The sequence below is a fragment of the Catellatospora sp. NPDC049111 genome (assembly GCF_040648615.1).
GTDB classification, from domain to species: domain Bacteria; phylum Actinomycetota; class Actinomycetes; order Mycobacteriales; family Micromonosporaceae; genus Catellatospora; species Catellatospora aurea.
The window spans coordinates 1-53,490 of the sequence record NZ_JBEZEB010000057.1; the positions used below are offsets into that span (position 1 = coordinate 1).

Annotated in this window: 47 protein-coding genes, 2 pseudogenes and 1 riboswitch; of the genes and pseudogenes, 28 read left to right on the forward strand and 21 right to left on the reverse strand. The window is 72.5% G+C overall.

Annotated elements, in window-relative coordinates:
- Positions 1-62 precede the first annotated feature (62 nt).
- The 3 genes from AB0B66_RS40145 to AB0B66_RS40155 are packed head-to-tail and all read right to left on the reverse strand — an operon-like array spanning position 63 to position 2,961.
- On the reverse strand, positions 63-1,214 hold the full coding sequence (locus AB0B66_RS40145) for a cytochrome P450 (protein WP_360540253.1): 1,152 nt from the start codon (positions 1,212-1,214) through the stop codon (positions 63-65).
- Positions 1,211-1,960 carry a glycosyltransferase family 2 protein gene (locus tag AB0B66_RS40150; RefSeq protein WP_360540255.1) on the reverse strand — a complete coding sequence of 250 codons (750 nt, stop codon included), beginning with the start codon at positions 1,958-1,960 and terminating at the stop codon, positions 1,211-1,213. The genes AB0B66_RS40145 and AB0B66_RS40150 overlap by 4 nt, the downstream gene beginning before the upstream one ends.
- The gene (locus AB0B66_RS40155) at positions 1,960-2,961 is read right to left on the reverse strand and encodes a ketoacyl-ACP synthase III (RefSeq protein WP_360540256.1); all 1,002 of its coding nucleotides are present in this window, start codon (positions 2,959-2,961) and stop codon (positions 1,960-1,962) included. Before AB0B66_RS40155 ends, AB0B66_RS40150 begins: the two co-directional genes overlap by 1 nt.
- 97 nt (positions 2,962-3,058) lie before the next feature.
- Here AB0B66_RS40155 and AB0B66_RS40160 point away from each other — a divergent pair, with 97 nt between their 5' ends.
- The 4 genes from AB0B66_RS40160 to AB0B66_RS40175 all read left to right on the forward strand — a co-directional run bounded on the left by AB0B66_RS40160 (position 3,059) and on the right by AB0B66_RS40175 (position 8,542).
- A complete protein-coding gene (locus AB0B66_RS40160; protein ID WP_360540258.1) occupies positions 3,059-4,231 on the forward strand; it encodes a cytochrome P450 in 1,173 nt (390 codons plus the stop codon).
- Between the two features lie 299 nt (positions 4,232-4,530).
- Positions 4,531-6,297 carry a family 43 glycosylhydrolase gene (locus tag AB0B66_RS40165; RefSeq protein WP_360540260.1) on the forward strand — a complete coding sequence of 589 codons (1,767 nt, stop codon included), beginning with the start codon at positions 4,531-4,533 and terminating at the stop codon, positions 6,295-6,297.
- A 538-nt stretch (positions 6,298-6,835) separates the two neighbouring features.
- Positions 6,836-7,114: a DUF4193 family protein gene (locus AB0B66_RS40170; protein WP_203693749.1), complete on the forward strand. Its 279-nt coding sequence runs from the start codon at positions 6,836-6,838 to the stop codon at positions 7,112-7,114.
- Between the two features lie 990 nt (positions 7,115-8,104).
- Positions 8,105-8,542 (forward strand): hypothetical protein, encoded by a 438-nt coding sequence (locus AB0B66_RS40175; protein ID WP_360540263.1) that lies wholly within the window; start codon positions 8,105-8,107, stop codon positions 8,540-8,542.
- A 30-nt stretch (positions 8,543-8,572) separates the two neighbouring features.
- Here AB0B66_RS40175 and AB0B66_RS40180 read toward each other — a convergent pair whose 3' ends face one another.
- Positions 8,573-9,562, reverse strand: a complete 990-nt coding sequence (locus AB0B66_RS40180; RefSeq protein WP_360540265.1) for a hypothetical protein — start codon at positions 9,560-9,562, stop codon at positions 8,573-8,575.
- 188 nt (positions 9,563-9,750) lie between these two features.
- On the opposite strand from AB0B66_RS40180, the gene AB0B66_RS40185 reads away from it, so the two are divergent.
- Entirely contained in the window at positions 9,751-10,194 is a 444-nt protein-coding gene (locus AB0B66_RS40185; protein ID WP_360540267.1) for a CBS domain-containing protein, read from the forward strand.
- On the forward strand, positions 10,191-11,477 hold the full coding sequence (locus AB0B66_RS40190; RefSeq protein ID WP_360540269.1) for an ArsB/NhaD family transporter: 1,287 nt from the start codon (positions 10,191-10,193) through the stop codon (positions 11,475-11,477). Before AB0B66_RS40185 ends, AB0B66_RS40190 begins: the two co-directional genes overlap by 4 nt.
- 49 nt (positions 11,478-11,526) lie before the next feature.
- Here the strand turns inward: AB0B66_RS40190 and AB0B66_RS40195 are convergent, their stop codons facing one another.
- The 5 genes from AB0B66_RS40195 to AB0B66_RS40215 form a co-directional block, all read right to left on the reverse strand.
- A complete protein-coding gene (locus tag AB0B66_RS40195) occupies positions 11,527-12,498 on the reverse strand; it encodes a peptidoglycan DD-metalloendopeptidase family protein (protein WP_360540270.1) in 972 nt (323 codons plus the stop codon).
- A gap of 148 nt (positions 12,499-12,646) precedes the next feature.
- Complete coding sequence (gene glyA / locus AB0B66_RS40200) at positions 12,647-13,918, reverse strand: serine hydroxymethyltransferase (RefSeq protein ID WP_360540272.1); 1,272 nt, start codon at positions 13,916-13,918, stop codon at positions 12,647-12,649.
- On the reverse strand, positions 13,915-14,298 hold the full coding sequence (gcvH, locus tag AB0B66_RS40205; RefSeq protein ID WP_360540274.1) for a glycine cleavage system protein GcvH: 384 nt from the start codon (positions 14,296-14,298) through the stop codon (positions 13,915-13,917). The genes glyA and gcvH overlap by 4 nt, the downstream gene beginning before the upstream one ends.
- The gene (gene gcvT / locus AB0B66_RS40210) at positions 14,295-15,473 is read right to left on the reverse strand and encodes a glycine cleavage system aminomethyltransferase GcvT (RefSeq protein WP_360540276.1); all 1,179 of its coding nucleotides are present in this window, start codon (positions 15,471-15,473) and stop codon (positions 14,295-14,297) included. Before gcvT ends, gcvH begins: the two co-directional genes overlap by 4 nt.
- Positions 15,474-15,619: 146 nt before the next feature.
- Positions 15,620-15,711: riboswitch (glycine riboswitch) on the reverse strand.
- Positions 15,712-15,785: 74 nt separating this feature from the next.
- The gene (locus AB0B66_RS40215) at positions 15,786-16,502 is read right to left on the reverse strand and encodes a spermidine synthase (RefSeq protein ID WP_360540278.1); all 717 of its coding nucleotides are present in this window, start codon (positions 16,500-16,502) and stop codon (positions 15,786-15,788) included.
- Positions 16,503-16,696: 194 nt separating this feature from the next.
- On the opposite strand from AB0B66_RS40215, the gene AB0B66_RS40220 reads away from it, so the two are divergent.
- A complete protein-coding gene (locus AB0B66_RS40220; RefSeq protein WP_360540280.1) occupies positions 16,697-17,005 on the forward strand; it encodes an antibiotic biosynthesis monooxygenase in 309 nt (102 codons plus the stop codon).
- Between the two features lie 40 nt (positions 17,006-17,045).
- Here the strand turns inward: AB0B66_RS40220 and AB0B66_RS40225 are convergent, their stop codons facing one another.
- Both AB0B66_RS40225 and AB0B66_RS40230 read right to left on the reverse strand, forming a co-directional pair.
- Entirely contained in the window at positions 17,046-17,600 is a 555-nt protein-coding gene (locus AB0B66_RS40225; RefSeq protein WP_360540282.1) for a GNAT family N-acetyltransferase, read from the reverse strand.
- Positions 17,597-18,382, reverse strand: coding sequence for a GntR family transcriptional regulator (locus AB0B66_RS40230; RefSeq protein WP_360540284.1), 786 nt, complete (start codon positions 18,380-18,382; stop codon positions 17,597-17,599). The genes AB0B66_RS40225 and AB0B66_RS40230 overlap by 4 nt, the downstream gene beginning before the upstream one ends.
- 188 nt (positions 18,383-18,570) lie before the next feature.
- On the opposite strand from AB0B66_RS40230, the pseudogene AB0B66_RS40235 reads away from it, so the two are divergent.
- The 3 genes and pseudogenes from AB0B66_RS40235 to AB0B66_RS40245 all read left to right on the forward strand — a co-directional run.
- Positions 18,571-18,782 (forward strand): annotated as a pseudogene (locus AB0B66_RS40235) (flavin reductase); the annotation flags it as partial.
- A gap of 291 nt (positions 18,783-19,073) precedes the next feature.
- Positions 19,074-20,105: a Tat pathway signal protein gene (locus tag AB0B66_RS40240; protein ID WP_360540286.1), complete on the forward strand. Its 1,032-nt coding sequence runs from the start codon at positions 19,074-19,076 to the stop codon at positions 20,103-20,105.
- Between the two features lie 421 nt (positions 20,106-20,526).
- The gene (locus tag AB0B66_RS40245) at positions 20,527-21,159 is read left to right on the forward strand and encodes a TetR/AcrR family transcriptional regulator C-terminal domain-containing protein (protein ID WP_360540288.1); all 633 of its coding nucleotides are present in this window, start codon (positions 20,527-20,529) and stop codon (positions 21,157-21,159) included.
- Positions 21,160-21,195: 36 nt separating this feature from the next.
- Here the strand turns inward: AB0B66_RS40245 and AB0B66_RS40250 are convergent, their stop codons facing one another.
- Entirely contained in the window at positions 21,196-22,020 is an 825-nt protein-coding gene (locus AB0B66_RS40250; protein WP_360540290.1) for a class I SAM-dependent methyltransferase, read from the reverse strand.
- Between the two features lie 108 nt (positions 22,021-22,128).
- Between AB0B66_RS40250 and AB0B66_RS40255 the strand changes: the two genes are divergently transcribed.
- The 6 genes from AB0B66_RS40255 (at position 22,129) to AB0B66_RS40280 (ending at position 27,939) form a co-directional block, all read left to right on the forward strand.
- Positions 22,129-22,836 (forward strand): helix-turn-helix domain-containing protein, encoded by a 708-nt coding sequence (locus AB0B66_RS40255; RefSeq protein WP_360540292.1) that lies wholly within the window; start codon positions 22,129-22,131, stop codon positions 22,834-22,836.
- 158 nt (positions 22,837-22,994) lie between these two features.
- Entirely contained in the window at positions 22,995-24,215 is a 1,221-nt protein-coding gene (locus AB0B66_RS40260) for an extracellular solute-binding protein (RefSeq protein WP_360540294.1), read from the forward strand.
- Positions 24,208-25,290, forward strand: coding sequence for a sugar ABC transporter permease (locus AB0B66_RS40265; RefSeq protein ID WP_360540296.1), 1,083 nt, complete (start codon positions 24,208-24,210; stop codon positions 25,288-25,290). Before AB0B66_RS40260 ends, AB0B66_RS40265 begins: the two co-directional genes overlap by 8 nt.
- Positions 25,287-26,144: a carbohydrate ABC transporter permease gene (locus tag AB0B66_RS40270; RefSeq protein ID WP_360540297.1), complete on the forward strand. Its 858-nt coding sequence runs from the start codon at positions 25,287-25,289 to the stop codon at positions 26,142-26,144. The genes AB0B66_RS40265 and AB0B66_RS40270 overlap by 4 nt, the downstream gene beginning before the upstream one ends.
- Positions 26,145-26,289: 145 nt before the next feature.
- Positions 26,290-26,853, forward strand: coding sequence for a GNAT family N-acetyltransferase (locus AB0B66_RS40275; RefSeq protein ID WP_360540298.1), 564 nt, complete (start codon positions 26,290-26,292; stop codon positions 26,851-26,853).
- 165 nt (positions 26,854-27,018) lie between these two features.
- Complete coding sequence (locus tag AB0B66_RS40280) at positions 27,019-27,939, forward strand: cation diffusion facilitator family transporter (protein ID WP_360540299.1); 921 nt, start codon at positions 27,019-27,021, stop codon at positions 27,937-27,939.
- 27 nt (positions 27,940-27,966) lie between these two features.
- On the opposite strand, the gene AB0B66_RS40285 is transcribed toward AB0B66_RS40280, so the two are convergent.
- Positions 27,967-29,445 carry a fused MFS/spermidine synthase gene (locus tag AB0B66_RS40285; RefSeq protein WP_360540332.1) on the reverse strand — a complete coding sequence of 493 codons (1,479 nt, stop codon included), beginning with the start codon at positions 29,443-29,445 and terminating at the stop codon, positions 27,967-27,969.
- 172 nt (positions 29,446-29,617) lie between these two features.
- On the opposite strand from AB0B66_RS40285, the gene AB0B66_RS40290 reads away from it, so the two are divergent.
- Complete coding sequence (locus AB0B66_RS40290; RefSeq protein WP_360540300.1) at positions 29,618-31,216, forward strand: GNAT family N-acetyltransferase; 1,599 nt, start codon at positions 29,618-29,620, stop codon at positions 31,214-31,216.
- A gap of 37 nt (positions 31,217-31,253) precedes the next feature.
- On the opposite strand, the gene AB0B66_RS40295 is transcribed toward AB0B66_RS40290, so the two are convergent.
- The gene (locus AB0B66_RS40295) at positions 31,254-32,060 is read right to left on the reverse strand and encodes a septum formation family protein (protein ID WP_360540302.1); all 807 of its coding nucleotides are present in this window, start codon (positions 32,058-32,060) and stop codon (positions 31,254-31,256) included.
- 313 nt (positions 32,061-32,373) lie between these two features.
- On the opposite strand from AB0B66_RS40295, the gene AB0B66_RS40300 reads away from it, so the two are divergent.
- Entirely contained in the window at positions 32,374-34,935 is a 2,562-nt protein-coding gene (locus AB0B66_RS40300; RefSeq protein WP_360540304.1) for a Dyp-type peroxidase, read from the forward strand.
- Between the two features lie 71 nt (positions 34,936-35,006).
- Positions 35,007-35,417, forward strand: coding sequence for a cupredoxin domain-containing protein (locus AB0B66_RS40305; protein WP_360540334.1), 411 nt, complete (start codon positions 35,007-35,009; stop codon positions 35,415-35,417).
- A 126-nt stretch (positions 35,418-35,543) separates the two neighbouring features.
- Here the strand turns inward: AB0B66_RS40305 and AB0B66_RS40310 are convergent.
- Positions 35,544-36,554, reverse strand: a pseudogene (locus AB0B66_RS40310) (DMT family transporter); the annotation flags it as partial.
- On the opposite strand from AB0B66_RS40310, the gene AB0B66_RS40315 reads away from it, so the two are divergent.
- From AB0B66_RS40315 to AB0B66_RS40340, 6 genes are all read left to right on the forward strand, one after another.
- Positions 36,454-37,818 carry a PLP-dependent aminotransferase family protein gene (locus AB0B66_RS40315; RefSeq protein ID WP_360540306.1) on the forward strand — a complete coding sequence of 455 codons (1,365 nt, stop codon included), beginning with the start codon at positions 36,454-36,456 and terminating at the stop codon, positions 37,816-37,818. The pseudogene AB0B66_RS40310 and the gene AB0B66_RS40315 sit on opposite strands and share 101 nt — an antisense overlap.
- 94 nt (positions 37,819-37,912) lie before the next feature.
- Positions 37,913-38,587 (forward strand): methyltransferase, encoded by a 675-nt coding sequence (locus AB0B66_RS40320; RefSeq protein ID WP_360540308.1) that lies wholly within the window; start codon positions 37,913-37,915, stop codon positions 38,585-38,587.
- Between the two features lie 103 nt (positions 38,588-38,690).
- The gene (locus AB0B66_RS40325; protein ID WP_360540310.1) at positions 38,691-39,593 is read left to right on the forward strand and encodes a PHB depolymerase family esterase; all 903 of its coding nucleotides are present in this window, start codon (positions 38,691-38,693) and stop codon (positions 39,591-39,593) included.
- Positions 39,594-39,734: 141 nt separating this feature from the next.
- On the forward strand, positions 39,735-40,919 hold the full coding sequence (locus AB0B66_RS40330; protein WP_360540312.1) for an FIST N-terminal domain-containing protein: 1,185 nt from the start codon (positions 39,735-39,737) through the stop codon (positions 40,917-40,919).
- Position 40,920: 1 nt separating this feature from the next.
- The gene (locus AB0B66_RS40335) at positions 40,921-42,423 is read left to right on the forward strand and encodes a sensor domain-containing diguanylate cyclase (RefSeq protein WP_360540313.1); all 1,503 of its coding nucleotides are present in this window, start codon (positions 40,921-40,923) and stop codon (positions 42,421-42,423) included.
- Positions 42,424-42,577: 154 nt separating this feature from the next.
- Positions 42,578-43,468, forward strand: a complete 891-nt coding sequence (locus AB0B66_RS40340; RefSeq protein WP_360540314.1) for a hypothetical protein — start codon at positions 42,578-42,580, stop codon at positions 43,466-43,468.
- Positions 43,469-43,476: 8 nt separating this feature from the next.
- On the opposite strand, the gene AB0B66_RS40345 is transcribed toward AB0B66_RS40340, so the two are convergent.
- Complete coding sequence (locus AB0B66_RS40345) at positions 43,477-46,506, reverse strand: BTAD domain-containing putative transcriptional regulator (protein WP_360540316.1); 3,030 nt, start codon at positions 46,504-46,506, stop codon at positions 43,477-43,479.
- A 195-nt stretch (positions 46,507-46,701) separates the two neighbouring features.
- Between AB0B66_RS40345 and AB0B66_RS40350 the strand changes: the two genes are divergently transcribed.
- Complete coding sequence (locus AB0B66_RS40350) at positions 46,702-47,313, forward strand: hypothetical protein (protein WP_360540318.1); 612 nt, start codon at positions 46,702-46,704, stop codon at positions 47,311-47,313.
- 70 nt (positions 47,314-47,383) lie between these two features.
- The gene (locus AB0B66_RS40355) at positions 47,384-48,436 is read left to right on the forward strand and encodes a glutathione S-transferase C-terminal domain-containing protein (protein WP_360540320.1); all 1,053 of its coding nucleotides are present in this window, start codon (positions 47,384-47,386) and stop codon (positions 48,434-48,436) included.
- Here AB0B66_RS40355 and AB0B66_RS40360 read toward each other — a convergent pair.
- Complete coding sequence (locus AB0B66_RS40360) at positions 48,429-48,653, reverse strand: hypothetical protein (protein ID WP_360540322.1); 225 nt, start codon at positions 48,651-48,653, stop codon at positions 48,429-48,431. The two genes, AB0B66_RS40355 and AB0B66_RS40360, sit on opposite strands and share 8 nt — an antisense overlap.
- A 178-nt stretch (positions 48,654-48,831) precedes the next feature.
- On the opposite strand from AB0B66_RS40360, the gene AB0B66_RS40365 reads away from it, so the two are divergent.
- Positions 48,832-49,284, forward strand: a complete 453-nt coding sequence (locus AB0B66_RS40365) for a GNAT family N-acetyltransferase (RefSeq protein ID WP_360540324.1) — start codon at positions 48,832-48,834, stop codon at positions 49,282-49,284.
- Between the two features lie 25 nt (positions 49,285-49,309).
- Here AB0B66_RS40365 and AB0B66_RS40370 read toward each other — a convergent pair whose 3' ends face one another.
- The 4 genes from AB0B66_RS40370 to AB0B66_RS40385 form a co-directional block, all read right to left on the reverse strand.
- Entirely contained in the window at positions 49,310-50,170 is an 861-nt protein-coding gene (locus AB0B66_RS40370; RefSeq protein ID WP_360540326.1) for an NAD(P)H-hydrate dehydratase, read from the reverse strand.
- Positions 50,154-50,876, reverse strand: coding sequence for a histidine phosphatase family protein (locus tag AB0B66_RS40375; protein ID WP_360540328.1), 723 nt, complete (start codon positions 50,874-50,876; stop codon positions 50,154-50,156). The genes AB0B66_RS40370 and AB0B66_RS40375 overlap by 17 nt, the downstream gene beginning before the upstream one ends.
- Positions 50,877-51,015: 139 nt before the next feature.
- Positions 51,016-51,804 carry an SDR family oxidoreductase gene (locus AB0B66_RS40380; RefSeq protein ID WP_360540336.1) on the reverse strand — a complete coding sequence of 263 codons (789 nt, stop codon included), beginning with the start codon at positions 51,802-51,804 and terminating at the stop codon, positions 51,016-51,018.
- 57 nt (positions 51,805-51,861) lie between these two features.
- Entirely contained in the window at positions 51,862-53,295 is a 1,434-nt protein-coding gene (locus tag AB0B66_RS40385; protein WP_360540330.1) for a solute carrier family 23 protein, read from the reverse strand.
- Positions 53,296-53,490 lie beyond the last annotated feature (195 nt).

The window sequence follows — 53,490 nt, forward strand, 5'->3', positions numbered from 1 at the left end:
AAGCGCCCGCGCTTTTGCTGCAGTTTCCCCGAAACTGCAGGGGCGGTTTCGCGAGAGCGGCCTCACCGGCTCACCACCAGTTCCCGGTAGGTGGGGATCAGCACGCCGCGGGCCGCGCGGCGGCGCACGATGCGCAGGGGCGCGGCGGCCAGCACGGTCGCGGCGACCGCCCGGATCTCGGCCATGGCCAGCGGGTAGCCGATGCAGAAGTGCGGGCCCGCGCCGAACCACAGCCGCCGCAGCTCGGGCGGGTGCGGACGGTCCAGGTCGAACGGCCCGTAGGCCTGGCAGCAGTTGTGTGTCGCGAGCAGCACGCGGTCGCCCGGCTTGACGGGAACCGGACCGATCGCCGTCGCGGCGTGCACGCTGCGCAGCATCATCGGGGTCGGGGTGCTCACCCGCATCGCCTCGTCGATCGCGGGGTCGAGCAGCGCCGGGTCGGCGGCGACCCGGTCGAGCCGACCCGCGTCGTGCAGCAGCGCGATCAGGCGCGGGACCAGGGTCGCGACGGTCTCGGTGCCGGTGAGGAAGAACGCGCCCGCCGCGCCGCGCGCCTGTTCCTCGGAGATGCCCAACGCCCGCATCCGGCCCATCACAGTGGCCTCGTCACCGGCCCGGTAGGCGCGGGCGGCGATCTCACCGACCGGTTCCAGGACCTCGCGGGCGCGGCGGGCCTGCGCCGGGGACAGGGTGCGGGTGCGCAGGGTCACCATGGACACGATCTGCTCGCCGCGGTGGAACATCTGCCGGTGGTCGTCCTCCGACCGCGACTCCAGCCCGACGACGGCGCAGATGACCGCGCCCGCCATGACCCGCATGGTGTCGACCAGGTCCACGGGTTCGCCGCGGCCGAGCCGCCCGGACAACGCCGCCAGCGGCCCGGACAACACCTGCGCGCACAACCGGTCGGCGTAGCCGGGGGTGAACAGTTCGGCGAGTCTGCCGCGCAGTGACCGGTGCGCCGGACCCTCCATGTTGAGCAGCACCGACGGGCCGAGGATCGGGGTCCACAGGTCGCCGGACGAGCCGGGGCCGTCCTTGCGGAACGTGTCGCCGTCCAGCAGCACCTGCCGGGCCAGGGCCGCGTCGTTGACGACGACGCCGAGGCCGGGCACCCGCACCACCGGCCCGCGCCGGGCCAGCAGCCGCAGCAGCGGGTACGCGAACGGGTGTGCGCGCCGGTAGAGCCGGCGCTCCCAGGTGCCCGGGTTCACCGGATGTCCACCCGGTCCGGGGTGTAGCGGTGGTCGGCGTACCAGGCCAGGGTGCCGATGAGGCCGTACGCGCGCAGCCGCCGGACCGACCCATGCACCAGCACGTCGCGGCGCAGCCCGTAGTCGGCGGTGAGGCGGCGCACCCGGTTGACCAGTGCCCGGTCCTCGTGGACGTCCTCGATGCGGGTGCGGGGGAAGCCGCCCGCGGCCTCGTACAGCTCGGCGGTGATGGCCAGGTTGCAGCCGGGCATCATCACGTACGGGCCGACGTAGGCCGCGTCGCGGTTGCCGGGCCGGAACCGGCCGAATGTCGCCGCGATCGACACCACCGCGGGCAGCAGCCGCCGTTCCCACCAGCGCAGCGGGAACTCGTCGGCGCGGGGGCGCAGCGGGCCGCTGAGCATGCGCAGCCCGGCGTCGAATCCGCGGCGCACCGCGGCGGTCCAGCCGATCGCGGGCAGGCAGTCGGCGTCGGTGCGGGCCAGCAGCGTCGCCCCGTGGGCGATGGCGTACCGCATGCCGGTGTCCGCGGCCGCCCCGGTGCCCTTCACCGGCTCGGTGATCACGTGCAGGTCGAGTCGGTCGGCGAACCCGGCGGCGATCTCCGCGGTCGCGTCCGTGCTGCCGTTGTCGACCACGACGACCGTGAACGCGCCGTCGGTCTGCTCGGTCAGCCGCTGCAGCGTCGCCCCGATGGAGCGCTGCTCGTCGTACGCGGGCATGACGACCCACAGCTGGTGGCCCATCACAGCTCCGCGAACAGGACGCCGAGGCTGACCCCGCCGGCCAGGCCGATCAGCGCGACCCGGTCGCCGGGGCCGCAGCGCCCGTCCTGGATCGCGGTCGCCAGTTGCAGGGGCAGCGTGACGCTGGCGAGGTTGCCGTGCTCGGGCAGGGTGACCACGAGCCGGTCGGCCGGGATGCCCAGGCCCGCCCGCAGCTGCTCCAGGTAGGGCAACGCGACCTGGTGCACGGCCACGACGGCGAAGTCGTCCCAGGTCAGGCCGGTGTCGCCGAGCGCCTCCAGGAACAGCCGGGCGCCGTTGCGGACGAACACGTCGCGCAGCCGCCGCCCGTCGCCGCTGAAGTACGTCGCGTCCGGGTCGCGCGGGCGCATGGTGCCGCCCGCGGGCAGGGTGCCGACGTCCCAGGCGGTGGAGTCGGCGGCGAAACGGCGGTGGAAGATCCCGCCCGAGGCGGCCGCCTCCAGCAGCATCGCCGCCCCGCCGTCGGACAGGGTGTACCCGGCGAACGCGTCGATGAACTGGGCGCGGTCGCGCACCTGCCAGCGGATCGCCCGCGACGGCACCTCACCGGAGCAGACCAGCACCCGCCGGTGCTGGCCGGCGACGATCAGCGCCTCGGCGAGCTGGATCGCGTTGAGGAAGCTGTTGCAGGCGTTCTTCACGTCGAAGACCGGGCAGCTCGCGCCGAGCTTGGCGGCCACGATGTGCGCGGTGGCGGGTTCGATCAGGTCCTGCGACGCCGACCCGAAGACGATCAGGTCCACGTCGGAGGCGGCCAGGCCGTGCCCGGCCAGCAGCTTGTCCGCGGCGGCCACGGCCAGGTCGGAGGCCTGCACGTCGTCGGCGGCGTAGTGCCGGTGCCGGATGCCGGTCAGCCGCTCCACGATGGAGGCGTGCGGGACGAACCCGGGACTGTGCTCGGCGATGCGGCGCTCCACCTGCGCGCTGCTGACCAGCGCTGGCGGCAGGTGCGCCTCCACCCCGACGATCCTGGCTCTCATCACACCTCCTGCACGGCCGGTCGCCCGATCACGGGCGGTCCGGCATGGCCTACCATCTGTGCACGGTAGTCGGAGGGCGAAAATGCTTCACGGTCCGGTGACGGAAGACGCACACGCCCGCAGGCACGAGGCGCGGCTGCTGCGGGCGGGCAACCCGGCGCTGTGGGCGCTGCTGACGGTCGGCCGCGCGCTCGGCCCGCTGGTGCGGCTGCCCCGGCTCGGCTGGGTGGTCACGGACCCGGTGCTGGCCCGGCGCATCCTCAACGATCCCGCGTTCAGCATGGTCGGCGAGGGCGGCGTCGGCGACCTGTGGGGCCAGCTGTTCGGGACCGAGTTCTCGTCGTTCTTCGCCGGGGCACGCCACGCGGAGCTGCGCTCGCTGGCCCGGGACCTGTTCACCGAGGACAACGCCCGCCGGCTGGTCGACCGGGTGCAGGGCCCCCACCACGCGCGGCTGCGCGCCCGGCTGGCGGCGGGCGAGGAGGTGGACCTGGCCGCGGTGGTCCGCACGACGTCGGCGTACACGGTCGCGGACCTGCTGGGCATCGCGGTGTCCGATGACGACGCGGCGCTCGCCCTGTTCGGCACCGCCGAGCGGCTCGCCGCGCTGGCCCTGGGCACCCAGGCCTCCACGGCGCTCGCGCCCGAGGTGATCGCGCGCGCGGGCGGGCTGGTCGACGCGATCACCGGCGGCGTCGAGCATGCCTACCGCACCGGCGGCCCGGACACCCTGCTGGGCCGCTGCCGTGGCCTGCGCCTGGGGCTCGACCTGGCGAAAGGGCTGACCACGCTGCTGGTGATCGCGGGCACCGAGACCGGCGCGTCCTCGCAGACCCGCACCGCGGCGCTGCTGCACGACACCGGGCAGCAGCACCGGCTGCTGGCCGATCCGGCGCTGACCGCCAACGCGGTGCGCGAAGGGCTGCGGGTGACCACGCCCGCGCCGGTGATCGGGCGGCACATCGCCCGCGACACCGAGATCGCCGGGCGGCGGCTGCGCCGCGACGGCCGGGTGATGATGCTGACCTACGTGGCCGACAACAAGGCCGGGCCGTTCGACATCACGCGCGAGTACGTGCCCGAGACCCGGCAGCTGTGGTTCGGCGCGGGCCGGCACCTGTGCCTGGGCGCTGCGGTGGCCCGGGTCCAGTTGACCCGGCTGCTGGAGACGCTGACCGCCGATGGGCGGCCGTGGCAGGTGGTGTCGCGGGCTCCCGCGCGGCGGGTGCTGGTGCCGACGTACGAGTCGCTGCGCATCCGTACCACCTGATCCCGAAAGGTTTTCGCCCTGGGTGGCGTGCCGTTGCCGAAAAGGTTTTCGTAGTTCATCGTGGCACCTGTCGATGCACCCCGTCGAGAGGAGACCACTCCCCCAGGCCGGCATCCCGCGGTGGCGGGCACACGCCACCATCGACACCCCCTGAACAGGTGAGGCACCGACCAGCTCCCGCGGTGACCGGGTAGGCACGGCTCCCCCACGGCGCGTCCCGCCGGCCGGGGAGACGGCGTGCGCCGCGGCGGCCCATGGCGGCGTCCCACCGAGCCCGCCCCTACCCGGAGGACGCGAACATGACACGCTCCCGACTACTGTCCCTGCTCACCGTGCCCGCCATCGTGGCCGCGACGCTGTTCGTCCCGCAGCCCGCCGCTGCGATCGTCACGTTCAGCTCGACCGCCGTCAATCAAAACGGCGGCAACTGCGCGGCCCTGCCGAACGGCGACTCCGCCAACCTGGTGCAGCTCACCCAGCAGGTCTGCAACTCGGCCACGTACCAGCGGTTCACCTTCACGCCGGTGTCGGGCACCACGGACACCTACACCATCGCCACGTCGACGTCGGGCAAGTGCGTCGACGTCAACGGCGCGTCGACGGCCGACAACGCCACGATCATCCAGTGGCCGTGCCACAGCAACGCCAACCAGCGCTGGCGGCTGTCGCCGGTGACGGTCAGCGGCACCGACAAGACGTTCAACGTGATCTCGGTCGGCTCGGGCAAGTGCGTCGTGCCCAGCGGCGGCTCGTCGGCGGCCAACACCGGCCTCGTGCAGCTGCCGTGCAGCACCGTAACGAGCCGGGTGTGGCGCCTGCCGTCGTACGTGACCGACAGCACCGGCGTCACGGTCACCAACCCGGGCAGCCGCTCGACGACCGTGAACACGTCCACGTCGCTGGCGCTGCAGGCGTCCGGCGGCTCGGGCGGCTACACCTGGACCGCGAGCGGCCTGCCGGCCGGGCTGAGCATCAACTCCTCGACCGGTGTCATCAGCGGCACCCCGACGGCCGTGGCGTCATACACCGTCACCGCGACCGCGACCAGCGGCGGCGTCAGCGGCAGCGCGACGTTCAGCTGGACGGTCACCTCGGGCGGTGGCACGAACACCTTCACCAACCCGATCAAGGCGCAGGGCCCGGACCCGTGGCTGCAGTACTACAACGGCTACTACTACCTGGCCACGACCACCTGGAACCGCACCATCACGATGCGCCGGGCGACCACCATGCGGGGCCTGGCCACCGCCACCGACCAGGTGCTGTTCAACCTGACCAACCCCAACGGCGCGGGCACCATGTGGGCCCCGGAGTTCCACCTGCTCAACGGCCCGAACGGGTTGCGCTGGTACTTCTACTACACCGCCGGGCAGGAGCCGTACAACCTGGGCACCCAGCGCATCCACGTGCTGGAGAGCGCTGGGACGGACCCGATGGGCCCGTACAGCTTCAAGGCCGACCTGCTCGACCCGACCCAGAACAACACCTGGGAGCTCGACCCGGGCATCCTGCAGCTCAACGGCCAGCTTTACCTGCTGGGCACGTTCTACAACGGCTCGCAGCCGCTGTTCATCCGGCCGATGAGCAACCCGTGGACGGCCAGCGGCACCCGCCGCATCCTGACCACCCCCACGCTGAGCTGGGAGACGGTCGGCGGGGCGGTCGCCGAGGGCGGCGAGGTCCTGCAGCGCAACGGCAAGACGTTCATCATCTACTCGGCCAGCCACTGCTCCACCCCGGACTACAAGCTGGGCATGCTGACCTACAACGGCACCGGCGACCCGCTGCTGTCGTCGTCGTGGACCAAGTCACCGAACCCGGTCTTCCAGCGCTCCAACGCCAACGGCGTGTACGGGCCGGGCCACAACGGCTTCTTCAAGTCGCCCGACGGCACCGAAGACTGGATCGTGTACCACGCGAACAGCTCGACCAGCGGCGGCTGCGACATGAACCGCTCCACCCGGGTCCAGAAGATCACCTGGAACGCCGACGGCACCCCTAACCTCGGCGTGCCGGTCGCGACCGGCGTCACCCTGACGGCGCCCTCGGGCGAGCCGACGTCGTGACCCGCGCCGCCCGCCGCCACCGGGCCACGGTGGCGGCGGGCGGCACCGACAACGCCCCGCGCGGGAATGAATACGCCATTCACCAGATGACCGCGTAACCGGCGGCTAACCTCGCCGCATGTCCCCCAACCGGTCATCGTGGCCCAGATCACCCACCGTGTGACGACGCGCCGATCTTCGACGATTCCACGATCGAGGACCTAGATCACGGCTACACTCTCGCCCGCACGCGGTGGTGGCCGCGGGCGCCGGCGGGAGCGGGGATCCAGCTCGTCTCCTCCGCCTGCCGCACCCCTGTCCGGGGGGCCGCGGGATGCCGTGCACCGTTGCCACCACGCCGTTCTCGGAGCCGTCCGAGCGGTTCGCGAGGGCCGGAAAGAAGACCCTCGCAATCGCGAACCGAAACGGCGGCCCCGGCGTTGAACCTGCAACACCCCGCCGCTGCCGAGATGTGACGCGGAACAACATCGGCGGGTATGGAATAGGCACCACAGTGACGGTGTTCCAACGGTGCGTCACGAGGGGGGAGAGAAAGACCATGGCAATCACCGACTACGACACGCCCCGCACGCCCGCCGTCGAGGAAGACAGCCTCGAGGAGCTGCGCGCTCGGCGTGATGCGCCCAACGCCTCGGCGGTGGACGTCGAGGAGAGCGAGTCCTACGACCTGCCCGGCGGCGAGCAGCTCGACGAAGAGCTGACCGTGCCGGTCGTGGCCCAGCAGGCGGACGAGTTCCGCTGCACGAAGTGCTTCCTGGTCCGCCACCGCAATCAGCGGGCGGCGGCCGGCAAGGACGTGTGCCTCGAGTGCTCGTGATCTGACGCGGGCCGGTGGCGGGGCCCGGGTGCGCGGATCCACTCCGCGCGACCCGGGTGGTCCCGCCACTGCGGGCCTGCGACAACCGGCGTCCCCACGGGGGGCAGGGACGCCGGGCGGCTGTCAAAGCGTGATCGACCAGCCGTTGAGCGAGCCGAAGTTCCACGACCGGGTGTGGGTGGCGCGCAGCCGCCAGGTGCCCGCGGCGGGCGAGGACACCCCGGCCGCCGTGTACGAACCGCCCTGGTAGCTGGTGCACGCGCCGGTGGTCGCCGCCTTTGCGGGTACCCCGTGCCGTTCGGCGCAACCAGTTCCAGGCGCAGCTCCTGGCCGCAGAAGTGCGACGCGGCCACGGTCACCGCCGGCGACGTCGCGGCGCTGCCCGAGGCGGTGGAGGTCAGCGGGTTGTCCGCGGTGCAGCTGCGCCTGGCCTGGCGGGCCAACCTCGCTGAGGGTTCGCCGCAGCGGAGGCCCGCGCCGGGCTGCTGGCGATGCTGCCCGTGGTCGAGGCCGCCGGGATCGCCGAGGACGTCGTGGACCTGCTGCGCTGCCTGGCCGAGGTCGAGGTCCGCACCGGACGCTGCCAGGCCGCGCGCACCCGGGCCCTGCGTGCGGTCCGGCTCAGCGAGCAGGCAGGCCTGTCCCCCGGTCCGAGCTGGTACACCGCGGCGCTGGCCGAACTCGCCGCCGGAACGCCGCAGTCCGCCGCCGGGTACGCCGACCGGGCGGTGCGCGCCTCGGCGGAGGAGCACGACCAGATCTACCTGGCGCGGGCCTGGCACATCACCGGCCAGGTGCACCTGGCCCGGCGCGACGCCGGAGCGGCCGTGGACGCGCTGTGCCGGGTGCGCGAACTGGAGGCCGAGCAGCAGGTGCGCGACCCGTCGCTGCTGCGCTGGCGAGGCGCTGACCGGGGCCGGGGACACCGCCGGGGCGTACCAGCTGATCACCCGGACCCGGCAGATCGCAGCGGAGCTGGGGCGGGCCGGGGTGTTGGCGGCCCTGGACCGGGCAGAGGGGGTGCACCGCTGCGCCGTGGGCGACGGCGCGCACGCGGTGGCGCTGCTGCGCCGCTCCCAGGAGCAGTTCGCGGCGCTGGGCATGCCGATGGAACGCGGCCGCAGCCTCATCGCCCTCACCGCCGCCGAACGCCGCCGCAGGCACCGGTCCGCGGCACGGGCGGCCCAGCAGCTCGCCGAACAGGTGTTCGCCGAGGCGGGCGCTCCGGGCTGGGCTGCGGCGGCGCGTATCACGGCCGAACCGGCCGGCTCGCCGGCCCACGGTTCGCCGGCCCGCCGCCCGGCCTCGTCGGCACCGGTCTCGACCACCGGCCCGACAGGATCCGGGCCGCTGGCACTCACCGACGCCGAGGCGAGGATCGTCGCGATGGTCACCGAGGGCGCGCATTGGAGCACTTCGCCGCGCTGACCGGCTGGTCGGTGTTCTGAACCGCCCGGATCAGCTCACCGACTGCGCAGGTCCGGCGATCTTGTCGAGGCCCCAGCCGACGACGACCCCGACCAGCAGCGCGATCCCGTCGGTCAGGCCGAAGGTCAGCCAGATGGGCGCGTCGGCCAGGCGCAGCGCGGTGTCGCCAAGCACCAGCAGCGCGGTGGCGAGCAGCGTGCCCGCCACGCCGCCGCGGAAGGTGAAGACGCTGACGCCGCCGAGCAGTGCCGCGGCGACGGCGACCAGGAAGCGGTCACCGGTGGCGGCGAACGCCCCACCGAGGTAGCCGACCAGCACGACGCCGCTCAGCGCGGCCAGCAGTCCCGAGCCGACGAACCCGAGCACCGATCCGACCAGCCGCTTGCCCGCGAAACGCGGGACCTCGCCGTCGGTCCGCGCGACGACGAGCAACCGGTGCAGCGCCGTGCCCTGGAACGCGGCGCCGCCGACGAGGGATCCGATCACGAACAGCGCAGCCCAGGCCCACACGGTCCATTCGGCGGACGGTCCGTCGCGCAGCGGGATGCCCTGCGCCTCGGACAAGCCGAGAGCGATGCCCTGGGCGACGGCGAGGCCGCCGAGCGACACCGCCCAGGCGGGTGCCGAGGTGAGTCCGGTGATCACGCCAAGGATCAGGCAGAACAGCAGGATGACGGCGACGGCGGTCACCGCGGCGAGCACTCCTGGCCAGTCGGCCTGGACGAGCTTGGCGTAGACGACTCCGGCGAGCGCGGCCAGCGCCCCGACGGCGAGGTTCGGGTTGCCGGTGCGCAGCGAGAACGCGAACGCGCTGGCGAGCAGGCCGATCGAGGCGAGGTTGAGCCACAGGCCGCGGCCGAAGGCGTCGCCATCACTCTGCACGACCACCACGATCGCGGCGACGGCGACCAGCAGGAACAGGATCGCCTCCCAGCCGAGGCGGGCCAGCAGGCCGGCGGTGCGGCGGGGCCGGGGCGGCAGCGCGTCCACGGCCGTCGTGGGCGGTGCGATGATCACCATGGCCGGGCCTCCACAGACCGTCGTGAATGGACGAGGGTCCACTATAGAACGGGGCCGCACCCGTGTCACCGGCGTCGGGCGCGGTGCCGCGGACCGGGCCGCCGGTGATCGGCTAGGCTGACCCCAGGAGCGCCGGGAAGTCTGGTCGGCATCGGTATCAGCCGTCCGCCAGAACAGGAGCACCGGCCATGCGCGCATCCGATCTCGTGGTGCCCTACCCCACCGTCACCCTGTCCACGCCCGCGCTGGACACCACCCGCATCCTGGCCGACGCCGACCTGCCCGGCCTGATCGTGGTCGACGACGCGGGCGCGCCGTTCGCCGTGCTGCCCGCCACGCAGGTGCTGCGCCTGGCGGTGCCGTCGTACTTCCAGGACGACCCGAACCTGACCCACCTGGTCGACGAGGCCGCAGCGGATGTGTTCGTCCGCGAGCTGGGCGGGCGTACGGTGCGCGAGCTGATGCCGCCGCAGCCGCACGAGCTGCCCGTGGTCGGGCCGGAGGCGACCGCGCTGGAGCTCGCCGCGCTGATGGCGCGCACCCGCAGCCCGCTGGTCGCGGTGGTGGACGGCGGCAGGCTGCTGGGCGCGGTGACGCTGCACGGGCTGCTCGACCGGGTGGTGCCGGCATGAGCACGCAGGCCTGGCTGGCCGTGGCGGTGTTCGCGGTCGCCTACGTGTTCATCGCGACCGAGTGGGTGCACCGGGTCGCGGCGGCGCTGGGCGGCGCGGTGGTGATGCTGCTGATCGGCGCGACCGACGCCGAGCACGCGTTCTTCTCCCCGGAGTCGGGCATCGACTGGAACGTGATCATGCTGCTGATCGGCATGATGCTGATCGTGGCGGTGCTGCGGCGCACCGGGCTGTTCGAGTTCGTGGCGATCTGGGCGGTCAAACGCGCCCGCGGGCGGCCGTACCCGGTGATGGTCCTGCTCGTGGTCCTGACCGCGGTGGCGTCGGCGGGGCTGGACAACGTGACGACGGTGCTGCTGGTGGCGCCGGTGACGCTGTTCGTCTGCGACCGGCTCGGGCTGCCCGCGGCGCCGTTCCTGATCGCCGAGGTGATGGCGTCCAACATCGGCGGCACCGCCACGCTGATCGGCGACCCGCCCAACATCATCATCGCCAGCCGGTCCGGGCTGACGTTCAACGACTTCCTGAACGTGCTGGCCCCGGTCGTGGTGATCCTGCTGATCGTGTTCCTGGGGCTGTGCCGGTGGCTGTTTCGCGACGCGTTCCGCTCCGACAGCGCCAAGGTCGCCGCGGTGATGGCGATGCGCGAACGCGACGCGATCCGCAACCCCCGCCTGCTGGCGGTGAGCCTGGTCTTCCTGGCCGCGGTGCTGGCGGCGTTCATGCTGCACACGGTCCTGCATCTGGAACCGGCGGTGGTCGCGATCGTGGGCGGCCTGCTGCTGCTGGCGGCGTCGCGCCTGGACCCGGACGAGATCGCCCGCGACGTCGAGTGGCACACCCTGATCTTCTTCGCCGGGTTGTTCGTCATGGTCGGCGCGCTGGTCAACACCGGGGTCATCGACACGATCTCGGCGGCTGCCGTCGATGCCGTCGAGGGCCGGCTGTGGGGTGCCACGATGCTGCTGCTGTGGGCGTCGGCGGCACTGTCGGCGATCGTGGACAACATCCCGTACGTCGCCACGATGAGCCCGATCGTCGCCGACCTGGTCAAAGCCGACGGCACGCCGCAGGGCAACGTGCTGTGGTGGGCCCTGGCGCTGGGCGCGGACCTGGGCGGCAACGCCACCGCGATCGGCGCGTCGGCCAACGTCGTCGTGCTCGGCATCGCCGAACGCGCGGGCAAGCCGATCTCGTTCTGGCAGTTCACGAAGTACGGCCTGATCGTCACGGTGATCACCGTGGCGATCTGCGTGCCGTACCTGTACTTCCGCTTCTTCTGAGCCGGTGCCGGCGGAGCGCCCTCGCACGAGCGCTCCGCCGGCCGGGTGGTCAGCCGAGCGGCTGGACCGTGGCCGAGGTCAGGCTGGTGTAGAAGCAGCCGGTGGTCGGCAGGCTGGTCGCGGCGGGCGGCGTGACGCCGTCGTAAAGCGCCAGCAGGAAGTTCTGCGGGCACCGGCGGGTGCTGCCGGTACGGATGCCGAAGTGCAGGTGCGGGCCGGTCGAGTTGCCGGTGTTGCCGGTCAGGCCGACCTGCTGGCCCGCCACGACGGTCGCCCCGTTGGCCACCGACCACGACGAGAAGTGGCAGTACGTGTACACGTTGCCGTCCGCCCCGGTCAGGTTGACGCCGCGGCCGCACGAGCTGTCGTCGATGATCACGACCGTGCCGCCGCGGACCGCGTACGCCGGGGTGCCGGTGCCGACGGGCAGGTCGATGGCCGGGTAGTCGTGGTGCGGGTCGTCGTACTCGCTGCGCGGCAGGGCGCTCTTGGCCAACGGCAGGGAGAACGAGGGGCTGCCGGTGGTGGAGGTCAGCCGGATCGCGTCGGCGACGACGTAGCCGGTGCCGTTGGTCCACCGGCTCACCCCGACCACGCTGTGCGTGCCCGCGGCCAGGTTGAACGTGCCGAGGCTGACCCAGCGTCCGCCGTTGGAACGCTGGTCGACCACGATCGTCTGGTTGCCGCCGCTGGTCGCCACGACGAACGGGGTGGCGTTGTTGTAGCCGGCGTCGGCCGGATACCAGACCTCGACCGTGTGCGGGCCGGCCGCGGCGATCGTGGCGGTGAACCAGGCCGCGTCGCTGGCCGTGGTGTTCGGGGTGGCGAAGCGGTAGTCGGCGCCGTAGCGCTGCGCGGACCAGGTGGAGGTGCCCCAGTTGGCGCTGGCGGTGAAGCCGCCCGCGGTGGCGTTGTCCACGATGGTCGTCGCCGCCGACGCGGGCGCGGCGGGGCCGAGCACGACGAGGGTGGCGGTGGCGAGCCCGGCGACAGCCGAGCGCAGGGCGAGGGGAAGTCTCACTGATTCTCCGTCAGGGGGTGTCGACGAACGAGAGTGAAACTATTCAACCAACATCACTGACACGGCGAAAGACTTCTACATAGATATGCTTGAGCGCCCTGCCCCGCCACCGCTCGGATGGTGGCGGTGCCGGGACAGGGCGCGGATCTCACAGCGCCGGATACAGCGGGAACGCGGCGGTCAGCGCGGACACCCGGGCTCGCAGGCCGCCCGCCGCGGTTTCGTCGAAGGAAGGCAGCAGAGCCTGCGCGACGATGTCGGCGACCTCGGCGAAGTCCGCGTCGGCGAACCCGCGGGCGGCCAGCGCGGCGGTGCCGATGCGCAGCCCGGAGGTGACCATCGGCGGGCGGGGGTCGCCGGGCACCGCGTTGCGGTTGACCGTGATGCCGATGCCGTGCAGCCGGTCCTCGGCCTGCCGCCCGTCCAGCTCCGACGCCCGCAGGTCCACCAGCACCAGGTGCACGTCCGTGCCACCGGTCAACACGGACACCCCCGCCGCCGCGACGTCGGGCGCGGACAGCCGCTGGGCGAGCAGGCGCGCGCCGTCGAGGGTTCGCCGCTGCCGCTGCGCGAACTCCGCGCTCGCCGCCATCTTGAAACCGACCGCCTTCGCCGCGATGACGTGTTCCAGCGGGCCACCCTGCTGGCCGGGGAACACCGCGCTGTTCACCTTCTTGGCGACGTCCTCGTGATCGGTGAGCACCACTCCCCCACGCGGCCCGCCCAGCGTCTTGTGGGTCGTCGTGGTGACGACGTCGGCGTACGGCACGGGGTTCGGGTGCAGGCCCGCCGCGACCAGACCGGCGAAGTGCGCCATGTCGACCATCAGCCGAGCGCGCACCAGGTCGGCGATCTTGCGGAAGGCGGCGAAGTCCAGCTGCCGGGGGTACGCCGACCAGCCCGCGATGATCAGCGCGGGCCGGTGTTCGAGCGCCAGCCGTTCCACCTCGGCGAGGTCGACCAGGCCGTCCTCGGCGGACACGTGATAGGCCACCGCGTGGTACAGCCGGCCCGAGAAGTTGATCCGCATGCCGTGGGTGAGGTGGCCGCCGTGCGCCAGGTCCAGGCCCAGGATCGTGTCCCCCGGCTGGATCAGCGCCATCATCGCCGCCGCGTTGGCCTGCGCGCCCGAGTGCGGCTGCACGTTGGCGTAGCCCGCCCCGAACAGCGCCTTCACCCGGTCGATCGCCAGCTGCTCCACCACGTCGACGTGCTCGCAGCCGCCGTAGTAGCGCCGCCCCGGGTAACCCTCGGCGTACTTGTTGGTCAGCACCGAACCCTGCGCCTGCAGCACGGCCAGCGGCGCGAAGTTCTCGCTCGCGATCATCTCCAGGGTGTCGCGCTGGCGGCCCAGCTCGGCGCGCAGCGCCGCGTGCACCTCGGGGTCGAACTCCTCCAGCGGGGCGTCCAGCGCGGTCACCGGCTGGCCTCCGCACCGATCAGCGCGGCGTACCCGGCCGCGTCGAGCAGCTCCGGCTCGCCGGTCAGGCGCAGCCGGAACAGCCAGCCCTGCCCGTACGGGTCGGAGTTGACCAGCGACGGATCGTCGGCGACCGCCGGGTTCACCTCGACGATCTCGCCGTCGGCGGGGGCGTACAGCTCGCTGACCGACTTCGTGGACTCGACCTCCCCGCACGGCTCGCCCGCCGTCACGGACGTGCCGACAGCGGGCAGCTCCAGGTAGACGATGTCGCCCAGGGCCTCACCGGCGAACGCGGTGATACCGACCGCGGGCACATCCTCCTCGGACAGCCACTCGTGGTCGCGGGTGTAGCGCAGGTTCTCGGGGACGGTGTTCACGCGTGGCCTCCAGCGGGGCGGCGGTAGAAGGGCAGGTCGACGACGGTGACGGTGTCGCGGCTGCCGCGGATGTCGACGGCGAGCACCGTGCCGACGGCGGCCCGGTCGGCGGGCACGTACGCCATCGCGATCGGGCGGCCCAGCGTCGGCGACGGCGCGCCGCTGGTCACGGTGCCGATCCGGACGCCGGTGTCCGGGTCGAGCACGTCATAGCCGGCCCGGGGCGCGCGCCGCCCGGCGGGCAGCAGGCCCACCAGCAGCTCGGCCGGGCCGGTCTCGGCACGGGCGACCAGCGCGTCGCGGCCGACGAACGGCTTGTCGAGCACGACGACGCGGCCCAGCCCCGCCTCGAACGGGGTCCGTTCGGCGGTCAGCTCGTGGCCGTACAGCGGCATGCCCGCCTCCAGCCGCAGCGTGTCCCGGCAGGCCAGCCCCGCCGGGACCAGGCCGTGCCCGGCTCCGGCCGTGGTGAGCGCGGCCCAGACCGCGGCGGCGTCACCGGGCGCGCAGTAGACCTCGAAACCGTCCTCGCCGGTGTAGCCGGTCCTGGCCAGCAGCACCGGGACTCCGGCGAGCACCGCCGGGTCGATGGCGTAGTAGCGCAGCGCGTCCACGTCGGCGGTGGTCACGGCGCGCAGGATGTCGGCCGAGCGCGGTCCCTGCACGGCGAGCAGCGCCCAGTCGGCGGACACGTCGCGGACCAGCGCCTGGAACCCGGTGGCGCGTTCACCCAGCGCGGCCGATACGACGGAGGTGTTGGCGGCGTTGGCGACGACCAGGTAGCGGTGCTCCTCCAAGCGGTACACGATGAGGTCGTCGAGCACGCCGCCGTCGGGGGCGCACAGCATCGTGTAGCGGGCGCGGCCGACGCCGACGGCGGACAGGCGGCCGACCAGGGCGTGGTCGAGCATGGCTGCCGCGCCAGGGCCGGTGACCTCGATCTCGCCCATGTGGCTCAGGTCGAACAGGGCGGCGGCCTGGCGGACGGCGTGGTGCTCGGCGGTCTCGCTGCCGTAACGCAGCGGCATGGTCCAGCCGGCGAACTCTGTCAGGACGGCACCAAGGCTGCGGTGTACGTCGTGCAGGGCGGTCTGCCTGGGGGAAGATTGGTCATGCCCAGCCTGGTCCCGTTCGGGACTGGGGTGGGCAGCGGTCGGCGACGCGACGGCGCTCACGGGAGGCTCCCTGGTCCGGGTGCCGCACAGGCGGCACCGGTGGTGGATGGCCTCCCCCTCTGTCATCGCTGCCTGAGAGCTTCACCGCGGATCGCGGCTTGCACCGTGGGCGCAGGACTGTTTCATCCTGACTTTCCAGAGTTCGCCTCGCCACGGCGGTACATGGGCCTGAGAGATTCCGGGGAGAAGTTGCTCCTTCGGCGGCCCAGTCGTGCCGGGCCTCTCCCGCCGTGGTTCAGTCGGCGAGGTATTCAGTTGTCCGCCGTACCGTAGACGCCGCTCTGGAACGGCGTCAACCGCGGCCGGGGCGGGTCAGCGCCGTTTGGCGACGTAGACGGTGTTGGTGGACTCGCGGTCCTGCAGCGGGTTCGGGAAGCTGACGACCTCGGCGCGTACGTCGGCGAACACCCCGGCCAGGCGGGCGGTGAACTGGTCCTCGGGCGGGTCGTTGGACCACAGGGTGAACACGCCGCCGGGGTGCAGGTGCTCGGCCAGCCGGCGCAGGCCTGCGGGCTCGTAGAAGCTCGCGTGGCTCGGGTGGAGCAGGTGGCTCGGTGAGTGGTCGATGTCGACGACGATCGCGTGGAAGCGGCGGCCGGGGCGGTGCGGGTCGAGGCCGTCCGGGGACGCGCAGCGGGCGAAGAAGTCGCCTTCGGACAGGCGGCAGCGCGGGTCGCCGGACAGGGTCGTGCCTGCGGGGATGAGGCCCTGCTCGTGCCAGGCGATGACGTCGGACAGGGCGTCGATGACCAGCAGGGAGTTCACCCGGTCGTCGGCGAGCACGGTCAGGGCGGTGTAGCCGAGGCCGAGGCCGCCGACGGCGACGTCGAAGCCGGTGCCGTCGAGTTCGGCGAGCGCCAGTTCGGCGACGGCCTCCTCGGCGACGGTGAACAGGCTGGACATGAGGAAGTCGTCGTCGAGTTTGACCTCGTAGACGTCGGTCTTGAACATGGGGTCCCAGCGGCGGCGCAGGCTGATCACGCCCATCGGCGTCTGCCGCCAGCCGAGTTCCTGCAGCCGTGCTCCCACGCCGCCTCCGTCCCGGCGGCGCCACAGGCGGTTCCGGCCGAACTGCCAGCCTAACCGACGGGTCGGCGGGCGACGGCAACGACACGGTTCCGCCGACCTTCCACGCGTCGAGGTGACCGCGGCGTCGAACCGCATTACCGTGGCCATCCGCACCAGTGGTGCGGCCCGGTCCGGCGATGGCTTTGGAGGTGACGATGTTCGCCCTGGTAGTGCGGTTCGACCTTCGCGACGAGGAGTCAGCGGTCAGGTTCGACGAGCTGACAGCGCAGGCAGTGGAGCAGATCCGGGCGAAAGAGCCGGGAACGCTGGTGTACGCGACGCACCAGATCGCCGGTGAGCCGCTGGCACGGGTGTTCTACGAGGTCTACGCCGACGACGCGGCATTTCAGGCACACGAGACAGCCGAGCATGTGACCGCGTTCCACGCCGCGAAGGACCCGTTGCTGGTGTCGCACCGGGTGGAGTTCCTGTCCCCGGCCGTGGCTAAGGGCCTGCCGGCGTGAGCGCCATGACTGAGCTTTTGGCCAGCTCACGCAGTCCCAATCAATCTTCTTCGAGCCGCGTGCCGTCGTATGGCTGCGCGGGGCGCTGGAAGCAGGCGCCGGAGGCACGGGTAGTGACGGTGCGGACGTGGTCGAACCCGAGGGCGTCATAGTAGGCGTGCAGTCGCGTGTTGGTGGTCCAGGCATCCAGGCGTAGCCAGAGCACCCCTGCGTCGTAGGCGCGTCCAGATGCCCAGTCGAGCAGCTCAGAGCCAAGGCCAGTGCCTGAGCGCTCCAGCGGCACCATGATCTTCGACGCGTACAAGGCATTGGCGGGGTCGTCGGCCGGGTGCCAGAGGGTATCGGCGTCGGGAGCGCGGTCGGACTTCCATAGCCTGTCCAGGTCGGTGTACGCGGTCAGGGTTATCGACGCCGCCGGCGCGTGGCCGTCGTAGGCCAGCCAGGTCTGCCCCGCCTGGATCGCGGCGGCCACCGCCCACCGCGGCCATGGGGTCTGCCACTGTGTGTGCCCACGCGTGGCCAGCCAGGCAGCGCGTTGGGTACGCCAGTCGAGGATGGTGTCGATGTCGGACGTCCGTGCCCGCCGGATGATCATCGACGGTGTCTGGTGATGGTGTCGATGTCGCCATGCGCGGAGACGAGCCGGACCTTGTCTGCGGCGAAGGTCGCGGTGGAGATGCGCAGCGGCCCGTCGGCGGTGTAACCCGTGAGAATGTTATGCAGGACAGGCGTGCCGGCCGCGACGGGAATCTGCAGGAGAGCGGCTTCGACCGGAGTGGGCATGCGGGCGCTCGTGGTCGTCAGCGCGGCGACCTGGTGGTAACCGCGCTCAGCCAGCAACCGTGTCGTGCCCTGGGCGATGTTGTGCGGGCTGAAAAGTTCCGGAACCTTCTCGCACAACCACTGCGGGTACCACGAATCCTGGATCGAGTGCGGCACGCCGTCGACGAACCTCAGGCACCGACGGACGGCCGTGGTACTGCCGGTGGCGACGTGCAGCAAGATTGCGAAGTCGGCGGGCATTGGTTCGACGCGGGTGGAGAACTCCTGGCTAGGTTCGTGGCCCTGCTCACGGACGGTACGGAAGAACAGGTCGGCCTCAGAGGTGGTGCTCATGGGCTGGTCATCCCGCCACGCGTAGGCCTCGATCATCACGCGCTCGCGTACGAAGACGCCGCCGCCACGGCCTGGACGGCGTTCAACGAGACCGGCGGCCTGGAGCACGTCGGTGGCATCACGCACGGTCGGACGGGAAACGCCGTATGTGGACTGGAGTTCCTCCTCGGTGGGCAGTTTCGCACCAGGCGGTAACGCCCCGTCGTCGATCTGGCGGCGCAACTGGTCGGCGATGCGCTGGTACTTCGGCTGTCCGGGCACGTCGGCTCACCCTTCCCGCGGAAACATCTTAACCAATCTAGCGCCAAGGGTTGACGGACCAAACAGGACAGTGAAAAGGTAATAACCAATCTGATGTCACAGCGCGTTGATCACTAGTCGACCAGGAGTCGTCATGAGCACAAGCAGCAGGCTGCGAAACTCCACCGCGACAGGTGAACGGACATTCGATGTCGATGCACCTACCAATCCGGCCCGACTGGACCTGTGCCGGCTGCGGAACCGCCTGGCCATGCGTGACTCGCCAGCGGCAGCTGATCGCGCAGTACCATGATGCTCCGTCTCGCTGATGGTCTACCTCTCTGGCTTCTTCGTCGAAGCTTGCCAGGACTTACGCTCCACAGCGGCGGGCACGCTGCACCAGCGCTTTCTCGGCTGGCCAGCACTCATCGCCGCCGAGCACTGGCACTCCGGCGGCACATCGCACGTTGATCGAGTCGATGCCAGGATTCACCTTCATCCAAGAGCACAGGCGAACCCGAATCATTCGACGGAATAGTCCTACCCAGGTCAGCCCGCCCACCATGCACGGCAGCGACCCGGCCGTCGAACACGGCGCGACAACGTGCTCATCGCCGTTCTCGGGCTAGGCTCAGGCGATGAACGCGTCTGCGACCCGGCTACCCTGGCCCCGAACCCCGTGGCGGCCGTCGCGCACCTGGGACGAGCGGACGTGGACCGCCGCACCCTGATCTCCGGCGCCGCGTACTCGGTCGCCGCGCTACTGCTGCCCCTGCGCCAGCCCGAGATCACCGAACGCGCCCACGCCGCCCGCAGCAGACCCACGGTCACCGTCGGCCAAGGTGAGATCGACGCCGTACGGCAGATGACCACGGCGTTCAACGCCGCCGACGAGCGCCTCGGCGGCGGCCATGCCCGCACCGCCGTCGTCGAATACCTCACGACCGACGTCACCGCATATCTCCGCGGCACCTTCGCCACCGACACACTGCGCCGGTCGATGTTCGCTGCCGCGGCCCAGTTGTCGTACCTGGCCGGATGGAAAGCCCATGATCTCGGCCTGCCCGGCTTGGCGCAGCGCTACTACCTGCACTCCTACCAGCTCGCGGCGGAGGCCGACCCGCACGCGCATGCCGCGTACGGACTGCGCATCCTCGCCCACCAGGCGATGGACCTCGGGCGGCGGGAACACTGCGTCGACCTCGCCGACGCGGCGCTCACGCGGGTCAAAGGCCGAACCGACCCCGACACCGAAAGCCTTTTCTGGCTCACCGCCGCTCGGGCCCACGCCGGCGACGGCGACACCCGCCAGGCGCGTTCGGCGCTGGCTACCGCGGAACGGCTGCTCGACCGCAGCCGAGGCGACGCGGCTCCGGAGTGGGCCTCGCTGGGCGGGCCTGCTGAAGCCCGGCTGGCCAATCAGTCCGGCAAGGCCCTTCAAGCGATGGGTGATCTGAAAGCCGCCGAGGACCAGTTACGACGCTCCGCCCGCTGCTGGAACCCGGCCACCCATCCGCGTATCCACGCGCTCACCCTGGCCGACCTCGCCGAGGTCCAATGCGCCCGAGGCAACGTCGAAGCCGCGTGCCAGACCTGGAACACCGCGCTGGACGGCATGACCGGCATTCGCTCCGCCCGCACCCGCGAGGCGGTCACGTCGATGCGTGCGCACCTCGCCGCGTACCGCCGACGCGGCCTTACCTCAGCCCAGCGCCTCGACGCCCGCGCTGCCGATCTCCCCTGAGCCACCCGGTTGCTAGCCGCACAGGGCTGGAACCGGTTGGCCGCGCACCACACGGCCAACCGGTTCCGCCAGCCGATCTAGCGCCGCAACACCGCCCGCATCACAGTTCCTGGCCGAAGAACGCCGCGACCCGACGCTGCCAGGCCGCCATGAACCGGGGAGGGCGACCGGGCGAGTGGTTCCACCTTCGGTTCAGCGGAGGACGGGCCGCTCCGCCGCTGCCCGGCCTCGTGCGGCCGTGGACCGCCGTGCCCTGATGACCGGTCGGCCGCTCCTCATGCGCGGGAACTCCAGGAATGAGATGTGTCGCCCGGTGCAGCAGGCCGCGCGACGAGTGCTCGTCCGACATACTCAGCTCGCCTTCTCTATCAGTGATAGAGAAACTCTAGCACTGATAGAGTGACGCGGCGGAGGTACCGAATTGGCGCTGGACCGACAGCGGATCGTCACCGAGGCCGTCGCGCTGCTCGACGCCGACGGTCTCGACGGCGTGACGACCCGCAAACTCGCCGCGCGGCTGGGCGTGCAGTCGCCGACCCTCTACTGGCACGTGCCCAACAAAGCCACCCTGGTCACGGCGATCGCCGACGCGATCCTCGACCAGGAGTTCGGCGACATGTCACCGCCCGAACCGGATCAGCCCTGGCAGGACTGGCTGACCGGCCTGGCCGAGCGGCTGCGCCGAGCGCTGCTCGCCCACAAGGACGGCGCCCGGGTCGTCTCGGCCTCCCAGCTCTCCCGCACCATGGCCGCGATCTCGGAACTGGCGATGAGCACCCTGGTCGCGCACGACATCCCGTTACGGCAGGCCCGCGTGATCGTCCTGACCGTCGAGCGCTTCACGGTCGGCCACGTCCTCGAAGAGCAGGCCCCCCGCCCGGACGCGGACGCGCTGAAGGACTTCGACATGGCCGCCTACGCCGAGCAGTACCCGACCGTGGTCGCCGCAGTCACCGAGTACTTCGAACCGGGCCGTACCGTGGACGACCTGTTCCGCGACTGCCTGGAGGTGGTCATCGAGGGCGCTGCGGTCAAGGCCGGGATCACCGCCTGACCGACCGTCCGCTCGAAGACCACCTCCCGGTCCGGGTCAGGCCGCCCGGTGAGCGGTGTAGAGCAGGTACTCCCAGTCCATCGCGCCCCAACCGAGGTCGTTGCGGCGGCCCAGTTCGGCCAGCTCCTCATCCAGGGCAGCGACCTTGTCCGGCTGGTCGGCGATGTTGCGGTACACCGCGATCGTCGGGCCGTAACACGCCTTGAAGAAGTCGCGGAACTCCTCCGCGTCGGCGAACCGGTCCACCCGGACCGTGCGGCGTTCGGCGACGACGTCGGTGACCCGGTCGCCGAACAGCTCGGCGACGTGCTCCTCACTCCCCCACAGCGGCGGGGGCTGCGCCCCGGGCGGCGGCGGTGCGGCGTACGGCTTCATCACGGCGAACATCTGCCCGATGAAACCCTGCGGGGTCCAGTTGGCCAGGGCGATCGTCCCGCCCGGACGGCACACCCGGACCAGCTCGTCGGCGGCCTCCTGGTGGTGCGGGGCGAACATGACGCCGACGCTGGACATGACGACGTCGAACTCGCCGTCGGCGTACGGCAGCGCCTCGGCGTCGCCCTGCTCCCAGCTCAGTTTCGCGCCGCGCTGCTCGGCGACCTGGCGGCCGGCGTCGAACAGCTCCGGGGTCAGGTCGCTGGCGACGACGTCGGCCCCGGCCAGCGCGGCGGGGATCGCCGCGTTGCCGGATCCGGCGCCGACGTCGAGCACGCGTACGCCGGGTCCGGCGCCGCTCGCCTTCGCGAGCACGGTGCCGAGTTCGGGGATGACCTCGCTGGCGACCGCCGGGTAGTCACCCAGCGCCCACATCGCTCGGTGCTTGGACTTGAGCGCGCGATCGGCGTCGCTCGGTGCGGTCATGGTGGAGCTCCTGTTCGTGTGTTGGTGACTTCACGCTAGGAACGGTGACCGATGTCCGACCAGTACAGGATCTGTACCGGCCCGCGTCCACGCCCTACGGTGGCGGTCATGGGAGCGTCGTATCGCCAGTTCTGTCCGGTGGCCAAGGCCATGGAGCTGCTCGACGAGCGCTGGACGCTGCTGGTCGTCCGGGAGCTGGTGGCGGGTAGCCGACACTTCAACGAGCTGCGCCGGGGCCTGCCGCGCATGTCGCCGACACTGCTGTCCAAGCGGCTGCAGCAGCTGGTCGCGGCCGGGGTCGTGGAGCGGCGGCCGAGCGACACCGAGGTGCAGTATCTGCTGACCCCGGCCGGGCGGGAGCTGGAGCCGATCGTGGTGGCGCTGGGCGCGTGGGGTGTGCGCTGGATCGGCGAGCTGGGCGACCAGGATCTCGATCCGAAGCTGCTGCTGTGGGACATGCGCCGCCACGTCGACCGGGCGGCCACTCCGGGTGGTCGCACTGTGCTGCGGTTCGCGTTCCACGACGTGGCGCGGCCGCTGCGGGACTGGTGGCTGGTGATCACGCCGGAGGATGTCGACGTCTGCGACGACGACCCGGGGCACGAGGTGGCGGTGACGGTGACGGCGAGCCTGCGCGGGATGATCCGGGTCTGGCTGGGCGAGCAGTCCTGGGCCGACGGGCTGCGCCGGGGCGATCTGGCGATCGAGGGTCCGCAGGCGTTGCGGCGGGCGCTGCCGTCGTGGTTCCGGACGAACATTTTCGCCACCGTGCCACGCCCGGAACCGGTTCCGGACCTGGTGGGTGCGCAAGCCTGACCCCGGCCGACCACGTGACCGCCATATCCGCAGGTCACGGCCGCTCCGGAGGTGCCGGTCGGACGATTGCGCACACGCCGGTGGCTGGTGAAGCCCCGCTGCCATGATCACACACTACCCTTAAGTCCGGCATAGCGGGCAAAAGGGCGGGGCGGTCGATGGTACGAGCGGGGCTGCGCGCCTTGGCCGCGGCATGCCTGCTCGCGCTGGCCGCGTGCGGGGCCGCACCCGGCCCGGTCCCCCAGCGCACCGGCCCCGCCGACCTGCAGATCCTCATCGGCTCGTCCGGGGCCGCCGAGACCAAGGCCGTCACCGACGCCGCCGCGGCGTGGGCGGCGGCCAGCGGCAACGCGGTGACGGTGATCCCCGCCCAGGACCTTGACCAGCAGCTCGGCCAGGCGTTCGCGGGCTCGTCGCCGCCGGACGTGTTCTACGTCGATGCGGCCCGCTTCGCCGACTTCGCCAGCGTCGGCGCGCTCGAACCGTACGCCGACGGGCTGGCGGCGGCGGGCGACTTCTATCCGACGCTGCGGCAGGCGTTCACCTACCAGGGGCGCTTCTACTGCGCGCCGAAGGACTTCGCGACCCTCGCTTTGCAGGTCAACGAGGAGCTGTGGGCACGGGCCGGGTTGACGGCCGCCGACGTGCCCCGCGACTGGGCACAGTTGACCGCGGTCGCCGAACGCATCGCGGCCCGGGGCATCACGCCGCTGGCGCTCGGCGACACCGTGGAGCGCATCGGGGCGTTCCTGGTCCAGGCCGGCGGTTGGCTGATCAGCCCTGACGGAACCCGGGCCACCGCCGACAGCCCGCAGAACGCCGCCGCGCTGACGTACGTGCAGCAGCTGCTGCGGGCCGGGCTCGCCCGCTATCCGAGCGCGCTGGACACCGGCTGGGCCGGGGAGGCGTTCGGGCGGGGCCTGGCCGCGATGACGATCGAGGGCAACTGGATCAAGGGCGCGCTCGCCGGGGACTACCCGGACGTGCGGTACACGGTGCACGAGCTGCCCGCCGGGCCTGCCGGTGAGGGGACGATGTCGTTCACGACGTGCTGGGGCATCTCCGCGCGGACGCCGTACCGCAGCCAGGCCGTCGCGTTCGTCGAGGCGATGACGGCCGTGGACCAGCAGCTCGCCTTCGCGTCCGCGTACGGCGTGATGCCGTCGGTCGTCACCGCCCGCGACCGCTACCTGCTGGCCTTCCCGGCCGACCGGGCGTTCCTTGACGGCGCGGACCACGCGCAAGGGCCGGTCAACGCGCCGAAGATGGGCAACGTCCTGTCCGACTTCGACACCCAGCTGCAGCGCCTGGCCGTGGCCGACCCGCAGGCGATCCTGCGCCGGCTGCAGCGCAACATGACGGCGGCGCTGCGTGGCTGAGCCATCCCGCGGCGGCATCCGGGGCAACGAGGCGGCCGCCGGGTGGCTGTTCGTCGCCCCTGCGTTGCTGATCCTGGGCCTGTTCCTGGTGCTGCCGATCGGCATGGCGCTGTGGGTCAGCGTCAGCGGCTGGAACGGCCAGGGCAGCCCCTTCGCGCCCGGGGTGCCGTACGTCGGCGCGCAGAACTACGCCGAGCTGTTCACCGAAGACGGGCTGACCCGCGAGAACTTCATGATCAGCATCCGGAACAACCTGTACTACGTCGCCGTCGCGGTGCCCGCGCAGACGCTGCTGGCCCTGGCCCTGGCCCTGGTCGTCAACCAGCGCTTCCTCAAGGGCACGTCGTTCTTCCGGACCGCGTTCTACTTCCCGTCGGTCACCAGCTCGGTGGCGATCAGCGTGGTGTTCCTGTTCCTGTTCGCCAACTCCGGCGCGGTCAACGCGTTGCTGGCCATGTTCGGCATCAGCGGCCCGGCCTGGTTCGCCGACCCGCGCGGCCTGCTGCACCTGCTGCTCGACGGGCTCGGGCTGGTCGACGTCGACAACCCGCCCGCCGCGCTCACCGGCGGCGGACCGTTCGGGCTGTCCTGGTGGGAGTGGCTGGCCGGGCCCAGCGTCGCCATGTCCACGATCATCATGCTGGTCGTCTGGACCACCAGCGGCACCTTCATGCTGATCTTCCTCGCCGCGCTGCAGGACGTGCCCGTGCAGGTCGAGGAGGCGAGCCTGATCGACGGCGCGAACGCCTGGCAGCGGCTGCGCCACGTCACCCTGCCGATGCTCAAGCCGGCCCTGTTCCTGGTGGTCACCCTCGGGCTGATCGGCACGTGGCAGGTCTTCGACCAGATCTACGTGATGAGCCAGGGCAAACCCGCCAACACCACGCTCACCCCCGCCTACCTGTCCTACCGGACGGCGTTCAGCGATTTCGAGTACGGCGTCGGTGCGGCGATCTCGTTCGTGCTGTTCCTGATCATCGTGGTGATGACGCTGCTCCAGCGCTGGATCATGCGCGACCGCGACGAGCCCCGGCCGCGCCGCCGGTGGTGGCAGCGCCGTAGGAGCACGACGTGAGCCCGCCGGGCCGGGCCCAGGGGTTGCGGGCGCTGCTGGGGACCTTCCTCGGGTACGCCGTGCTGGTGTTCTTCGCGCTGGTGTTCCTGTATCCGTTCGTCATCCAGACCGCGAACTCGTTCAAGACCGAGGCCGACGCCGCCGCGCACCCGCTTTCGCCGGTGCCCGACCCGCTCACCACCGCGGCGTTCACGAAGATCTTCGACAGCACCGCGTTCCCGCTGTGGATCGGCAACTCGATCCTGGTCACGCTGCTCATCACGGTCGGGCGGGTGTTCCTGGACTCGCTGGCCGGATACGCCCTGGCCCGGCTCAGCTTCCGGGGCCGCGGGGCGATCACCGCGATGATCGTGGCGGTGATGGCGGTGCCGGGCGTGGTGCTGCTCATCCCGAAGTTCCTCGTCCTGAACCAGCTCGGCATCTACAACACGTACACCGCGCTGGTGCTGCCGCTGCTCGTCGACGCCGCCGGGGTGTTCATCATGCGGCAGTTCTTCCTGTCCGTGCCGCCCAGCCTGGAGGAAGCCGCCCGGATGGACGGGGCGGGTGTGTTCCGGACCTACTGGTCGATCATCCTGCCGATGGCGCGGCCCGCGCTGATCACTCTGACCATCCTGTCGTTCCAGGCGTCCTGGAACGAGTTCCCGCACACCGTCGTCGCGGTGCAGAGCCCGCAGCTGTTCACCCTGCCCCGCGGCATCGCGAACCTGGTCAGCGGGTCGCTGGGCGCGGGCACCCAGTATCCGTTGAAGCTCGGCGCGGCACTGCTGGCCACCATCCCCGTCGCGATCATCTTCGTGATCTTCCAGCGGTACTTCGTCCGCGGCGCGGCCGAGGGGGCCAGCAAGGAGTGAAGCCGCTGTGCAGCCGATGCCGCCGCGCCGCTACAGGTGGTGTCAGGACAGAACCGTCCAGGCCGGTTCCGGCTCTAATGGCCGTGCCCTGAGCCGCCAAGGAAAGCCGTTGGGCCGCCCGACCTGTTTCAGGCATGATCACCTTGTGGACACCTACCTGGAGACCGAGCGCCTGACCCTGCGCCATTTCACCGCCGATGACGCGGACCTGCTGATCGAGCTGGACAGCGACCCGGCGGTGATGCGCTACCTGACCGGCGGCATTCCGACCGCGCCGGAGGTCGTCCGCGAGCGCCACATCCCGAACATCCTCGCCGGCTACGAGAAGTGGGGCGGCGACCTCGGGCTGTTCGCAGCGCACGAGAAGGACGGCGGCGCGTTCATCGGCTGGTTCATCCTGCGCCCTCTGGCGGAAGGCCCACTGGACGAAGTCGAACTCGGCTACCGCCTGCGGCAGGCCGCCTGGGGCAGGGGTTATGCCACCGAGGGCTCACGGGCCCTGCTCGGCAAGGCGTTCACGGAACTCGGAGTGCGCATGGTCTGGGCTCGGACGATGTCGGTGAACAACGGTTCGCGCAACATCATGGAGAAGCTCTCGATGAGGCTCGTGGACACCGTGCCCACTCCCCCGGACATGGCGGCGATCGAGGGCTCCGAGCATGGCAGCGTACGGTACGAGATCACCAAGGAGCAGTGGGAGCGGCCGTAGCCACGGCGGCGGACGCCTGCTGGACGCGCCCGCCGACGCACCCGTGTACGGCAACCTCGCCGGCGATGCTGCTGGAGGCCGCGATGGACAACGAAGGCGACATCTCCCACCTGGAAGTCGGCCGGCTCAGTGGAATGATCCGCACCGACGACTAGCGTGTGAGCCATGGGCTCGGGACACGGCCACAGCCACGCGGTCACCGCGACCGGGCGGCATCGCCGGGCGCTCGCGGCGGTGCTGGTCATCTCCCTGGTCATCTTCGTGATCGAGGTCGTCGGCGCGGTGGTCACCGGCAGCCTCGCGCTGCTGGCCGACGCCGGTCACGTGCTCGCCGACGCGGGCGGAGTCGCGCTGGCGCTGGGCGCGGCGGTGCTGGCGGCCCGGCCGCCGACCGAGCGGCGCACCTGGGGCTGGGCCCGCGCGGAGGTGCTCGCGGCGGCAATCAACGGCCTGGTGCTGGCGGGCATGGGTGTGTACGTGCTCATCGAGGGCGTACGGCGGCTGTTCGTGCCCGCGGACGTGCACCCGGGCGGGATGGCGCTGTTCGCCGTGATCGGCCTGGTCGGCAACGCGATCGGCATCGCGATCCTGTACCGGGCCCGCGACGCGAGCCTCAACATGCGCGGGGCGTTCCTGGAGGTCGCCACGGACACCGCGACCTCGGTCGGGGTCATCGTCGCCGCCGCGGTCATCGCCTGGACCGGGTACACCCAGGCGGACGCGATCGTGTCGATCGTGATCGGGCTGGTGATCGTGCCGCGGGCGCTTAAGCTGCTGCGTTCGGCCGCCGACGTGCTGCTGCAGGCCGTCCCGGCCGGTATCGACGTGAACGAGATCCGCGCCCACATCACCGGCCTGGACCACGTCGTGGGCGTGCACGACCTGCACGTGTACACGGTCACCTCGGGTCTGCCGGTGCTGACCGCGCATGTGGTGGTGGAAGCCGAGTGCTTTTCCGACGGCCACGCGCCGCAGCTGCTCGACGCGCTGCAGCTGTGCATCAGCGGGCATTTCGACGTCGTGCACTCCACGTTCCAGCTCGAACCGCCCGGCCACGTCGGCCACGAGCACGAGACCCACGCCTGACCCGCCGCAGCGCTCTCGACGCCGGGGTCAGGACACGCGGACCAGCATCTGATCCACCGGCGCGTAGTCGTCGGTGAGCACGGCGGCGTCACCGGTGAAGGCGGCCAGCTCCGGGCCGGTGATCACCGCGACGGGCTCCTGCAGCATCGCCAGCCGGGCCGCGATCGCCTGCACCGGCAGCGGCCGGGCCGAGGCGACGACGACGAAGTTGGCGCCTTCACGGCCGTCGAGCGCGCCACGCGGGGCGATCAGGGCCACGTGCGGGAAGACCGCCGCGACGGTGGCGACCTCGGCGCGGATGAAGCGGGTCGGCGGGCCGTCGATGACGTTCTGCGCGTACACCCCGTCCGGGCCGGTCACCCGGCGGACCTGCGCCATCATCTCGCGGGTGGTGAGGTGCCACGGCACCGCGAGGTCGCCGAACGCGTCGCCGACGATCAGGTCCGCGGAGGCGTCGGGCAGGTCGGCGAGCAGCATCCGGGCGTCGCCGACCACGGCCTTCAGGTCGGGGCCGGGGCGCAGGCCGAGGCGCTGTTCGGCCAGCTCGACCAGGCCGCCGTCGATCTCGAAAACGGTGCTGCGGCTGCCGGGCCGGGTGGCGGCGAGGTAGCGGGGCACGGTGAAGCCGCCGCCGCCCAGGTGCACCGCGTCGACCGCCTGCCCGCGGGGGGCGGCCAGGTCGGCGACGACGCCGATCCACTGGGTGTACGCGTACTCCAGGCGGGTCGGGTCGTTCAGGTCCACGTAGGAGTGCTCGGCGGCGTTGAGGTGCAGCACGCGTCCGGCCGGGCGCAGCGGGTCCACGGTGACCTGGGCGCAGTGGTATGCCGTCTCGACGTCGCACGGGTCGGGCGCGAGCACCGACAGGCCGGTGCCGGTGGCCAGCAGCGCCGCGACGGCGACCCGGGTGGGCATGCGGGACGCGGTCGCGTCCGGATCTCGCCGGACGCGGCGCAGGTAGACCCCGAGTCCGAGCCCGGCGAGCGCCAGCAGCACCGCCGCCGCGATCATGATGACGCTGGTGGGCAGTGCGGCCACCAGGACGAACCCGGTGACCAGGGTCGCCGTCACGGCGCCGAGGGTGCCCACTCCGGACAGCCGGCCCACCACGCGGCCGGTCTGCTCCAGGTCGCCGAGCTGGAGCTTGACCACCATCGGCGGCACCGCGGACAGCAGCATGATCGGCACGAACACGGTCACGGCGGTGAGCGCCAGGACCACGGTGACCTCGGTGCCGCGCAGCACCTCGCCGAGCCAGCGGACCACCGGCAGGGTGCCCGCGACGGCCAGCGCCGCCAGGCCCAGCAGCGGGGCGAGCACGCTGCGCGGGTCGTAGCGGTCGGCGTGCCAGCCGCCCAGCCACGCGCCGTACGCGATCGCGCCGAGCGAGACGCCGATGACGGCGCTGGTGACCTGAAGGCTGAGGCCGAGGTAGGGCGCGACCAGGCGCAGGGACACCGTTTCGAGCACCAGCACGATGCCGCTGGCGAAGAAGACCAGGAACATGGCGAGCCGGTCGGGCAGCCGGGCAGGTGTCACATCATCCGTCACCGTCGCGATGTTACGGGCTGCTCGCGGCTGTGCCGGTGAGTCCGCCGCCCCGCGTCGGCTTCGGGGCGCCCGGTGGGCGCGGTGTCCACATCGGCACGGATGGGCCAACGGGCGGTATCCTGCCCGGATGCCGGACGCCCTGACATACAAGATCGCCGATTCTGCGGTGGAGGAGCGGGGTATCCACCGGCTCAACCACCGCACCTTCGCCGGGGAGATCCCCCAGCACGTGGCGAACCCGCAGGGCCTGCTGGTCGACCGTTTCCACGCGGAGAACACCTACGCCGTGTGCCTGGACGGCGACGAGGTGGTCGGCATGGTCTGCGGGCGCACCGCGCGGCCGTTCTCGCTGGACGGCAAGCTGGCCGGGCTGGACGGGCACCTGCCGCCCGGGCGCACACCGGTGGAGGTGCGGCTGCTGGCCGTCGACCCGCGCTACCGGCGGGGCACGATCCTGCCCCGGCTGCTGGCCATGATCGCGGAGCATTTCGCGGCGCGTGGCTGCGACCTGGCCGTCCTGTCGGGCACTACCCGGGCGCTGGAGATGTACCGGCGCATGGGCTGCGTGCCGTTCGGCCCGCTCACCGGCGCACCGGGCGCCCAGTTCCAGCCGATGTACCTGACCATCGAGGACGGCCGCCGCCAGACCTGGACCGGCTTGTCCGGGGCCGACACGTCCGGGCAGGCCGAGAACCTGCTGCCGGGGCCGGTGTCGGTCGCGCCCGAGGTCGCCGCCGCGTTCGCCCGGCCCCCGGCATACCACCGCTCCCCCGAGCACCAGGCGGTCGTGGACGCACTGCACCGCCGCCTGGCGTCGTTCGTGCAGGTCAGCCACGCGCAGCTGCTGCTCGGCTCGGGCACCGTCGCCAACGACGCCGTCGCCGCCCAGCTGCGGCTGCTCGACCGGCCCGGGGTGGTGCTCGCGTACGGCGAGTTCGGGCAGCGGCTGGCCGATCACGCCGCGCGGGCCGGACTCGACCACGAGGTGCTCGCCGGGCCGTGGGGCGCGCCGCTGCCCTGGCCGGCGATCGAGCACGCTGTCGCCGCGCTGCCCGCCGACGGCTGGCTGTGGACGGTGCACTGCGAGACCTCGACCGGGCAGCTGATCGACCTGCCCCGGCTGACGCGACTGTGCGCGGACGCCGGGGTGCGGCTGTGCGTGGACGCGATCAGCTCGGTCGGAACTCTGCCGGTGGACCTGTCGGGGGCCTACCTGGCCACCGGCACCAGCGGCAAGGCGCTCGGCGGGTACCCCGGGCTGTCGATGGTGTTCCTGCGGGAGCTGCCCCGGCCGTCGCCCGGGTCGATCCCCCGCTACCTGGACTTGGGCTGCTACGCCGAGGCCGGCGGGATCGCGTACACCCAGTCGTCGAACCTGGTCGCGGCCCTGGACACGGCGCTGGCGGTGACCGACTGGCCGGACCGGTACGCCCGCCTTGCCCGCGCCGCGAGGTGGCTGGACGGGCGGCTGCGCCGCCTCGGGCTGGCCGTCGTCGCCGCTCGCGAGGAGGCCGCGCCGGGCATCGTCACGATCGCGCTGCCCGGCCCGCTCCCGGCCGCCGAGGTCGGCGCGCGGCTGGAGCGGGCCGGTTACCTGCTCGCGTACCAGAGCGGCTACCTGCGCGAGCGCAACTGGCTGCAGATCAGCCTGATGGGCCGCTGGACGTGGCCCGTGCTGCGCGGCCTGGTGGCGGCGCTGGCCGCCGCGACGGGCCGCACCGGCTGACGGGCCACGTCAGCCGGTGCGGCAGCGGACGCCGGCGTCACCAGGGCACGCCCACACCCTTGGTGTTCTTGGCCGAGCCCGTCATCTTCTTCGGCGCGAAGTAGGCATAGCAGCGCACGTCGCGCAGCCCTGGCCAGGCCTCCCAGGATCGCATCAGCTGGCTGTGCACGGTGACCTGCTCGGTGCGGACCCCGACGAACGCGGCCACGACCTTGCGACACGCGTCGCGGATCGGATATGGGCCACGCACCCGCGGAAACGGCGTCCCCACCGGCATGACGACCGCGCCCGCGAACTCCGCCTCGTGCGGGGTGGCGCAGTCCACGTCGGACAGCGCCAGGTCGTCGCCGCTTCCGAGCACCTGCGCACAGGTGAAACGCACGTCGGCGGGAAGGCCGTGGGCCAATGTGCTTTCGAGCTTCTTGAACGGGTCCCCGATGAGCAGGCACTCCCACCAGCGCTCACCGCTGCGCGCGGCCGCCGGCGACGGCCGCTCCACCTTGATCTCCAGTCGGCCGTTGCGCCAGTCCTCCTTGAGAAACGCCCGCGCCATCCCGTCACACGTGGCGTAGGCGGCGGCCAGCACCTCGTCGGTGACCCCGGCGGCGTCGAAGGCACCGCCGCCGACGATCTGGGCGTCGTGCCTGTCGTCACAGTCCCGCATGAGCGCAGGGGTACGCACGGCGTACGGCTGGCCGTAGGGCACATCCAGGCATGAACCGATCTCCGTCACGTACTTGCCCGCGGGACTCGGCGACGCCTCGGCGGACGGCGCTCCGGCCGAGGGCGGCGGGCCGCCGGTGGCCGTCGGCGTATCGGCCGAACATCCCGCGAGCGACGACACGGCGACCACCATGACCACGGCGGCCAGATGCGATCTCTCATAGGTGACCCTTCGGCTGGGCGGCAGGCGATCCGAACGGGCGCACAGGTGATCGGCAACCGGACTTCATGGTCGAAACCTCCCCCGTGGACCAGACGAACCATGAATGGGACGTCCGGTGCCGGGCCGCGGTTGTCCGACCGGCAGGAGGATGTGCGGCCATCGCCCGCCACCGATGCCGAGAAGTCCGGCACACCCGGGAACCGGACGCCGCCGAGCGCCGACCAACGCTGACCGAGCCGCGCCACCGGCCGCGCTCGGCGAAGGTGCGGTGATGGGGAGGATTGTGGACATCTCGGTGAAGGCGTCGCGGCCGCGCTGGCTGCTCGCGGTGATCGCCGGTGTGGTGGCGGCGCTGCTGCCGTCGGGCGGGGCGTGGGCGCACGAGGTGGGCGGGGTCGGCGCGACCAATTTCGCCACCACCCTGTCGGCGCTGTCGCCCGCCGTGCCCGGGGTCAGCCTGGCCGTGGTCGAGAACGGCTCCCGCCTCGAACTGCGCAACACCACCGCACGCGAGGTCGTCGTACGCGGCTACAGCGACGAGCCGTACGCCCGGATTGGCCCGGACGGCGTCTGGCTCAACGACAGCTCCCCCGCCACCTACCTCAACGCCGACCGGTTCGCGAGCACGACCGTGCCCGCCGACGCCGACCCGGCCGCACCGCCGCGCTGGCGCAAGATCTCCGGCGAGACCGTGCACCGCTGGCACGACCACCGCATCCACTGGATGCTCACCACCCTGCCCACCGCCGTCGCCGCCGCGCCGACAGCACCGCACCGCATCTCCGACTGGCACGTCGACCTCGACTACGACGGCACTGTCCTGTCCGCGACCGGCTCCCTCGACTGGGTCCCCGGCCCCTCCCCCACCCCCTGGTACCTGCTCACCGCAGTGTCGGCGCTGCTGGTCGTCGGCGCGGTGTTCACCCGCCGCGCGCACGCGCTGGTCGCGGCCGCGCTGGGCGCACTGATCGCCGCGGACGTGCTGCACGCCGCGGGCATCGCGCTGGTCACCACGGGCAACGTGCCCGAACGGCTCAGCGCGTTCCTCGGCGACGGCCTGACCGGGCTGCTCATCTGGCCGTTCGGCCTGGTCGCGGCCGTGCTGATCGCCCGGAAGGCGACGTTTCTCGGGTTCGTGGCGATGGGTGTCGGCGGGCTGCTGTCGTCGATGATGGCGCTCGACGACGCCCCCGTGTGGTGGCGCTCGTCGGCCCCGTCGGCGCTGCCGGCCGACCTGAACCGCGCCGGCGTCGCCCTGGTCGTCGGCCTGGGCGCGGGCCTGCTCGTGGCGGGCCCGCTGCTGTGGCGACGGTTCAAGCCCGCATCCCGCCACACCGCTTCCGCCGTGGCGTCGACCGACGCACCGGCGGATTCAGCGCCCGCCGAACACGCCGAAGGTGTCGAGGCCGACCCGGCCACGCGGTCCGTCGCATCCGCCAAGCCCGACGGCAAGGCAGGTCACGATGAGGCACCCCCGGTGGTGCTCGGCGCCCGCGCCACTCGGGCCGCGGCCGCCGCCGCGCCCGGTGACGCCGCACGGACCGGTGACGCCGCAGGGACCGGTGACGACGCGGGGACCGGGCAGGCCGAGGTCGCCACCGTGGGTCGCCGCGGTTTCGCGGGCACGCTGGCCGCGGGCGGGGTCGGCGCGATCCTCGGCGCGGCCGGCGGCATCGTGGCGGGCACGCCGGGCGAACCTGCCGCGCCGCAGGCCGGGCCCCCGGCAGAACCGCTGTCCGGCGTCGGCGCGACCCGGATCGCGTTCCACGGCGAGCGCCAGGCGGGCATCACCACCCCCGCCCGCCCGCAGGCCCGGTTGCGGATCGTCGCGTTCGACCTGGCCGCTGGCGTCGACCGGGCCGGGCTGCAGGGCCTGCTGCGGCGCTGGACGCAGGCCGCCGCGCAGCTGAGCCAGGGGCTGCCGCTCGGCGACACCGGCGACGACGTGGTCACCGGCGCGGGCCCGTCGTCGCTGACCGTCACGGTCGGGTTCGGGCCGAGCCTGTTCGGCAAGGCGGGCCTGCCTGCCGCCGCGCGGCCCGGCGAGCTGACGCCGCTGCCCGCGTTCCCCGGCGAGCAGCTGGACGCCGCGCACAGCGACGGCGACCTGTGCCTGCTGGTGCACGCCGACGACGCGCTCGTGGCGTTCCGTGCCGCGCGTGCGCTGACCCGCCTGGCGGCACCGCAGGCCCGGGTCCGCTGGCAGCTCGACGGGTTCAACAACAGTCCCGGTGTCACGCCCACGGCCGCGACCGGCCGCAACCTGATGGGCCAGCTCGACGGCACCAACAACCCGCAGCCCACCGACGAGGACTTCACCGCGAAGGTGTACGTCACCGACCCGGCCGCCCCCGGTTGGCTGCGCGGCGGGTCGGTGCTGGTCGTGCGGCGGATCCGGATGCTGCTCGACGACTGGGAGGCCCAGCCCCGCGAGGCTCAGGAGCGGGTCGTCGGCCGGCGCAAGGACACCGGAGCGCCGCTGAGCGGCGGAGCGGAGCGCACCCCGGCGAACTTCGGCACGACCACCGCCGACGGGGCCCTGGCCATCCCCGCCGACGCGCACATCCGGCTGGCCACGCCCGCGTTCAACAACGGCGCGGCGATGCTGCGGCGCGGCTACTCGTACAGCGACGGCGACGCGGCGGGGCTGATCTTCCTGGCCTGGCAGGCCGACCCGCGGCGCGGTTTCATCCCCGTCCAGCAGCGCCTGGCCGGCACCGACGCCCTCAACCGCTTCATCAGGCACGAGACCAGCGCCCTGTTCGCGATGCCGCACGGCGTCACCCCCGGCGGCCACCTCGGCCAGGACCTTTTCGGAGACGATCCGGCATGACATCTTCTCCTCTGCTCCCAGCGACGTCGCCCGGTCTGCGCGCTCTCCTCCGCCTGCTGGCGGTGACCGGCATGGTCGCCGCGACGTTGGCGGTGTCGGGGTGTGCGCTGTGGGGCCTGGAAGGCGGCCCTGACGCCGAGGGCGCGGCCACGCCGCCCGCCGCGGCCACCGCCGCGCCCGCGGTGGCCGCCACCCAAGGGCCTGACGGCGTGCAGCGCATCGAGATCACCGTGGACGACGAGCTGCGCCTCACCCCGCAGGTGGTCTCAGCGCGGCCGGGCCGGATCGAGCTGACGTTCCGCAACGTCGGCCTGACCCCGCACGACATCGCCCTGCGCATCCCCGCCGCCACAGGCACCGGCAACATCAACGGCAACGCGACCGACACCGTCACCGTCGACATCACCCAGCCCGGCACCTACCCCATGCCCTGCCTGTACCACGGCACCTCCGGTATGCGCGGCACCCTCCAGATCCGCTAGCGACGATCTTGCGTGGATGTGCCCCCCGACACGCCCAAATCGGACGGCGGCGGGGCCACTCGCGCAAGATCGTCGCGGGGCGGTAGCGCGCCGCTCGGCCGGGGTCGTCGCGCCGAGGACCAGGCCGGTGGCGACGATGAGTACGCCCAGGACCTGGGTGAGGTCCGGCAGGGTCCGGTCCTGGAGGGAGGCGGCGATCAGCGTGGCGGCGGGTACGACGCCGGTGAACATGCCCGCGCGTTCGACGCCGAGTTTGCGCAGGCCGGTGAACCAGGCCAGGAAGGCGACGACGGTCATCATCACTGCCAGGTAGAGCAGGGTCAGGGTCTCGGTGGTGGTCGGCGGGCGCAGCCGGCCCGCCTCGCCGAAGACCAGGGCCGCCACGGCGAGCAGCGGGACGGCCAGGGCGCAGCTCCACGCGGACACCCGTACCGCCCCGAGCCGTGGCAGCACGACGGCGGCGAGCAGGGAGAACATGACCTCGCAGACGAGCGTGCCCAGGGCGGCGAGGGTGCCGGCGGTGTCGGCGGCGCCGGTGCCGTGGACCAGCGCGGTGCCGGCCACGACGATCAGCGCGGCCGCCACGAGGCGGGAGGCGGGGCGCTCGCGGCGCAGGAGAGGGCCGGTGAGGGCGAGGCCGAGCGGGGCGGCCCCGACGACGGTGCCGACGACAGCCGGGTCGGCGTGTTCGAGCGCGATGAGCAGCAGCGTGTTGAACAGCGCGAGGCCGAACAGGGCGACTCCGGCGAGCACCAGCAGGTCGCGGCGGCCGGGCCGCACCGGGACGCCGCGCAGGCGCGGGGACAGCCGCAGCAGCGCGGCCAGCAGGGCGGCGGCCAGCGCGTACCGCATGGTCTGGCCGGTGAGCATCGGGTAGTCGAGCAGGAGGCGGCTCAGGCTGAACGAACCACCGAGGATGATCATGCCGAAGGTGCACAGGGCCGCTCCGGTGAGGCTGTCACGGTTCACGTACCTGACGCTATGGTTGCATTGGTATCCCAGACAGGGCCACTTGCGGCATCGAATCGAGGACCAATTGGCGGTACTCGAAGCGCTGGTCGACCTGGACCGGACCCGCCCCGGCGTCGGCGAACGGCTGACCGGGGCGCTGCGCGAGGCCATCGCCGGGCGGCGCATCCCGCCGGGCACCCGGCTGCCGTCCAGCCGTGACCTCGCCGCGGACCTCGGTGTGTCCCGAGGGCTCGTGGTGAACGCCTACGAGCAGCTGGTCGCCGAGGGGCGGCTGACGAGCCGCCGCGGCTCCGGCACCGTCGTCGCGCCCGCCGCCGAGGTCGCCGGACACGCGCACACGCCGCCCGCGCCCGCTCCTGCCGGAGTCGCGCCGCTGCGACCGGGGGTGCCGGACCTGGGCATGTTCCCGCGGGCCGCGTGGCGCCGGGCGTACGAGCGCGCGCTGGCCACGGCCCTGGACAGCGACCTGGACTACACCGACCCCGCCGGGGTGCCGCGACTGCGCGCGGAACTCGCAAGCTATCTCGGCCGGGTTCGCGCGGCCCGGGTGGACGCCGACGCGATCGTGGTCACCACCGGTGCGGCCCAGGCGCTGAGCCTGCTCGGCCGGGTGCTGGCCGCACGCGGTCTGCACGAGGTGGGCGTCGAGGACCCGGGCAGTTCGGGCATCCGCGACCACCTGCGCGCGCACGGGCTGCGGCTGCGGCCGGTGCCCGTCGACGAGCGGGGACTGCTGGTGTCCGCGCTGGGCGGCGCGCGGGCGGTGTTCGTGACGCCCGCACACCAGTTCCCGGTCGGCGTGGTGCTGGCCCCGGAGCGCCGGGCGGAGCTGATCGCCTGGGCGCGGCGCACCGGCGGCCTGGTCATCGAGGACGACTACGACGCCGAGTTCCGCTACGACCGCGAGCCGGTCGGCTGCCTGCAGGGGCTCGCGCCCGACGTGGTGGCGCTGGTCGGCTCGGCCAGCAAGGCACTCGCGCCGGGCCTGCGGCGTGGCTGGCTCGCACCGCCGCCCGGCTGGCTGGCCGCGGTGCGCCAGGCCAAGTGCGACGCCGACATGGGCGGCTCGGCACTGGAGCAGCTCGCCTTCGCGGAACTGCTCGCGAGCGGCGCCTACGACCGGCACCTGCGCCGTGCGCGCCGCGCCCAGCGGAGCCGTCGCGACGCGCTGGTCGGGGCGCTGCGCCGGGACCTGCCGCAGGTGCGGGTGTCGGGCATCGCGGCGGGTCTGCACCTGGTGGCCGAGCTGCCCGCCGGGGTCGACGACCGTGCGCTGGCCGCCCGGGCGCGTGAGGCCGGGCTGGGCCCGCTGGCCCTGTCCGACCTGCGCCTGGGCACGGCCGGCCCGCCGGGCCTGGTGCTCGGGTACGCCGCGCAGTCCCCCGGTGAGCTGGCGGCCGCGGTGGCGACATTGGCTCGGCTGCTGTAACGACCCTGGCGGCGTGGGCTCATAACACATCGGCGTCCATGATCAGCTGGTGGTCCGTGATCGTCTCACCGGGCGGCGGTGGCAATCTGATCGCGTGTCACGCCCGTCCGACCCTGCCGAGCACTGGCAGTCCGTCTACCACCGCACCGCACCGCACCAGGTCAGCTGGTATCAAGCCGAGCCCGCGATGTCACTGCGGCTCGTCGAGTCAGCCGGCCCTGGCCGCTCCGTCATCGACGTCGGAGCCGGCGCCTCCACCCTCGTCGACGCGCTGCTCGAACGCGGCTACACCGACGTGACCGTGCTGGACGTCGCCCCGTCCGCGCTCGAGGCCGCCCGACAGCGGGTCGGCGCACGCGCCGGCGCCGCCCACTGGATGAACCGCAACCTGCTCACCTGGGCGCCGCTGCGACACTACGACGTGTGGCACGACCGCGCCGTGTTCCACTTCCTCACCGACCCGGCCGACCGCGACCGCTACCGCCGGGTCGTCGACGCCGCCGTCGCGCCCGGCGGACACATCGTGATCGGCGTGTTCTCCGAGGCCGGCCCGGAGACCTGCTCCGGCCTGCCGGTGGCCCGCTTCAACCAGGACAGCCTGGCGGTGCAGTTCCCCGGCTTCCAGGTGGCGCAGGTCGAACGCGAGCACCACTACACCCCCGCGGGTGAGCTGCAGCCGTTCCTGTGGCTGCGGCTGATCCGTACGCCCGGCACCAGCCCCTCGGATTGGCGGCCCGAGCCCGCGCCACGGCCCGGACGCCTCTACTGACATCGCGCGGTCCGCGGGGCGCCGTCCCGCGGACCCGCGGTGTCCTGCCTGGTGTCGGCGACGGGACCGTCGTACATGGATGGTCCGGACTAGGCTCGCCGCCATGTCTGAGCTACGCCACGCCATAACCGTCGTCGCCCTGCTCGCCGCCACCGTGGCCGGCTGCGACGCGGACCCGCCGGGCCGGGCCGAGGCGAGCGCCACGGCCGCGGCGTCTCCCGAACCCGTGGAGACGCCCGCCCCCGGCGATCATCGCCTGACCATCCCCTGGAACGGCAACACCCGCTCCTTCGTGGTGCACGCCCCGCCGTCCTACGACGGGGCGAAGCCGCTGCCGCTGGTCGTCGCCATGCACTACTTCCCGGGCGACGCCGACGGCATCGCCGCCACCAGCGGGATGAGCGCCAAGGCCGACCGTGAAGGCTTCCTGGTGCTGTATCCCGAGGGCTTTTCGGGCGGGATGAACGCCCTGTCGTGCTGCGGCTCGGAGGACGACGTCGGCCTGATCAAGAAGCTCGTCGCCCGGCTGGTCGAGCGCTGGCACGCCGACCCCAAGGCGATCTACGCGACCGGCATCTCCAACGGCGGCGACATGGCCTACCGGATCGCCGTCGAGATGCCCGGGGTCTTCGCCGCGATCGCACCGGTCAGCGGCGGGTTCAGCGGCGGCAGCGCCACCCGGGCCGACTTCCGCCCCACCCGGCCGGTATCGGTGATCACGTTCGTCGGCGGCCAGGACCGCCACGCGGGCGCGTTCGAGTCCGGCCTGACGGCCTGGCAGGAGCGCCTGTCCTGCAAGGCGGCCCCGGCCGCGGGCCCGAAACTGCCCAACGGCGCCACCCGCAGCCTGTCCACCTGCGCCGACGGCAGCGAGGTGGTCGTCTACCGGCTGCCGCAGATGGGCCACAGCTGGCCGGGCGCGCAGCGGGGCTCGCTGGCCGACCCGGAGGCCGGGGTGAACGCCACCGACCTGATGTGGGAGTTCTTCCGCACCCACCGGCTCTGAGCACGCGGCCCGGTCCTTCCGGGGCCGGGCCGCATCCGTGCACAACCGCACCAGCCGTATCAGCAGTCCCGGCACGCGAGCGGGCGTAGTAGCGTAATTCTGGAGAAAATCGACTAATCGGTGGTGTGGCGGGGAGGTGCGGTGGACGTCTCCGGTGAGCAGGAGCCGGGCAGGCGCTGGATGGGGGTCGGGCGCAGCCACGCGACCGACTCCGGGTCGGCGGCGATCGAGGCCGCGCGCGGCGCGATGACCGGGCCCGAGCCCAAACTGCTGATCGCCTTCGCGGCGATCACCCACGACCCGCAGGCCGTGCTGGCCGGCCTGGCCGAAGCCGCGCCGGGGGTGCCGGTGGTCGGCTGCACCACCCACGGCGAGATCGGGCCGGGCGGCCCGGCCGACGGCACCATCACGGTGGCCGCCCTCGGCGGCGCGGGCTTCCAGATCCGGACCACCGTGGCCACGGACGTCACCGGACGGCAGGGCGACGCGGGGTTCGAGGTGGCCGGCTGCGTCAGCGGCGTGGACCTGCCGCACAAGGTGCTGATGCTGCTCACCGACGGCCTGGTCCGCGACCAGGAAAGCATCGTGCGCGGCTGCTACCGGGCGCTGGGCGCGGGCGTCCCGCTGTTCGGCGGCGCGGCCGCCGACGGCTGGCGGATGAGCGGCGCCTACCTGTTCAAGGACGGCCAGGTGCTGACCGACGCGGTGATCGGCGTCGCCATCGCCTCCGAGGCCCCGCTGGCGGTGGCGGTCAAGCACGGCTGGCGCACCGTCGGCCAGCCGATGATCGTCACGCGCAGCATCGACGGCCGCGTCTACACCCTCGACGACCGGCCCGCGCTCGACGTCTACCTGGAACGGCTCGACGCGCCGCCCGAGGCGTACACCGACCCGGCCGCGTTCACCGAGTTCGCGCTGTCCCGCCCGCTGGGGGTGCAGCGGCGCAGCGGCGTCGAGGCACGCAACCTGTCCACCGAGGTGGACCTGGTCGGCAGGTCGATCGGCGGCGGCGGCGCGATCGACCCGGGCGGGCTGACCTGGGTGATGACCGGCGACGAGCAGTCCATCCTGGAGGCAACCGACGACGCCTGCCGCGAGGCGCTGGCGCGCCTGGAAGGGAACCCGCCGCTGGGCATGCTCACCTTCAGCTGCGCCGCGATCCGCGCGGTGATCGGCGACGACGGCATCCAGCGCGAGGGCGCGCGGCTGGACCGCTGGGCCGGGGCGCTGCCCTACGCCGGCTTCTACACCTACGGAGAGATCGCCCGAAACCACGGCATCGACGGGTTCCACAACCAGACCCTCGCCGTGCTGGCGTTGAGCTGAGATGCCGGTTTCGGCCGAGTCGCTGCACATCCAGCAGCTCGTCGAGCTGATGGCTGTGGTCTCGTCGTCGACCGACGAGGCCTCGGCCGTGCAGCACGCCGTCGAGCGCTCCGCGCAGGCCCTGGAGGCCGAGGTCGCGGCCGTGGTCTTCGAAGGCAAGGTCGCCGCGTCGATCGGGTTCCCGCTCGGAGCGGCGCCCAACGACGACATCGTCGCGGTGAGCCTGCACGAACAGGACTGGCTGGAGGTGCCCGGCGTCGGTCGCTGCTGCGTGGCGGCCGCGGCGTGGGAGGGCAGCAAACCGGGCCACCTGGTGCTGGCCCGCTGGGGCGAGCCGTTCGCGATCGAGGAGCAGAACCTGATCCGCGGTATGGCTCGGCTGCTGGAACTGACCCTGACCATGCTGCGCACCCTCGCCGCCGAGCAGTCCATCCGCGAATCGCTGCAGGAGCGCCAGCGGCTGCTGGAACACCTGTTCACCATCCAGCGCGCCATCGCCCGCCGCGACGACCTCCAGCAGATCCTCGACACCATCACCCTGGCCGCACGAGACCTGCTCGGCGACGAGATCAGCCTGCTCTGGCTGCGCGACGAGAACGACACCGAACGGGCCCGGCTCGCCTCCGGCGCCGACGCGACGGGCATCCTGCCCGGCAGCGCGCTCACCGCAGACCTGGCCGACGCCGCGACAGCACTGCAGGCGATCACCGCCGGCGACGTGGTGGTGCGGCAGGGCGGCATCGCGGCGACCGAGGCGGTCAGCCGGTTCGGACGCGGCCCGGTGTGCGCGGCGATGGGCGCGCCCGTGCACGACAGCGGCGTGGTGACCGGCGCGCTCGTCGTCGCGTCCTGCGACAAGGACCGGGTGTACGAGGAGTCCGACGTGCAGACGCTGCGGGCGTTCGCGCAGAACGTCAGCCTCGCCCTCACCGACGCCAACACCGTCGTACGGATGCAGCAGGCCCACCACGACGCGCTGACCGGGCTGGCCAGCCGCCGGCTGTTCATGGAGCAGCTGACCCAGCGGCTGGCGATGGCCGACGCCGAAGGGGCCACGGTCGCGGTGCTGTTCCTCGACCTCGACCGGTTCAAGGACATCAACGACACCCTCGGCCACGCCGCCGGCGACCAGCTGCTGACGGTCACCGCCGACCGGATCGCCGCCCAGCTGCGCACCGGTGACCTGGCCTCGCGCTTCGGCGGCGACGAGTTCGCCGTGATGCTGCACCGGGTCGACGGGCCGCGTGACGCCTCCGCCGTGGCCGCCCGGATCGCCGCCGCGCTGGCCAAGCCGATGCACGTCGCGCACCAGCGGCTGCGCGTCGGGGCGAGCGTCGGCGTCGCCCTGAGCACCCCCGGTGGCCGCACCGACCCGGTGGAGCTGGTCGGCCACGCAGACCTCGCGATGTACCAGGCCAAACGCGCCGACGCAGGCGGCTACTCGCTGTACGACGCCGCGGCCCCGGCGCACCAGGATCCCCGCCCGGGTACCGTACGGGCCTGAGCGTCGCCCTCTCGCGACACGTCCTCGCACGCCGATGCGTGCCGCATCACCGCGCCCGGCTGTCGGCCTTCCGGCGACCATGACGCCACCGTGATACCCGTCCCGATGATGGGAGACGGCCGTCCGCCGTGGACCGCCACGAGAGGAGCAAGCGGTGAAGGCAGCACCCACCATGCGCGTGATCGTCGCGGCCGTCGTGCTCGGCGCCGTGCTCGCCCCGGCAGCGCCGGCGGCGGCCCTCCCCGACCCCCTGGTCACGCTGGTCACGCAGATCAGCTCGACCGACACCGACCCGAAAACCGTCGTGGTGGCCTGCCCGAAGGACTCCTGGGTGTTCGCTGTCGGCGGCTGGAGCAACGGCAGCGACGGCCGCGTGCTACTGACCCGGCTGGAGCCCGCCGCCGACCTGCGCTCGGCCACCGTCTCCGCCAGACCGCGCAGCGACAGCACCGCGGCATTCTCCCTCGTCGCGCAGGTCATCTGCGCCCGGACCATCGTCGCGCCGACCCGCGTCGCCAACACCACCATGCAGGGCAGCTCCATCGAGGTGGTGTGCCCTGAGCCGGCCATCATGCTGGGATTCGGGTTCGCGATGGACCGGCGCGTCGACGACTGGCGGCTCGACGAGCTGCAACCCGACGGCACTCTGTCCCAGGCCACGGTGCACGTCTCGGGCAGCGGCGGCACCGGCGCGCTGACCGTGTACGGCATCTGCCACACCGTCGCGGAACCGCCGGGAGCGCTGGTCAACCGCTACCGGGCGTCCGGCATACCGGTCACGGGTCAGACCTGGCCGAAACAGGCCACCCTCATGCCGATGACCCTCGGGTGGACGTTCGGCATCGGCGCGATCGTGACCGGCCTGGGCAGCCACCTCGACGGCTTCCGGCTGCTGCCGTTCGGCGACGGCATCTCGCGGGCAGACCGTGTTCCCGTCCTGCCGGGCCTGCCCCTGCGCACTCCGGCCCGGACGGCGAGCCTGATAGGTCCAGCCGAGGACCCGTCGCTGACGACTGTCGGCGCACGCATCGGCACCTTCCACTGATCGAGGGGTCAGCGGGGGGCTGCCGCCCGCCGGACGGGGACCAGCAGGTCCCGGTCCGGCGGGCGCACGCCGATCGAGCGCATCGCCTCGGCGTACCGGTCGAACGCGCGCCGGGCCTCGCCGTGCTGCCCGCCCGCGACCAGCGTGCGCACCAGCGATCGGTACGCCCGCTCGTCGTACGGATCCCGTTCCAGCAACCGCAGCAGGTAGCCGACGGCCGCGCCCGGCTGGCCCGCCGCCCGGCTGGTGTGCGCCAGCATCCGCAGCATCGCCAGGTACGCCGCCCGCGCCTCCTCCCGCAGCGGGCCGGCCCATTCGGCGTACGGCTCGTCCTCGAACGCGTCGGCCCGGTAGAGCTGGTCGGCGGCCAGCAGCACCAGCCGCGCCTGCGGCAGGGCCTCCTGCTCTACCAGCCGGCGTCCCCGCGCCACCTGCTCCAGGAAGTCCTCCACGTCGACGCCGGTGGTGGCCTTGTTCAGCGCGATGCTGCCCTGGTCGGCCGCCAGGTAGTGGTCGGCGGGATGCGCCTTGCCGGGATCGAGCACCCCGCGCACGATGTTGAGCAGCACCGACAGCCGATGCCCGGTGCGCTGCGCGTCGCCGTCGGGCCACAGCAGCTCGCTCAGCTCACTGCGCGGCACCGGCCGCCCGCGCCGCCCGACGAGGATGCGCAGCAGGTCACGGGCCTTACGCGACTGCCACGACGACGCCGGGACGACCTGCCCGGCCAGTTCCACCTCGAACCGCCCCAGCGCCCGCACCACGACCGGTGGGCGGTCCACCGCCGCACCCGATCCGCCGCCGATCCGGTCCGCCAGCGCGTCCGCGGCCGCCAGCCGCTGCTCGCCGAGCACCCCGTCGGCCCGTTCGTCCGGCCCCGCCCACGGCGTACGGCTCGCCAGCACGGCGATCCGGGCCGCCTCGACCTCGGCCCCCGCCTCGGCCCAGATCGCCCGGGACTCCCGCAGCGCGGCACGAGCCCGCCCCGGATCGTCTTCGGCCGCCGCCCGCAACTCCAGCGCGTCGGCCAGGCCCGCCCGGTCGCCCTGGGCACGGGCCACCCGCGCCGCCTCGGTGGCCAGGTCCGCACCCCGGCCCGCCTCGCCCTGGCTGAGCGCGATCCAGCCCTGGGCCAGCAGCGCCGGACCGGACAGCTCCGGCCCGGCCTGGTCCGCGGCGGCATCGGCGTGCCCCGCGGCCGTCTTCACGTCATCGCCGAGCAGCACCAGGGCCAGCCCGGCCAGCGCCGGGACCAGCACATGCGCATTACCGGTGCCCGAGGCGACCTGCACCACCTGCTCGTACGCGGCACGCGCCTGCTCACGCCAGCCGCGCCGCCGGAACAGCTCCGCCAGCCCCAGCACCGCACCGGCGAACCGGCGCGAGCCGAAGCGCTGGTAGTGGCCGATCGCCGCCCGGTAGCGGCGCACCGCCTCGTCGTAGTGGCCGAGCATGGCCAGCGCGTCGGCCTCGTTGCCCAGCGCGATCGCCTGCAGGCTCGGCGACCCGGCCGCCTGCGCGTACGCCGCGCACAGCCGCGCCGACTCCAGCGCCGCCGGATAACGCGCCGACTGCAGGTGCTGGAACGTGCGGTTGGTGTGGATGCGGGTCAGCAGCATCACGTCGCCGGTGCGGTGCGCGATCGGCAGCGCGAGCGCGAAGTGCTCCTCGCTGCCAGCGGCGTCCCCGGCGACGGCCAGCGACAGCGCGACGCTCAGGTACGCGGTGGCCAGTGCGGCGTCGTCGCCGAAGCGCACCGCCCGGCGCACCGCCTCGCGCGCCTCCGCGACCGCGCTGTCGGTGTCCCCGGCCAGCAGGAACGCGTGGGCGCGCCAGGCGGTCAGCAGGGCCGTGTCGGCGGTGTCGCCGCGCTCGTCGCCCCGGGCGAACACGTCCAGCGCACCCCGGGCGTCGCCGCGCTGGTAGGCGACCCGGCCCGCCCGCCAGGCCAGGCCGGCGCCCAGTTCGGACCGCCCCGCGCCGAGTTCGTCGTACGCGCGGGCGGCGGCCTCCAGGTCCCCGGCCGTCCGCAGCGCGTCGGCATGCAACAGCATCAGCCGGTGGTCGTGTTCAGGTTCGGGCAGCACCGCGAACAGTTCTGTGACCAGGGCGGCCTGCCCGGCCGCGATGATCCGGTCGCCGTGCTCGCGCAGCACCCGGGCCGCCCCGGCGTGGTTCCCGGCGCGCAGGTGCTCCCGCGCCGCAGCACCCGGCGGACCATGCCGGTCGTACCACGCCGCCGCAGCGTCTGGCCGCCCTTCCGGTTCGCCCCGTTCCGTGGCCGCCACCTGCGCAATGACCGGCACCACATGGTCGTCGTCCGGCAAACCGGGCACCACCGGTCCTCTGACCAGCAGTCCGGTCCTGCGCAACAGTGCGATCAGGTCCTCGGCGTCGTGGTGGCCGAGTGCCGCACACAATCCGGCGGTCACCGGCACCCGGTCGCCGACGTCGGCCACGAGCCGCCGCGCCGCGTCGGGCAGACCACCGAGCACCTCGGTCCGGACGTACTCGTTCAACCCGCCCACGGCCAGGGCTTTCGCCGACCCGCCCGCCGCCGGACCGCCGAGCCGGACCGCCTCCACCGCGAAGTCGACCAGCGCGGGCCAGCCCCGGGTGGCGGTGTGCAGCGCGGCGGCGAGGTCGGGATCGGTCAGGCCGCCCTCCTCGGCCAGCAGCGCAGCGACGTCGTCCACGGTGCCGGCGAGATCGGCGGGGCCGAGTTCGGTCCACCGGCCCGGCCGACCGGCGTGCCGCCACGGCAGCGGCCGGCGCGAGGCCAGGGACACCTCCGTGTCGTCGGGCAGCCCTTCGATCGCGATCAGCAGCTCACGCAGCTCAGACACGGACATCTGCGGCAGATCGTCGAGCACGAGGCAGCGCACATCGTCCGCGGCGGCCCCGCGGACGAAGCCGCACGGGTCGTCGCCGCCCTGCCACCAGCGCGCCCTGGCGGGCGGGCACAGGCCCCGCAGCAGGGTCGTCTTGCCGTAGCCCGCTGCGCCGACCACGATCCGGCGGCTCGGCCCGCTGACCATCGTCTTTCGTCCTCCGGTCTGGTCGACATACGGCCCGCCCCGTGGGAAGGCTCCGCCTCGCCGACCCGACGATCAACCCTTCTGTCGGAAATTCGTGGCAGACGACAGAGTCCGTCCAGTATGGACGTACTTATCGCAGTCGAGCACTCCGGTTTCGCCGCAGAAGGCCACCGGTCCTCCGGATAGGCTCGCACCGTGGAACCCAAGCATGAGGCGATCCTGGCCGGACTGCCTGACGCCGCCGACCTCGCTCGGCGAGTCACCCGTGGAGGTCGGCTGGTCATCGGCCTCGACGACGCGACGGACATGCCGACTGCCACGGCCACCGCGGCGGCCCTTCGGATCGCGCTCCAGCCCGATGTCCACGTCATCGCCTCGCCGGGCACGACGGGCCACGGCCCGAGGCTCACCGTGTTTCGGCTTGTCACCGCGGCGGAAGCCGAGACCCTGCGGCCGGCCCTCGACCGCCTCGTCACCGAGTTCCGGCAGACGGCCTCCGGGCTCGTCGCCCGGCTACGGGCTGAGGCGACACGCACCGGAGACGTCGGCGAGTGCGGGCCGGAGACAGTCCTGTTTCGGGATGCGGTCTGGCACGTGGACCCGCACGGGGAACACTGCCGGTTCGAAGACGGCGCAAGCGGCGAGATCGTCGAGGCCCACGTCGATGCTCCGGACACCGTCGATCCGTACTTTCTGCTGCTGTACGCCAGGACGTCCGGCCGTCACGGCGCGATCCACGATGCGTGCGTGGAGGGATTCCACGACATGTGCCGTCTACTCGACCTCGCCGGCGTGCGCGGCCGTTGACTTCGCCGGGCGGACGCCAAGGCGGTGAGCGGCTCGCCGCCATCCCGTGCGGCGGGGCATCATGGTCGGCATGACCGACACCGCGACGGGCGCCAACACCGCCGATGAGCAGGGCCGTTATGTGATCCCCGGTGGGGAGTTCACCCGTGACCAGCGCTACATCGCCACTCGGATCACCGCCGACGGCCGGGACGGCTACCCGGTCGAGCCAGGCCGCTACCGGCTCGTGGTCAGCCGGGCCTGCCCGTGGGCGAGCCGGGCGGTGATCGTACGGCGGCTGCTCGGGCTGGAGCGGGCGCTGCCGATGGCGGTCGCCGGGCCGACGCACGACGCGCGCAGCTGGACCTTCGACCTGGACCCGGACGGCCGGGACCCGGTGCTGGGCATCGAGCGGCTGCAGGACGCCTACTTCGCGCGGTTCCCCGGTTACGAGCGCGGCATCACGGTGCCCGCGATCGTGGACGTGACCACGGGCAAAGTCGTCACCAACGACTACGCCCCGATGACGATCGACCTGTCGCTGGAGTGGACGGCCCATCACCGGCCGGGCGCGCCGGAGCTGTACCCGGCCGCGCTGCGCGCCGAGATCGACGAGGTCAACGCCGTGGTGTTCAAGGACGTCAACAACGGGGTGTACCAGTGCGGCTTCGCCGGGTCGCAGCGGGCGTACGAGGCGGCGTACCGGCGGCTGTTCGCTCGGCTGGACGATCTGTCGGAGCGGCTGGCCACGCGGCGTTACCTGGTCGGCGACACGATCACCGAGGCCGACGTGCGGCTGTTCACGACGCTGGTGCGCTTCGACGCGGTGTACCACGGGCACTTCAAATGCAACCGGCAGAAGCTGGCCGAGATGCCGGTGCTGTGGGCGTACGCGCGGGACCTGTTCGCCACGCCGGGGTTCGGCGACACGGTTCACTTCGGGCACATCAAGTCGCACTACTACGAGGTGCACCGCGACATCAACCCGACCGGGGTGGTGCCGGCCGGGCCGGACCTGTCGGGTTGGCTCACCCCGCACGGGCGTGAGGAGTTGGGCGGCCGTCCGTTCGGCGACGGCACCCCGCCCGGCCCGGTCGCGCCCGGCGAGACCGTTCCGAGCCTGACCGCAGAACCGGTCACCTGAGCCGTTTCGCGCACTCCTCGGCGACGAATGCCTGCAGGTCTGGGCCCATGGACGCGGCCGCCGTCCCGGCCTTGTCCAACCAGGCGCGCTGTGCCTCGGTGAGCGTGATCAACAGGTCGTCGCCGACGAGGCCGGTGTCCAGCGCCGCGCACCACTCGTCGCGGTCCTCACCCGACAACCCGTCGTTCCACCATGAAGACATGCTCTGCTCGTCCATGGCCTCGACGTTACGACGTGATCGAGGGGCACGCGTCCGGAAACGCGTACCCCTCGGGTATCAGATCGGGCGGGCGGACGATGGCACCCCACCCGGCCCGGTGGCGCCCGGCGAAGCGGTGCCGGAATTCGCCCGAGGTGTCTGAAGCCGCACTTCGCGGCCATGGCACACTCGCCCGGTGAAGATCAATCAAGCCGATGTACGCGACGTCGGCGGGCTGGCCCGGCTGCTGTGGCTGGACACCGTCAAGGAGGAACCGGAAGGGCGGTCCGTGGACGCGTTCGCCACGGAACTCGCGCAGTGGTGGGTCGGCCACCGGGACTCGCACCTGGCGTTCGTCGCCCGGGTCGGCGAGGCGGAGATCGTCGGCATGGCCTGGGTCGCGCTCCTGCCCCGCATCCCTCGACCAGGCGCGACCAACCGGCTGTCCGCGGACATCCAGACCGTCTTTGTGCTGCCGGAGCAACGTGGACAAGGCATCGGCTCGGCGCTTGTGCAGGCTGCTTCGGTGCATGCGACGCACCTGGGAGCCATCCGCGTGACGGTCCACTCCGGCCGCAGGGCGGTATCGGTGTACGAACGGCTGGGCTTCCAGTCGTCGCGGCAGCTCCTGCAGCGCCCACCCGACTGATCCCCGGCGACCTGACGGGAGCCGGTCACACCGCGGCGAGCACCGCCGGGATCTCGTCGGCGATCTCCCGGGCGAGGAAGCCGATCCGGCCGAACCGGGGGGCCAGGCGTTGGGCGCTGCCGGCGTGGGCGTACGCCGCCCAGCACGCCGCCTGCGCGGGCTCCGCGCCCCGGCACAGCAGCCCGGTGACGACCCCTGCGCGGACGTCGCCGCTGCCGGAGGTGCCCAGGCCGCTGCCGCCGGTCTGCTCCCACCAGGTGCGGCCGTCCGGGTCGGCGATGCGCCCGAACAGCGACACCACGGCGCGGTAGCGCTCGGCGATGCGTACCGCGGCGTCCATGAGGTCTTCGTCGAGTTCGCCGCCGAGCAGGTAGCGGGCTTCGTCGACGTTGGGGGTGAGCACGTAGGAGCCGGGCCGGTCGGCGGTGAGCGACGGGTCTTTGCTGAGCGCGCCGAGGGCGTAGGCGTCCAGTACCACGGTGGTTTCGGGTCGGGCGGCCGCGAGCACGTGGCGCAGCAGGGCTGCGGCGTGGTCGATGTCGCCGAGGCCGGGTCCGACGGCGACGGCCGACGCCTGCCCGGCCAGTTCGGCGAGCCGGTCCGGCAGGGTGCGGTCGGCGTGGGGTTCGGGCAGGTCGAGCACGAGCGCTTCGGGCACCTGGATGCTGAGCGCGGTCGCGGTGGACTCCTCGACGGCGAGCTGGAGCACGCCCGCGCCGGCGCGCAGTGCGGCGACTCCGGCGAGCAGGACCGCGCCGGGGGTGTGCCGGGAGCCGCCGACGATGAGGGCGGTGCCGCGGCTGTCCTTGGCTCCGGCGACCTCGGGCAGCGGCCAGTCGCGCAGCAGTTGGACGGTGACGATGGCGGGTTCAGACCGGTTCGGCACGCAGGCCCTCCTCGCGGGTCGGGGTGGTGTCGCGGGCGCGCAGGTGGGCGACGTCGTTGAACAGCTGCGGGGTGAGGCGGCCGTCGCCGTCGCGGGTCCAGACGCTGACGGAGGTGTTGACGATGGCCTCGGCGCGGCTGAGGTCGAGCAGGCGCTGCTCGTCGAGGTCTTCGACGAGGTAGCGGATGATCTGCACGACGACGTCGTGGGTGACCAGCAGGACGCGGCGGCCGTCGTGGTCGCGGCGCAGGTCGGCCAGCAGCGCCCGGATGCGCAGTGCGACGTCGGCCCAGGATTCGCCGCCGGGCGGGCGGTAGTAGAACTTGCCGAGGCGCTGGCGGCGCTCGGCCTCGGTGGGGTGCAGCTCCTGTACGCCGCGGGCGGTGAGCAGGTCGAGGATGCCCAGTTCCCGGTCGCGCAGCCGCTCGTCGCAGGACAGGCTCAGGTCGAGTCCGTCGGTCATGGCCTTGGCCGTGTCGCGGGTGCGCAGATAGGGCGAGACGAGCACCAGGTCGGGTTTCGGCTGGCCGGCCAGCCAGCCGCGGGTGGCGGCGGCCTGTTCGCGGCCCAGGTCCGACAGGGGCACGTCGGGGTCGCGTGGGGCGAGGTCCAGGCGCTGCGCCCCGGAGCCTTCGGCGAGCACGGCGGCGACGTTGCCGATGCTCTCGGCGTGGCGTACGGCGCCCAGCCACTGCAGCTCGCCCATGTCTCCCCTTGTCCGCGATGAGGTCATTGAGGTACCCGCCCGGTCGCCGCCGACACCTCCTCCCAGGAAGTGATCATGAAGTTGTGCCGGGGACACACCGTCGAGCCGTGCCATAGGTTCATGATCAGCGCGGAGGGGGTCAGGGGAGGATGGCGTCGACGTAGCCGCCGTCTACGCGCAGGGCGCCGCCGGTGGTGGCGGAGGCCTGGTCGGAGCACAGGTAGGCGACCATGTTGGCGATCTCTTCGGGTTCGATGAGGCGCTGGAGCAGCGATTGGGGGCGATGCTCGCGCATGAACTGCCGCTGAGCCTGGTCCCAGGGCAGGTCTGAGCCGACGAGTTCGGCGACGAAAGTCTCCACGCCCGTGGTGTGGGTGGGTCCGGCGATGACGGAGTTGACGGTGACGCCGGTGCCGGCGGCCGCCTTGGCGTAGCCCCGGGTGACGGCGAGCAGCGCGGTCTTGGTCATGCCGTAGTGGACCATCTCGATCGGGGTGACGATCGCGGAGTCGCTGGCGATGGACTGGACCCGACCCCAGCCGCGTTGCATCATGCCCGGCAGGTACATCCGGATGAGGCGTACTGCCGACAGGACGTTGACCTCGAAGAAGCGACGCCACTCGGCGTCGTCGATCTCCAGCACCGGTTTGGCTTCGAAGATGCCGAGGTTGTTGACGAGGATGTCGAGCTGCGGCATCGCGTCGACCATGACCGCCGCCCCCTCGGCGGTGGCCAGGTCTGCGGCCACGGCGGTCACGGTCGCGTCGGGCACGGCTTCGCGCAGTCTGGCCGCCGCCTGGTCGGTGGACGCGCCGCGGCCGTTGACGACGACGTGCGCGCCGCAGCGGGCCAGCGCTTCGGCGATGGCATAGCCGATGCCCTGGGTGGAGCCGGAGACGAGCGCGGTGCGCCCGGACAGGTCGATCATCACCGGTTCATCATCGCAGCGAAACGGTGCGGTCCGGGCTCATCCGGGCACAGCGGCTCAGGCGTCGGCAGCACCCCGCTGCTCAGCCGGTGACAGCCCGACGCCGGGGCAGGGGCGCTCCAGGCGCTGCTGCTCGCGCAGGTGTTCCGGGGCCAGCCAGCGAGCGAGGTGGTATCCGGCGATGGTGACGATGGTGCCCAGCGCGATGCCGCTGAGCTGGAACGTCGGGCTGAACACCAGCGAGGTGTCGCCGATCGCGATGATGATGCCCGCGGCCAGCGGGACGAGGTTGATCGGGTTGCCGAAGTCGACCCCGTTCTCCTTCCAGATCTTCGCGCCGAGCAGGCCGATCATGCCGTACAGGACGACGGTGATGCCGCCGAGCACGCCGCCCGGGGTGGCCGAGATGATCGCGCCGAACTTCGGCGAGAAGCCGAACAGGATCGCCACGATCGCCGCGATGAAGTACGCCGCCGTGGAGTAGATCCGCGTCGCCGCCATCACCCCGATGTTCTCCGCGTACGTGGTGGTCGGCGAGCCGCCGACGGAGCTGGCCAGCATGGTCGCGACGCCGTCGGCGCCGATGGCCTTGCCCATGACCGGGTTGAGGTCGCGGCCGGTCATCTCGGCGACCGCCTTGACGTGCCCGGCGTTCTCGGCGATCAGCGCGACGACCGCGGGCAGCACCAGCAGGATGAAAGCGAACGAGAACGCGGGGGCGTGCCAGCCGGCGACCTCGTTGCCGTCGGCGCCGGTGGTGGTGTGCGGCGGGAAGCCGACCCAGGGCGCGGCGGCGACCCCCGACCAGTCGACCCGGTCGTGGGTGGTCGGGCCGCTCGCGCCGGGCAGCACCGAGGTGATCGGACCGGCGACCCGGTCGAGTAGCCAGGACAGCAGGTAACCGAAGATCAGGCCGAGGAAGATGGCGATGCGCCCGACGAAGCCGCGGGCGGCGACCGCGACCACGATGACGAACGTCATCGTCACCAGGGCCGTCCACTGGTCCTGCGGCCAGTACACCGAGGCCACGACCGGGGCGAGGTTGAAGCCGATCAGCATGACCACCGCGCCGGTGACCACGGGGGGCAGCACGGCGTGCAGCACCCGGAAGCCGAGCAGGTGGATGAGCAGGCCGCACAGCGCCAGCACCAGACCGGCGACCAGGATCGCGCCGGTGACCTGCGCGGAGTCGCCGCCCTGGGCTCGGATCGCCGCGACGGCGCTGACGAACGACGCCGAGGTGCCCAGGTAGCTGGGCACGATGCCCTTGACGATGAGCAGGAAGCAGATGGTCGCGACACCGCTCATCATGATCGCCAGTTGCGGGTTGAGGCCCATGACGATCGGGAAGACGAACGTCGCCCCGAACATGGCCACCACGTGCTGCGCGCCGAGGCCGACCATGCGCGGCCAGGACAGCCGCTCGTCGGGCGCGACGACCCGGCCGGGCGGCGGAGTCCTGCCCCCGTAGACCTCACGCCAACCGAACACCGGCCACCTCACGCCCGCTCGCGCCCACCGAACCGTCCGCAGCCGACTACCCGGCGCAACTGACTGCTCACAGGATGCACCGCGCGAGGGCCCGCCCGGGCCGGGCCACGCCGTGGCGGTCGCCGATCGCTGTCCGTCCCCGCCGGAGGGGCCACGTCCACCGCGGCTACATCTTTTTTGATGTGGCCACATCAA

What these genes read in the sequence shown, in the direction of transcription:
- AB0B66_RS40290 (WP_360540300.1), top strand. Translation starts at nt 29,618, where the DNA reads ATGCCGGACGCCCTGACATACAAGATCGCCGATTCTGCGGTGGAGGAG.
- AB0B66_RS40285 (WP_360540332.1), bottom strand. Translation starts at nt 29,445, where the DNA reads ATGTTCCTGGTCTTCTTCGCCAGCGGCATCGTGCTGGTGCTCGAAACG.
- AB0B66_RS40165 (WP_360540260.1), top strand. Translation starts at nt 4,531, where the DNA reads ATGACACGCTCCCGACTACTGTCCCTGCTCACCGTGCCCGCCATCGTG.
- AB0B66_RS40220 (WP_360540280.1), top strand. Translation starts at nt 16,697, where the DNA reads ATGTTCGCCCTGGTAGTGCGGTTCGACCTTCGCGACGAGGAGTCAGCG.
- AB0B66_RS40280 (WP_360540299.1), top strand. Translation starts at nt 27,019, where the DNA reads ATGGGCTCGGGACACGGCCACAGCCACGCGGTCACCGCGACCGGGCGG.
- AB0B66_RS40170 (WP_203693749.1), top strand. Translation starts at nt 6,836, where the DNA reads ATGGCAATCACCGACTACGACACGCCCCGCACGCCCGCCGTCGAGGAA.
- AB0B66_RS40225 (WP_360540282.1), bottom strand. Translation starts at nt 17,600, where the DNA reads ATGATCATCCGGCGGGCACGGACGTCCGACATCGACACCATCCTCGAC.
- AB0B66_RS40300 (WP_360540304.1), top strand. Translation starts at nt 32,374, where the DNA reads ATGGGGAGGATTGTGGACATCTCGGTGAAGGCGTCGCGGCCGCGCTGG.
- AB0B66_RS40185 (WP_360540267.1), top strand. Translation starts at nt 9,751, where the DNA reads ATGCGCGCATCCGATCTCGTGGTGCCCTACCCCACCGTCACCCTGTCC.
- AB0B66_RS40180 (WP_360540265.1), bottom strand. Translation starts at nt 9,562, where the DNA reads ATGGTGATCATCGCACCGCCCACGACGGCCGTGGACGCGCTGCCGCCC.
- AB0B66_RS40345 (WP_360540316.1), bottom strand. Translation starts at nt 46,506, where the DNA reads ATGGTCAGCGGGCCGAGCCGCCGGATCGTGGTCGGCGCAGCGGGCTAC.
- AB0B66_RS40325 (WP_360540310.1), top strand. Translation starts at nt 38,691, where the DNA reads ATGTCTGAGCTACGCCACGCCATAACCGTCGTCGCCCTGCTCGCCGCC.
- AB0B66_RS40335 (WP_360540313.1), top strand. Translation starts at nt 40,921, where the DNA reads ATGCCGGTTTCGGCCGAGTCGCTGCACATCCAGCAGCTCGTCGAGCTG.
- AB0B66_RS40375 (WP_360540328.1), bottom strand. Translation starts at nt 50,876, where the DNA reads ATGGGCGAGCTGCAGTGGCTGGGCGCCGTACGCCACGCCGAGAGCATC.
- AB0B66_RS40380 (WP_360540336.1), bottom strand. Translation starts at nt 51,804, where the DNA reads ATGATCGACCTGTCCGGGCGCACCGCGCTCGTCTCCGGCTCCACCCAG.
- AB0B66_RS40150 (WP_360540255.1), bottom strand. Translation starts at nt 1,960, where the DNA reads ATGGGCCACCAGCTGTGGGTCGTCATGCCCGCGTACGACGAGCAGCGC.
- AB0B66_RS40155 (WP_360540256.1), bottom strand. Translation starts at nt 2,961, where the DNA reads ATGAGAGCCAGGATCGTCGGGGTGGAGGCGCACCTGCCGCCAGCGCTG.
- AB0B66_RS40305 (WP_360540334.1), top strand. Translation starts at nt 35,007, where the DNA reads ATGGTCGCCGCGACGTTGGCGGTGTCGGGGTGTGCGCTGTGGGGCCTG.
- AB0B66_RS40355 (WP_360540320.1), top strand. Translation starts at nt 47,384, where the DNA reads ATGACCGACACCGCGACGGGCGCCAACACCGCCGATGAGCAGGGCCGT.
- AB0B66_RS40260 (WP_360540294.1), top strand. Translation starts at nt 22,995, where the DNA reads ATGGTACGAGCGGGGCTGCGCGCCTTGGCCGCGGCATGCCTGCTCGCG.
- AB0B66_RS40255 (WP_360540292.1), top strand. Translation starts at nt 22,129, where the DNA reads ATGGGAGCGTCGTATCGCCAGTTCTGTCCGGTGGCCAAGGCCATGGAG.
- AB0B66_RS40190 (WP_360540269.1), top strand. Translation starts at nt 10,191, where the DNA reads ATGAGCACGCAGGCCTGGCTGGCCGTGGCGGTGTTCGCGGTCGCCTAC.
- AB0B66_RS40360 (WP_360540322.1), bottom strand. Translation starts at nt 48,653, where the DNA reads ATGGACGAGCAGAGCATGTCTTCATGGTGGAACGACGGGTTGTCGGGT.
- AB0B66_RS40250 (WP_360540290.1), bottom strand. Translation starts at nt 22,020, where the DNA reads ATGACCGCACCGAGCGACGCCGATCGCGCGCTCAAGTCCAAGCACCGA.